The 56,313-nt window shown below is 60.2% G+C and carries 52 protein-coding genes; 20 read left to right on the top strand and 32 right to left on the bottom strand.

All coding sequences use genetic code 11. The annotated features are described in order from the left end of the window. Positions 1 to 118 precede the first annotated feature (118 nt). From AGR13A_RS19915 to AGR13A_RS19930, 4 genes are all read right to left on the bottom strand, one after another. On the bottom strand, positions 119 to 772 hold the full coding sequence (locus AGR13A_RS19915) for a response regulator transcription factor (RefSeq protein ID WP_080838897.1): 654 nt from the start codon (positions 770 to 772) through the stop codon (positions 119 to 121). Between the two features lie 65 nt (positions 773 to 837). Continuing rightward, the gene (locus tag AGR13A_RS19920) at positions 838 to 2,505 is read right to left on the bottom strand and encodes a phosphoethanolamine transferase (protein ID WP_167377639.1); all 1,668 of its coding nucleotides are present in this window, start codon (positions 2,503 to 2,505) and stop codon (positions 838 to 840) included. A gap of 191 nt (positions 2,506 to 2,696) precedes the next feature. Further along, positions 2,697 to 2,960, bottom strand: a complete 264-nt coding sequence (locus AGR13A_RS19925) for a spike base protein, RCAP_Rcc01079 family (protein WP_080838899.1) — start codon at positions 2,958 to 2,960, stop codon at positions 2,697 to 2,699. Between the two features lie 259 nt (positions 2,961 to 3,219). Continuing rightward, complete coding sequence (locus AGR13A_RS19930; protein WP_080838901.1) at positions 3,220 to 4,131, bottom strand: LysR family transcriptional regulator; 912 nt, start codon at positions 4,129 to 4,131, stop codon at positions 3,220 to 3,222. 189 nt (positions 4,132 to 4,320) lie between these two features. Between AGR13A_RS19930 and AGR13A_RS19935 the strand changes: the two genes are divergently transcribed. From AGR13A_RS19935 to AGR13A_RS19960, 6 genes are all read left to right on the top strand, one after another. Further along, positions 4,321 to 6,453, top strand: coding sequence for a TonB-dependent siderophore receptor (locus tag AGR13A_RS19935; RefSeq protein ID WP_080840360.1), 2,133 nt, complete (start codon positions 4,321 to 4,323; stop codon positions 6,451 to 6,453). Positions 6,454 to 6,481: 28 nt separating this feature from the next. Further along, complete coding sequence (locus AGR13A_RS19940; protein ID WP_167377602.1) at positions 6,482 to 7,384, top strand: iron-siderophore ABC transporter substrate-binding protein; 903 nt, start codon at positions 6,482 to 6,484, stop codon at positions 7,382 to 7,384. After that, the gene (gene fhuB / locus AGR13A_RS19945) at positions 7,381 to 9,345 is read left to right on the top strand and encodes a Fe(3+)-hydroxamate ABC transporter permease FhuB (protein ID WP_080838904.1); all 1,965 of its coding nucleotides are present in this window, start codon (positions 7,381 to 7,383) and stop codon (positions 9,343 to 9,345) included. Before AGR13A_RS19940 ends, fhuB begins: the two co-directional genes overlap by 4 nt. Before the next feature lie 34 nt (positions 9,346 to 9,379). Then, the gene (locus tag AGR13A_RS19950; RefSeq protein ID WP_080838906.1) at positions 9,380 to 10,189 is read left to right on the top strand and encodes an ATP-binding cassette domain-containing protein; all 810 of its coding nucleotides are present in this window, start codon (positions 9,380 to 9,382) and stop codon (positions 10,187 to 10,189) included. Positions 10,190 to 10,437: 248 nt separating this feature from the next. Further along, the gene (locus AGR13A_RS19955; RefSeq protein ID WP_080838907.1) at positions 10,438 to 10,965 is read left to right on the top strand and encodes a DUF992 domain-containing protein; all 528 of its coding nucleotides are present in this window, start codon (positions 10,438 to 10,440) and stop codon (positions 10,963 to 10,965) included. Between the two features lie 89 nt (positions 10,966 to 11,054). Beyond that, the gene (locus tag AGR13A_RS19960; RefSeq protein WP_167377603.1) at positions 11,055 to 11,462 is read left to right on the top strand and encodes a c-type cytochrome; all 408 of its coding nucleotides are present in this window, start codon (positions 11,055 to 11,057) and stop codon (positions 11,460 to 11,462) included. A 3-nt stretch (positions 11,463 to 11,465) separates the two neighbouring features. On the opposite strand, the gene recX is transcribed toward AGR13A_RS19960, so the two are convergent. From recX to AGR13A_RS19990, 6 genes are all read right to left on the bottom strand, one after another. Beyond that, the gene (recX, locus tag AGR13A_RS19965; protein ID WP_139786101.1) at positions 11,466 to 12,056 is read right to left on the bottom strand and encodes a recombination regulator RecX; all 591 of its coding nucleotides are present in this window, start codon (positions 12,054 to 12,056) and stop codon (positions 11,466 to 11,468) included. A 72-nt stretch (positions 12,057 to 12,128) separates the two neighbouring features. Further along, positions 12,129 to 13,049 carry an SMP-30/gluconolactonase/LRE family protein gene (locus AGR13A_RS19970; protein ID WP_080838910.1) on the bottom strand — a complete coding sequence of 307 codons (921 nt, stop codon included), beginning with the start codon at positions 13,047 to 13,049 and terminating at the stop codon, positions 12,129 to 12,131. Between the two features lie 34 nt (positions 13,050 to 13,083). Next, complete coding sequence (locus AGR13A_RS19975; protein ID WP_003522111.1) at positions 13,084 to 14,031, bottom strand: ABC transporter permease; 948 nt, start codon at positions 14,029 to 14,031, stop codon at positions 13,084 to 13,086. Further along, positions 14,028 to 14,969 carry an ABC transporter permease gene (locus tag AGR13A_RS19980; protein ID WP_080838912.1) on the bottom strand — a complete coding sequence of 314 codons (942 nt, stop codon included), beginning with the start codon at positions 14,967 to 14,969 and terminating at the stop codon, positions 14,028 to 14,030. The genes AGR13A_RS19975 and AGR13A_RS19980 overlap by 4 nt, the downstream gene beginning before the upstream one ends. Beyond that, entirely contained in the window at positions 14,966 to 16,429 is a 1,464-nt protein-coding gene (locus tag AGR13A_RS19985) for an ATP-binding cassette domain-containing protein (RefSeq protein WP_080838913.1), read from the bottom strand. Before AGR13A_RS19985 ends, AGR13A_RS19980 begins: the two co-directional genes overlap by 4 nt. Before the next feature lie 111 nt (positions 16,430 to 16,540). Further along, the gene (locus AGR13A_RS19990) at positions 16,541 to 17,557 is read right to left on the bottom strand and encodes an ABC transporter substrate-binding protein (protein ID WP_080838916.1); all 1,017 of its coding nucleotides are present in this window, start codon (positions 17,555 to 17,557) and stop codon (positions 16,541 to 16,543) included. A 306-nt stretch (positions 17,558 to 17,863) separates the two neighbouring features. On the opposite strand from AGR13A_RS19990, the gene AGR13A_RS19995 reads away from it, so the two are divergent. Beyond that, on the top strand, positions 17,864 to 19,099 hold the full coding sequence (locus AGR13A_RS19995; RefSeq protein ID WP_080838918.1) for a GAF domain-containing sensor histidine kinase: 1,236 nt from the start codon (positions 17,864 to 17,866) through the stop codon (positions 19,097 to 19,099). 1 nt (position 19,100) lies between these two features. Further along, on the top strand, positions 19,101 to 19,823 hold the full coding sequence (locus AGR13A_RS20000) for a response regulator transcription factor (protein WP_080838920.1): 723 nt from the start codon (positions 19,101 to 19,103) through the stop codon (positions 19,821 to 19,823). A gap of 3 nt (positions 19,824 to 19,826) precedes the next feature. Here AGR13A_RS20000 and AGR13A_RS20005 read toward each other — a convergent pair whose 3' ends face one another. Together AGR13A_RS20005 and AGR13A_RS20010 are read right to left on the bottom strand one after the other, a co-directional pair. Beyond that, positions 19,827 to 20,843, bottom strand: a complete 1,017-nt coding sequence (locus tag AGR13A_RS20005) for a DNA topoisomerase IB (protein WP_080838922.1) — start codon at positions 20,841 to 20,843, stop codon at positions 19,827 to 19,829. A gap of 87 nt (positions 20,844 to 20,930) precedes the next feature. Beyond that, positions 20,931 to 22,160 (bottom strand): PQQ-dependent sugar dehydrogenase, encoded by a 1,230-nt coding sequence (locus AGR13A_RS20010; protein ID WP_080838924.1) that lies wholly within the window; start codon positions 22,158 to 22,160, stop codon positions 20,931 to 20,933. A gap of 184 nt (positions 22,161 to 22,344) precedes the next feature. On the opposite strand from AGR13A_RS20010, the gene AGR13A_RS20015 reads away from it, so the two are divergent. After that, positions 22,345 to 22,530 carry a hypothetical protein gene (locus AGR13A_RS20015; RefSeq protein WP_080838926.1) on the top strand — a complete coding sequence of 62 codons (186 nt, stop codon included), beginning with the start codon at positions 22,345 to 22,347 and terminating at the stop codon, positions 22,528 to 22,530. Here AGR13A_RS20015 and AGR13A_RS20020 read toward each other — a convergent pair whose 3' ends face one another. The 3 genes from AGR13A_RS20020 to AGR13A_RS20030 are packed head-to-tail and all read right to left on the bottom strand — an operon-like array spanning position 22,531 to position 24,461. Further along, on the bottom strand, positions 22,531 to 23,157 hold the full coding sequence (locus AGR13A_RS20020; protein ID WP_080838928.1) for a class I SAM-dependent methyltransferase: 627 nt from the start codon (positions 23,155 to 23,157) through the stop codon (positions 22,531 to 22,533). An 8-nt stretch (positions 23,158 to 23,165) separates the two neighbouring features. Continuing rightward, positions 23,166 to 23,834 carry a pseudouridine synthase gene (locus AGR13A_RS20025; RefSeq protein WP_080838930.1) on the bottom strand — a complete coding sequence of 223 codons (669 nt, stop codon included), beginning with the start codon at positions 23,832 to 23,834 and terminating at the stop codon, positions 23,166 to 23,168. Positions 23,835 to 23,873: 39 nt separating this feature from the next. Next, a complete protein-coding gene (locus AGR13A_RS20030) occupies positions 23,874 to 24,461 on the bottom strand; it encodes an IMPACT family protein (RefSeq protein WP_080838932.1) in 588 nt (195 codons plus the stop codon). Positions 24,462 to 24,513: 52 nt separating this feature from the next. On the opposite strand from AGR13A_RS20030, the gene AGR13A_RS20035 reads away from it, so the two are divergent. Beyond that, positions 24,514 to 25,758, top strand: coding sequence for a TIGR03862 family flavoprotein (locus AGR13A_RS20035; protein WP_080838934.1), 1,245 nt, complete (start codon positions 24,514 to 24,516; stop codon positions 25,756 to 25,758). On the opposite strand, the gene AGR13A_RS20040 is transcribed toward AGR13A_RS20035, so the two are convergent. The 3 genes from AGR13A_RS20040 to AGR13A_RS20050 all read right to left on the bottom strand — a co-directional run bounded on the left by AGR13A_RS20040 (position 25,750) and on the right by AGR13A_RS20050 (position 28,899). Beyond that, the gene (locus tag AGR13A_RS20040; protein ID WP_080838936.1) at positions 25,750 to 26,811 is read right to left on the bottom strand and encodes a quaternary amine ABC transporter ATP-binding protein; all 1,062 of its coding nucleotides are present in this window, start codon (positions 26,809 to 26,811) and stop codon (positions 25,750 to 25,752) included. The genes AGR13A_RS20035 and AGR13A_RS20040 overlap by 9 nt on opposite strands. Continuing rightward, entirely contained in the window at positions 26,804 to 27,691 is an 888-nt protein-coding gene (locus AGR13A_RS20045; protein WP_080838938.1) for an ABC transporter permease, read from the bottom strand. The genes AGR13A_RS20040 and AGR13A_RS20045 overlap by 8 nt, the downstream gene beginning before the upstream one ends. 209 nt (positions 27,692 to 27,900) lie before the next feature. Continuing rightward, a complete protein-coding gene (locus AGR13A_RS20050) occupies positions 27,901 to 28,899 on the bottom strand; it encodes an ABC transporter substrate-binding protein (RefSeq protein ID WP_035223763.1) in 999 nt (332 codons plus the stop codon). On the opposite strand from AGR13A_RS20050, the gene AGR13A_RS24750 reads away from it, so the two are divergent. Next, a complete protein-coding gene (locus AGR13A_RS24750; RefSeq protein WP_139786102.1) occupies positions 28,877 to 29,164 on the top strand; it encodes a hypothetical protein in 288 nt (95 codons plus the stop codon). The genes AGR13A_RS20050 and AGR13A_RS24750 overlap by 23 nt on opposite strands. Before the next feature lie 98 nt (positions 29,165 to 29,262). Beyond that, the gene (locus AGR13A_RS20055) at positions 29,263 to 32,235 is read left to right on the top strand and encodes a PAS domain-containing protein (RefSeq protein ID WP_080838940.1); all 2,973 of its coding nucleotides are present in this window, start codon (positions 29,263 to 29,265) and stop codon (positions 32,233 to 32,235) included. An 18-nt stretch (positions 32,236 to 32,253) separates the two neighbouring features. Here AGR13A_RS20055 and AGR13A_RS20060 read toward each other — a convergent pair whose 3' ends face one another. The 10 genes from AGR13A_RS20060 to AGR13A_RS20105 form a co-directional block, all read right to left on the bottom strand. After that, positions 32,254 to 33,198 (bottom strand): 2-hydroxyacid dehydrogenase, encoded by a 945-nt coding sequence (locus tag AGR13A_RS20060; protein ID WP_080838942.1) that lies wholly within the window; start codon positions 33,196 to 33,198, stop codon positions 32,254 to 32,256. Between the two features lie 246 nt (positions 33,199 to 33,444). Continuing rightward, positions 33,445 to 35,793, bottom strand: a complete 2,349-nt coding sequence (locus AGR13A_RS20065) for a polysaccharide biosynthesis tyrosine autokinase (protein WP_035223755.1) — start codon at positions 35,791 to 35,793, stop codon at positions 33,445 to 33,447. 108 nt (positions 35,794 to 35,901) lie between these two features. Continuing rightward, the gene (locus tag AGR13A_RS20070; protein ID WP_035223752.1) at positions 35,902 to 36,807 is read right to left on the bottom strand and encodes a UTP--glucose-1-phosphate uridylyltransferase; all 906 of its coding nucleotides are present in this window, start codon (positions 36,805 to 36,807) and stop codon (positions 35,902 to 35,904) included. Between the two features lie 84 nt (positions 36,808 to 36,891). Next, on the bottom strand, positions 36,892 to 37,869 hold the full coding sequence (locus AGR13A_RS20075; RefSeq protein ID WP_035223749.1) for a glycosyltransferase family 2 protein: 978 nt from the start codon (positions 37,867 to 37,869) through the stop codon (positions 36,892 to 36,894). Continuing rightward, positions 37,869 to 38,813: a glycosyltransferase gene (locus tag AGR13A_RS20080; RefSeq protein WP_035223747.1), complete on the bottom strand. Its 945-nt coding sequence runs from the start codon at positions 38,811 to 38,813 to the stop codon at positions 37,869 to 37,871. Before AGR13A_RS20080 ends, AGR13A_RS20075 begins: the two co-directional genes overlap by 1 nt. Beyond that, positions 38,810 to 39,808, bottom strand: a complete 999-nt coding sequence (locus tag AGR13A_RS20085; protein WP_080838944.1) for a glycosyltransferase family 2 protein — start codon at positions 39,806 to 39,808, stop codon at positions 38,810 to 38,812. Before AGR13A_RS20085 ends, AGR13A_RS20080 begins: the two co-directional genes overlap by 4 nt. Positions 39,809 to 39,825: 17 nt before the next feature. Then, positions 39,826 to 41,007, bottom strand: coding sequence for a glycosyl transferase family 1 (locus tag AGR13A_RS20090; RefSeq protein ID WP_080838946.1), 1,182 nt, complete (start codon positions 41,005 to 41,007; stop codon positions 39,826 to 39,828). Positions 41,008 to 41,068: 61 nt separating this feature from the next. Further along, positions 41,069 to 41,860, bottom strand: coding sequence for a glycoside hydrolase family 16 protein (locus tag AGR13A_RS20095; RefSeq protein WP_080838948.1), 792 nt, complete (start codon positions 41,858 to 41,860; stop codon positions 41,069 to 41,071). A gap of 4 nt (positions 41,861 to 41,864) precedes the next feature. Next, complete coding sequence (locus AGR13A_RS20100; RefSeq protein ID WP_035223933.1) at positions 41,865 to 43,013, bottom strand: acyltransferase family protein; 1,149 nt, start codon at positions 43,011 to 43,013, stop codon at positions 41,865 to 41,867. Between the two features lie 361 nt (positions 43,014 to 43,374). Continuing rightward, positions 43,375 to 44,853, bottom strand: a complete 1,479-nt coding sequence (locus tag AGR13A_RS20105; protein ID WP_080838950.1) for a lipopolysaccharide biosynthesis protein — start codon at positions 44,851 to 44,853, stop codon at positions 43,375 to 43,377. 118 nt (positions 44,854 to 44,971) lie between these two features. Here AGR13A_RS20105 and AGR13A_RS20110 point away from each other — a divergent pair, with 118 nt between their 5' ends. Together AGR13A_RS20110 and AGR13A_RS20115 are read left to right on the top strand one after the other, a co-directional pair. Continuing rightward, complete coding sequence (locus AGR13A_RS20110; RefSeq protein ID WP_080838952.1) at positions 44,972 to 45,937, top strand: glycosyltransferase family 2 protein; 966 nt, start codon at positions 44,972 to 44,974, stop codon at positions 45,935 to 45,937. A 52-nt stretch (positions 45,938 to 45,989) separates the two neighbouring features. After that, complete coding sequence (locus tag AGR13A_RS20115; protein ID WP_080838954.1) at positions 45,990 to 46,955, top strand: polysaccharide pyruvyl transferase family protein; 966 nt, start codon at positions 45,990 to 45,992, stop codon at positions 46,953 to 46,955. A gap of 195 nt (positions 46,956 to 47,150) precedes the next feature. Here AGR13A_RS20115 and AGR13A_RS20120 read toward each other — a convergent pair whose 3' ends face one another. Further along, a complete protein-coding gene (locus tag AGR13A_RS20120; protein ID WP_080838955.1) occupies positions 47,151 to 48,143 on the bottom strand; it encodes a glycosyltransferase family 2 protein in 993 nt (330 codons plus the stop codon). A 110-nt stretch (positions 48,144 to 48,253) separates the two neighbouring features. Next, positions 48,254 to 48,532 (bottom strand): exopolysaccharide production repressor protein, encoded by a 279-nt coding sequence (locus tag AGR13A_RS20125; RefSeq protein WP_080838957.1) that lies wholly within the window; start codon positions 48,530 to 48,532, stop codon positions 48,254 to 48,256. 320 nt (positions 48,533 to 48,852) lie between these two features. On the opposite strand from AGR13A_RS20125, the gene AGR13A_RS20130 reads away from it, so the two are divergent. Beyond that, positions 48,853 to 49,119, top strand: coding sequence for a DUF6074 family protein (locus AGR13A_RS20130; RefSeq protein ID WP_080838959.1), 267 nt, complete (start codon positions 48,853 to 48,855; stop codon positions 49,117 to 49,119). 71 nt (positions 49,120 to 49,190) lie between these two features. On the opposite strand, the gene AGR13A_RS20135 is transcribed toward AGR13A_RS20130, so the two are convergent. After that, a complete protein-coding gene (locus AGR13A_RS20135; RefSeq protein ID WP_035223723.1) occupies positions 49,191 to 50,087 on the bottom strand; it encodes a tetratricopeptide repeat protein in 897 nt (298 codons plus the stop codon). A 135-nt stretch (positions 50,088 to 50,222) separates the two neighbouring features. Beyond that, positions 50,223 to 50,450 carry a 30S ribosomal protein S21 gene (gene rpsU, locus AGR13A_RS20140; protein WP_080838961.1) on the bottom strand — a complete coding sequence of 76 codons (228 nt, stop codon included), beginning with the start codon at positions 50,448 to 50,450 and terminating at the stop codon, positions 50,223 to 50,225. A gap of 319 nt (positions 50,451 to 50,769) precedes the next feature. On the opposite strand from rpsU, the gene AGR13A_RS20145 reads away from it, so the two are divergent. Genes AGR13A_RS20145 through AGR13A_RS20165 form a run of 5 tightly spaced genes read left to right on the top strand, consistent with a single transcriptional unit; the run spans position 50,770 to position 56,265 of the window. Then, positions 50,770 to 52,023, top strand: coding sequence for a sarcosine oxidase subunit beta family protein (locus AGR13A_RS20145; protein ID WP_035223720.1), 1,254 nt, complete (start codon positions 50,770 to 50,772; stop codon positions 52,021 to 52,023). After that, the gene (locus tag AGR13A_RS20150) at positions 52,023 to 52,433 is read left to right on the top strand and encodes a hypothetical protein (RefSeq protein ID WP_167377604.1); all 411 of its coding nucleotides are present in this window, start codon (positions 52,023 to 52,025) and stop codon (positions 52,431 to 52,433) included. The genes AGR13A_RS20145 and AGR13A_RS20150 overlap by 1 nt, the downstream gene beginning before the upstream one ends. A 13-nt stretch (positions 52,434 to 52,446) precedes the next feature. Beyond that, entirely contained in the window at positions 52,447 to 52,761 is a 315-nt protein-coding gene (locus tag AGR13A_RS20155; RefSeq protein ID WP_080838963.1) for a sarcosine oxidase subunit delta, read from the top strand. After that, the gene (locus tag AGR13A_RS20160) at positions 52,758 to 55,718 is read left to right on the top strand and encodes a sarcosine oxidase subunit alpha (protein ID WP_080838964.1); all 2,961 of its coding nucleotides are present in this window, start codon (positions 52,758 to 52,760) and stop codon (positions 55,716 to 55,718) included. The genes AGR13A_RS20155 and AGR13A_RS20160 overlap by 4 nt, the downstream gene beginning before the upstream one ends. After that, entirely contained in the window at positions 55,711 to 56,265 is a 555-nt protein-coding gene (locus tag AGR13A_RS20165) for a sarcosine oxidase subunit gamma (RefSeq protein ID WP_080838966.1), read from the top strand. Before AGR13A_RS20160 ends, AGR13A_RS20165 begins: the two co-directional genes overlap by 8 nt. Positions 56,266 to 56,313 lie beyond the last annotated feature (48 nt).

Consider the following 56,313-nt stretch of genomic DNA (forward strand, 5'->3'; position numbering starts at 1 on the left):
GACGCCCAGCCCGGCAAGGGCAAGAAGCCAGGATATGGCGACGACGCTGGTCAGCGCCGTCACGAGCTTGCGGGTCATGCTGGTCGGTCTGGCCATGGCTGCCTGCTTGTAATTCTGACTATCTGATGGTGTAGCCGACGCCGCGCACGGTCTCGACGCGGTCATGGCCGATTTTCTTGCGCAGCCGGCTGATATAGACCTCGACCGTGTTGCTTTCTATTTCCGCGCCGAATTCGTAGAGCGTGTCGTGCAATTGGGCTTTCGAGACGACGGCACCGGGATACTCGACCAGTTTTTCGAGAACGGCCCATTCCCGGGCGCTGAGCGTCTGCGCCGTTCCGTCGACGGTGATATTGCGCGCCACCTGGTTGATTTCGATGCCGGGCAGGCGGATGACCGGGGCCGAGCGACCTTCATAACGCCGGGAGACCGCCAGCATGCGCGCCGAAAGTTCGTTGAGGTCGAAGGGCTTGACCAGATAGTCGTCGGCGCCGGCGTTCAGTCCGGCAATCCGGTCGGAAACCTGATCGTGGGCCGTCAGAATGATCACCGGCGTCGCATCGTCGCGGTTGCGCAGGCCTTGCAACAGGGTGATGCCCTCGCCGTCGGGTAAGCGCATGTCAAGCAGGATCAGGCCATAGGCCATGGTTCGCGTCGCCGCCATGGCGTCGCCCAGCGTCTTGAACCAGTCCACGGCGTGGCCCGCCGCCGCAACATGGTCTCTCAGCGCTTCTCCCAGAACATGATCGTCTTCAACAAGCAGAACCCGCAAGACAGCTCCTTTATCGCGTCGTCCTGCGTATCGCTTTCACGGGATAGGCGTCAAGCACTGTGTGTTCAGCTGTTCTGGCGCTGCGTGCAGCCACCGAACACGTCCAGCGAGGGATCGTAGACGGAGGTAGAGACGTTCATCATGCCGAGGATGCTGTGGAAATAATTGTCGTGGGAGCGTCCGCCCTGGGCGGCGCTTTTCGCCAGGCAGGCTTTGTCCAGCCCCATGGATTTGGCGAAATCGTCGTCGAACCAGACCAGGAAAGGCACATGGGTCTGCTGGTCAGGCGCCAGGAGATAGGGCGCGCCGTGCAGATAGACGCCGTTTTCGCCGAGCGACTCGCCGTGGTCCGACGCATAGATCATGCCGGTTGCGAGCTTGTCGGAGCGTGCCTTCAGCTTGTCGATCACGGTCGACAGGAAGTGGTCGGTATAGAGAAGCGTGTTGTCGTAGGAGTTGACGATTTCGGCGTCGGTGCAGTTGCCAAGTTCCGCCGTCCGGCAGTCGGGGGTGAATTTCCGGAATTCGTCGGTGTAGCGAAGATAATAGGTCGGCCCGTGGCTGCCCATCTGGTGCAGCACGATGACGCTGTCCTTCGTGACATTGTTGAGCCAGGCATCGAGCTTGTCGAAGAAGATGTCGTCGCGGCATTCTCCGCCGGTACAGAAGCGGCTGTCATTGGTGGAGGGCAGGTCGAAATAGGGAATGCGGTCGGCGACATTCTTGCTGCCGGTATTGTTGTCCAGCCATGTCGCACCGATGCCGGCATGGACGAGAACATCCATGACGTTTTCGTTGGCGAGCGCCTTGTTGTGGCTGTATTCCGAACGCGGAAACTTCGAGAACATGCAGGGAATGGAGATAGCCGTTGCGGTGCCGCAGCTGGTGGTGCTCGGGAAATAGATCACATTGCGTTTGGCGAGTTCCGGATTGGTGTCGCGCCCATAACCGTTGAGCGAAAAATTCGAGGCGCGGGCGGTCTCACCGGCCACGATGACGGTGATGCGCGGCTTATGGACGCCGCCAATTGCGGGAAGAACCTTCGCATCCTTGCCGATGGCGCTGACCTGTATGTCGGCTTCCTTTCCGGCCTGCGTGAAATAGTGGACGGTGGACATGATCGGCGACAATGGGTTGACGCTTTTGACGATGTCCTTGTGCTGGCGGATGGCGGTGGTGAACGTCTTGGAATTTGCAAAGCTGATGATGCCGGCGACGCCGAGGCAGATGAGAATGCTGATGGTGTTCCATAGGAGCTTGTCGAGGATCGGACGATGCCTGACGCGGACAAACACGATGACGACCGATGGCACCAGCCCGAAGATGGCGAGATGCCAGAACAGGCCGGGGGTCATCAGATTGCCGGCTTCCGCCGGCGTCGTTTCCACGGCGTTGCGGATCATGTCGCTGTCAATGACGATGCCGTAACGGTCAATGAACCAGGAGGCCGCCGCCGCTGCGAAGACTAGGAAGATCAGGAACGGCTTGATGAGGTATTTGGCGGAAAAAATCGTGATGAGGGCGCCGAAAAGTGCGGCCATCGCAACATAAAGCGAGACGATCGCGACCGGATAGGCGGAAAGATAGGTATGGACCTTCGACCAGAATGTCTGGTTGGTGAAAAACAGCAGATAGACCCCCGTCAGCAGGCTGAGCGGCACGCTGCCGATTTCCGGACGATATGTTTCAGTTCCTGTCGCTTTCGCCGTAAAAAGAGCCACTGTCAGTTCCACCAGATCCATATATGCCGGCGGCAGCAAGGAACGTGTGGAAGCACCCGTCTTCAGGCTGCCGCATGGGCCGATTGATGGCGGATGCGTCATTTAGCTGACATCAACCTGAAAGCTTTGTCATGAAAGTGTCACATAATGCCGTGGCACCCGGTGCTATTCAAACCGATGCTCAGACGACGGCATGATACCACTTAATTCAGTCCGATGATGCCCGTTGCGGTGGTGCGCGTTGAAAATACGCGTGTGGCTCTAACCGGCAGCAGGCTGCCTGCGGGCAGGTTCTGGAAGGTCACGGTCGCCCCGGAAAGCAGGGTAAGGCAGAGCTGCCCGCCATTGCCGACATAAATCGCGCGTGTGGGAGAGGGAAGCGGGTTGGTATCGTCCGGAACGATGTCGAAACCGTTGGACGCCGGCGATTCCAGGCCGGCGGCATAGTGTGTGTAAATCTCAGCCATTGCTGTCTCCGGTAAAACAAACCTGCCGTGAATATACGGCCTTGCGGGCGGGAGGGGACGAGCGGGGACGACGGATGTCGCGCGGGATGCGAGGACTGCGCCGTCTTGTCCGGGGAAGCGGATATTGTCTGTGTGTTCACATGCGGTTGGCTGCAATGGCCTATGGTCACCAAATCCGCCAGATGGCCTGTGGCGGATTTTTCGTCCACGGCATCGTTCCAAACGGCTTGGCGTTCCCATCCGGGCGGAGGCCTCCGCCTCAGTTCCGGGCGTGGAGAATGAAGGCCCTGACGGCCGGAGAAGCCTCTGTTTTCCGGTGAGCGATTGCGAGGTCGGAGGTTGCAGAACTTGCCGCAAGCGGCACGTAACGCACCCCCGGAAGCCGAAGGCAATCGAGCGAGCGCGGCACCAGCGCGACGCCGAGGCCGATAGCCACCATGCTGGCTATGGTGGTGTAGTCCCGGCCTTCCGGGCTGATGGAAGGCTGGAACCCGGCTTCGTTGCAGGCTTCTATCGTATTGTAGTGAAAGCCGACATCCGGCGGCTGTCGCGGGGTGATGAAGGTTTCTGCGGCGAGGTTCCTGAGATCGATCTGGCGCGCAAAGGCCAGCGGATGATTTTCCGGCAAGGCGGCCATCAACGGCTCACGCAGGACCACATGGGCCGCAACACCTTCCGGAATGGGCGCCGGTGGACGGATGAAGGCGAAATCGAGATTGCCGTCGGCGATCTTGGCCAGTTGCAGTCGCATCTCCATTTCGATGAGCTGCAGTTCCACATCGGGATGAGAGGCGCGGAAACTGGAGATCGACCGGATGAGCAGGCCGGAATAAGCGGCCGAGGCAACATAACCGATGGAAATCCGGCCGGTTTCACCACGGTCGACACGCTTCAGCGCCGCAAGCGTCGCTTCGGCATTGGCAAGAATTTTCCGGGCGTCTTCGTAGAGAAGCTGGCCGGGCGTGGTCAGCTTCACCGAGCGGCGCGTCCGGTCCAAGAGCGGCATGCCGACAATGTCCTCAAGCGCCATGATCTGCTGGCTAAGCCCCGGCTGGGCAATGCCGAGGCGGGCGGCGGCGCGCTCGAAATTGCGCTCATCCACCAGCACGGTGAAATAGCGCAGGTGTCGCAATTCGAATGTCTCAGCCCGGCTTGCCGGTTTCCTGCCCATCGCATGGCCTTTTTAGCAGATTTGAATAATTCCAAGCTATTATCTGTCGGTATTTTCATAATCAATACTTCTGAAAAAAACCGCCTGCGCTTATTGGATCACAATCTGCACCTTGCGTAATAAGATGAGTTAAATTCTCCAGAAAAATATCCGCCTTGATGGCGGCGCGGGTGATAAAGGGTTTTGGCGGTGCAGGGAAAGACCAAACACATTTCCATTCTGGCGGGCGGTTGCGCCGCCATAGCCTATGTGGCGTTTTTGTCCTCCAGTGCTGCCCTCGCGCAGGAGGCCGGCACGACGGTGCTGCGGACGATTACCGTGGAGGGCGTTGGAAAACAGGACCCCAAAGCCCCCGTAAAGGGCTATGTGGCGAAAACCAGCGCCAGTGCCACCAAGACGGGACGGTCCCTGATCGAGACGCCGCAGTCAGTTTCCGTCATCACCAAAGACCAGATGGATGCGCAGAACGTCCGCAATCTCAGCGAGGCGCTGAATTATGTTCCCGGCGTCGTCGCGCAGCCTTCGGGTTCCGATCCGCGTTTCGATGCGCCGCGCATTCGCGGATTTGCGGGAAACCAGCTGCAGTTTCTCAACGGCCTTCGACTGATGCGCACGGCGGGAGCGCCGTCCTATGAGGTCTATGGTCTGGAACGTGTGGAGGTTATTCGCGGGCCGGCTTCGGTGCTTTATGGCCAGGGCAACCCCGGCGGCCTCATCAATCTTATCAGCAAGCGGCCGACCTTCGAGCGTTTCGGCGAAGTGGGCGCGCAGATCGGCAGCTTCGATTATTACCAGTCGATGTTCGATATTGGCGGGCCGGTGGCGGATAGCGACAGCCTTGCCTATCGTCTGACCGGGGTTGCCCGCAATGCCCATGCGCAGACGGACAATCTGCAGAACGACCGTTATTTCATCGCGCCGGCGCTCACATGGCAGCCTGATGAGGATACGAAGCTGACGGTCCTTGCTTCCTATCAGCACGACAATCCGAGCTCGCCGTCCGGCCTTCCGCCAGCACTCACCTTTTCCCGGCCGGGCAATATGCTGGACCGCAGCTTTTATGTCGGTGATCCGTCTTTCGATACGTCAAACCGCAAGTTCACCAATATAGGCTACGAATTCGAGCATCGTTTCGACGAGACCTTCACCTTCCGGCAAAATGCGCGTTATTCCAATTTCGACTGGTCCTACCGCGCGCTTGGCATGTCCTCGACCAATAGCGGCATGATCGGCAATCTCATCCGCCGCAATGCGACCTTCCAGGACGAATTGCTGAACACCTTCAATATCGACAACAGCCTCCAGGCCGATTTCTCGACAGGCCCGGTTGATCATACTCTGCTTGTCGGACTGGATTATCGCTATTTCGACAATAACGTAAAAACCGAATTCTGGGCGGCGACGCCGCTTGATCCCGTCAATCCGGTTTATGGCGGGCCGATCAGCCTGACCTCGCGCACGCTTTATGCCGATGTGAAAACCGACATATCCCAGATCGGCCTTTATGCGCAGGATGAGATTTCCTACGAAAACTGGCGGGTCACCGCCGGCCTGCGGCAGGATTGGGCAAGCACAAGCGGCACGACCTTCAACGGAACGACCTATCGATCGCTGGACAAGGACGACCACAAGCTGACCGGCCGCGTCGGCGTCAGCTATCTCTTCGAGGGCGGCATCGCGCCCTATGTCAGCTACGCGACTTCGTTCGAGCCGGTGCCGCAACCGGCTGTCGGCGATGCGCCGAAGCCGACCACCGGCGAACAGTGGGAAGCCGGCGTCAAATATCAGCCTGATGGATTCGACGGTTTCTTCTCGGCCGCAATCTATGATCTGAAGCAGAAGAACGTCACGACGACTGTCGGCGGCGTGACGCAGCAGATGGATGAGGCGCATGTGAAAGGCCTCGAACTGGAAGGCGTCGCAAGCCTGACCGACAGGCTCGATCTGCGAGCAGCCTATACCTACATGGACAGTGAAGTCGCAGGGCGAGTCAATAATGGCAAGGAACTCGACAATGCGCCCCGGCACGCCGCAAGCCTCTGGCTCGATTACACTTTCGCGGAGGATACGGCGCTTGAGGGCTTCGGCATTGGCGGCGGCGTCCGTTATGTCGGAAAGCGCTATGGCGATGCGGCCAACGCCTTCGAGATGAAGGGGCTGGCCCTGCTCGATCTCGGCGTGCATTACGAGAAGAACGGCTACCGTGCCTCGCTTCTCGTGCAAAACTTGACTGATAAAGAATATATTTCTAGTTGCTCCACTTTCGGATGCTATTACGGTGACGGCAGAACCGTTATGGGCAAGCTGACCTATCGTTGGTGACGCCATATCAAAGTGAAGCAGCAGGGGCATGACGCGTAAGGATCGATGGATGTCCCCCCTTTGGGGGAGGCGGGAGTTTTTAGGCCTGCTCGCCGCTTCGGCTCTTGCCGGCAAGGCGCGGGCGGCGGCGACGCCGCGCATCGCCGCCATCGACTGGGCCATGCTGGAAACATCCGTTGCGCTCGGCGTCATGCCGGTGGCGGCGACCGAGCTCATCCAGTTCCGCGCCGGCGCGGTCGAGCCGGAAATTCCCGAGACCGTTGCCGATCTCGGCCTGCGCGGTGCGCCGAATTTCGAGTTGCTGCAACTGACCCGGCCGGACCTCATTCTCATCTCGCCTTTCTACACCCGTTACACCGGCAGGCTGGAAGCCATAGCGCCGGTGTTTTCGCTGCCGTTTTACGTGAAGGGCGAGCCGCCATTTGCAAAGGCGCTTGCCGCAGTCTCGTCCCTTGGCGAAAAGCTCGGCCGGACTGAGGAAGCGCGAAAGGTTCTGGACGAGACAAACCAGGCGCTGCAAGCCATGCGCGTGCGCCTCGAAGCCTTTGCTACGCGGCCGACCTATGTGATCAACATTGGTGATGCCCGGCATTTTCGTGCCTTCGGTAAAGACAGCATGTTCGGTGATATTCTTGGCAGGCTGGGTCTCACCAATGCCTGGGCGGATCGTTCGCAATTCACCTTCGCCGCCCCCGTCCCGCTCGAAAATCTCGCGGGCTCGCCCGATGCGCGCATCGTCATCGTTTCCGATATTCCGGTCGAGGCCCGCGAGAGCCTGCGCAACAGCGCCATCTGGCGCGCGCTGCCTGCCGTGCGGGAAAATCGCGTGGTCACGCTCGGCAATGTCAGCCCCTATGGCGGCATCACCGCCGGCATGCGTTTCGCACGGCTTCTGACCGAGGCTCTGACGATACGGGGGGAAGCATTGTGACGGCGCGGCCTCTCCAGTTTCTTTTCGGGCTGGTCTTTGTTCTGGCCCTGGGGCTTTCCCTGCATGTCGGGTTGCTGCGGCTGCCTCTTGGCGCATGGCCGGCTTTGCCGTTTGATGCCACATCCATGTCGATGGATCAGGTGATTTTTGCCTTCAGCCTGATGCCGCGTGTGGCCGTCGCCATTCTGGCGGGGGCGATGCTGGGGTTGTCGGGTGCGCTCTTTCAGCAATTGCTGCGCAATCCGATCGCCGATCCCTCCACCCTCGGCATCTCGGCCGGCGCTCAACTGGCAATCGTCACCGCAACCTTGTTTTTTCCTTCGGTGCTGGATGGTAACCGCGCCTTGGTGGCCCTGACAGGCGCTGCCGTCGCGGCGGGTGTGGTATTTCTTCTCGGTTGGCGGCGATCCTTCGAGCCGGTGACCATGGTGGTGTCCGGGTTGCTGGTCGGCATCACCGCTGCCTCAGCCTCTGCAGCCCTGACGCTCGCGCAGGGCGAATATCTGATGTCGCTGGTCGTCTGGAATGGCGGCTCGCTCAGCCAGCAGGACTGGTCGAACGCCTTTCTGCTTGCTGCCCAACTTTTCCTGGGCCTGGTTCTCACCGGATTGCTGATAAGGCCGCTCACGGTTCTTGGCCTTGGCGATTCCGGTGCGCGATCGCTTGGTGTGTCGCTGTTTTCGATCCGGCTGGCGGTCGCGGCCGTCGCAGTCATGCTGGCTGCTTTCGTTGCCGCGGCGGTTGGCCTTGTCAGCTTCATCGGCCTTGCCGCGCCGGCGCTCACCCGGGCGCTTGGCGTGCGGCGAGCATCTTCCGTGCTGTTTGTTTCGCCGCTTCTGGGCGGTCTGCTGCTCTGGTTCTGCGACGGTCTCGTGCAGCTTCTGGCGAGCACGACGGCCGAGGTTTTCCCGACTGGTGCGGTGACGGCCCTGATCGGCGGGCCGCTGCTTCTGTGGCTGCTTCCCAAAATCCGGCCGACCGATGTGCATCGCGGCGAAGGTGTCGAGCTTGCGACAAGACGCCGGCTCGCGGCGCTGCTGCCAATGCTTGTCGTCATGGCGGGGCTGGTTTTTGCGGCGATTGCCATTGGCAAGGGGCCTGATGGCTGGACGGTGCTGAAGGTCGGTGATCTGCAAAGCCTCCTGCCCTTCCGCTGGCCGCGGCTGGTGGCGGCCATGGCCGCCGGCGGTCTTCTGGCCATGGCGGGCGCGCTGCTCCAGCGGCTCACCGGCAATCCCATGGCAAGCCCGGAGGTGATCGGCGTCAGCGGCGGTGCAGGCCTCGGTTTTGCCGCCGCCATCACGATTTTTCCGGCCGCCGGTCTTTTCGAGCTGTTCGTTGGCGCCGGCATCGGCTCGGGCGTGGTCATGATCCTTGTGCTGTTCTTTTCGGTGCGCCGGCATCTGGCACCGGAAAAAATACTGCTCGCCGGCATCGCCATCAGTTCGCTTTGCTCGGCGGTGCTCTCGGCGCTGCTTGCCATTGGCGACCAGCGCGCCTGGCAAATTCTCGCCTGGCTCAGCGGCTCGGGTTCAACGGCGACGCCCGTTTCGGCGATCTTTCTTGGGGTGCTTTCCATCGTGCTGCTTGCGGGTGCGCTTTCGGTGACGCGCTGGCTGACGATCCTGCCGCTTGGCAGGGATGTGCCGCTCTCGCTCGGTCTGCCGCTTGGTGCTGCGCGCATCGCCGTCATTGCGGTGGCAGGCATTGCCACGGGGGCTGCCTCGCTACTGGTTGGTCCATTGAGTTTCGTCGGGTTGATGGCGCCGCATATTGCGCTTCGCGCGGGTTTCACCACGCCGCGCGACCATCTGCTCGCCTCCTTCCTGTTCGGTGCGGTGCTGATGGCGCTTTCAGACCTCGGGGCGCGGACCATGACCTTTCCTTATGAACTGCCGCTCGGCCTTTTTGCGGCTCTTGCCGGTGCGCCCTACCTGATCTGGCTTTCAGGCAGGCGCTGATGATGTCTTTGAGCGATTTACGGAGATGAGAACCATGGGTCAGGCAGCGCTTGCCGTCGATTATGACGATATCCCGCTTTTTTCACTGGAAAAAGTGACGATGGAGGTGCCGGGCAGGACATTGCTGCATCCTCTGACGGCAAGCTTTCCGACCGGCAAGACGATCGGCCTGATCGGCCATAACGGTTCTGGAAAATCCACGCTGCTCAAGATTCTCGCACGCATTCAGGAGCCGACGGCGGGTAGCGTCTCATTTGAGGGAAAGGCGCTCGGAAACTGGGGCAATCGCGAATTTGCGCGAAAGCTGGCCTATCTGCCGCAATACACGCCGGCCGCCTCCGGCATGCTGGCCAGGGAACTGGTGGCGCTTGGCCGTTACCCCTGGCATGGCGCTCTCGGCCAGTTCACCCGGGCGGATCAGGACAAGGTGGACGAGGCCATCGAGCTGACCGATACGGTGGCCTTCAGGGACCGGCTGGTGGACACGCTTTCAGGCGGTGAGCGCCAGCGCGTATGGCTGGCAATGCTGGTTGCCCAGAACGCTGAAAGCCTGCTTCTGGACGAGCCCATTTCGGCGCTCGACATGGCGCACCAGCTCGAGGTTCTCTCCCTGGTGCAGAGACTGTCGCGGGAAAAGGGTCTCGGCGTCATCGTGGTGCTGCACGATGTCAACATGGCGGCGCGGTTCTGCGACGAGATCGTCGCGCTCCATTCCGGCAATCTGATTGCGAGGGGAACGCCTGAAGAGATCATGACGCCGGAGACGCTGGAGCGGATCTATGGTGTGCGCATGGATGTCATGACCCATGCCGCAACCGGCCTTCCCGTCGCTTTGCCGCTTTAAGCTTGTTGCAGCAAAACAACGCGCGGAAAAGCCTGCTGTTGACAGTAATTCTCCCGGCATTTTTCGCCCTAACAATGTCTTAATGGCATCCTACCGCCAACAGACATTGTTAACTGTTTTGCTTTCCTTGCATCCAATTAAGTTGTTTTGGATCGATTCTGGGGAACAAACGTTAACAGTGCGGAATTCAATATCCGGAGAGGGCAAGAAGGGCTGCTGCGGGTAGGAATGAAACAGGAGAAAATCAGATGAAAAAGGCTGTTGCCGTAACTTTTGCCGCATTGATGATGGGCCTCGGCGGAACCGTTTCCGCACTTGCTGCCGACCTTGCAAGATATGAACCGGCTCCGCAGGAGCAGGACGACCGCAACGGCGTCAAGATCGGTTACCTTACCTGCGATATCGGTGGTGGCGTCGGTTACGTGATCGGCTCTGCCAAGGAACTGGATTGCACTTTCCAGTCTACGCTGGGCGCTCGCCGCACCGACCATTACACTGGCGCGATCCGCAAGATGGGCGTCGACCTTGGCTTCACCACGCAGGGCCGTCTGGTCTGGGCTGTTTTCGCCCCGACGGCTGGTTACCACCGCGGCTCGCTCGGCGGCCTTTATCAGGGCGCAACGGCTGAAGTCACCGTTGGTCTCGGCGTTGGCACCAACGTTCTGGTTGGCGGTACGTCCGGCTCCATCCAGCTGCAGACGGTCAGCGTGACGGGTCAGGTTGGCCTCAACCTTGCCGCCACCGGCACCTCGGTGACGCTGACGGCCATGAACTGATCAGCGAAATGCCCGGTGTATTGCGCCGGGCATTCTGTCGCATGTCTAAACACGCCCTCTTCGTTGTCAGACGAAGAGGGCGTTGTATTATGCGGATCATGATTTCCACATTCAAAAGTGTCGCGGCGGTCACCGCCTGTTCTTTCCTTCTTGCGACAGCCGCTTTTGCCGAGGGCGATGCGGCCCATGGGGAAAAGGTCTTCAGCCGCTGTTCCACCTGTCACAGTGTCGACACCCCGCGCACTCGCATGGGCCCGCATCTGATGGGTGTCGTCGGCAGGCCGATGGCTTCCGTGGCCGATTACGGCCACTACTCGCAGGCGCTGAAGGATGCCGGCGTTGCCGGCCGGGTGTGGTCGGAGGATGAACTGCAAAAATTCATCGCCAGCCCGAAGAAGGCGATACCGGGAAATGCGATGCGTTTTTTTGGACTCTGGAGCGAGACGGATATTGCGGATCTGATCGCCTATCTGAAAACGCACCCCATGCCGCAATAGCGGTCAGAGCGGTGCTTCAGCGATAATCTCTTCCGCTTCTTCGAAGGTCATCGCCATGACCTTCGCGCCGATCTCGAAGCCGAAGCCGTTGCGGGCGAAGGCGGAGAATTCCTTGGCCTTGCGCTTCTCGTCCAGTTCGACACGACGAAACGGCCCGAAGGCGCGCTTGCGGGCGAAGATGACGGCTGCGACCAGATCATCGGTCTCTTCAAGCGCAACGGCGGCCGTTTCCCGTGCGATGCCCTTGACCTGAAGTTTCTGCGCGAGCCCGCGTTTCGACTTGCCGCTGCGCTGGCCACTCCGCACGGCGATTTCCGCATAGGCGGTGTCGTCGAGCGCCTTGATGCCATAAGCGAAGGTCACGGCAAATTCGCCGAGCGTCCTGACCTGCGCCGGGCTGATATCCTCGAATTTTTCCCGCGCCTTGCGCATGATGGCGTCGCGCAGCTGCTTTTCCGTCATCATGCGCTGTTCCAGCCGGTAGAGCGCGGAATTGCGCGCCCAGGACAGCATCCGGCTGGTGGGTTCAATGGCCGGCGCGTCGCCGTCCACGGCCATGTCGTCAGTCAGGAAGGGGCTGGAATCGTCGTTCATTCCGCTTTTATAGCGTGGTGAAGGCGTCTTGCCAGTTCCTTCCCGTCCCGTTTCCTCCGGTTTTTCAGTACCTCAGGGCGTTTGCGCGCCGGTTGCGGCGACATAGACCGAATAGAGCGATTTCGTCGCGGTGATGAACAGGCGGTTCTTTTTCGGGCCGCCGAAGGTGAGGTTCGCGACCGTCTGCGGCACCTTGATCTTGCCAAGGAGCGTACCTTCGGGGGAAAAGCAGTGAACGCCATCGCCGGCGCTGGTCCACAGGTTGCCGGCGGTATCCAGACGGAAGCCGTCCGGCAGGCCATTGTCGAGGCTGCAGAATTCCTGGCCGTTGGTGAGCTTTACGCCATCCACCACATCGAAGACGCGGATATGGCGCGGGCGGGAGACATCGTGGCTGTAGGAACTGTCGGCGACGTAGAGCTTTGTCTCATCAGGCGAAAACGCAAGCCCGTTCGGCTGCATGAAGTCGTCGATGGCGATCGTGACCTCTCCTGTTGCGGGATCGAGCCGGTAGACATTGCGCGTCTTCTGTTCCGGCTCGGCCTTGTAGCCCTCGTAATCGGAAAGAATGCCGTAGGTTGGGTCAGTGAACCAGACGCTGCCATCGGATTTAACCACCACGTCATTGGGTGAGTTCAGCCGCTTGCCGCCGTAGCTGTCGGCAAGAACCGTGATCGAGCCGTCCACTTCGGTGCGGGTGACGCGGCGGCCGCCATGTTCGCAGGAAACGAGCCGTCCCTGCCTGTCGCGGGTATTGCCATTGGTGAAGTTGGAGGGTTCGCGGAACACCGAGATCCCGCCATCCGGCACCCAGCGCAGCATGCGCTGATTGGGAATATCGCTGAACAGCAGGCCGTTCAGATCGGCAAACCATACCGGGCCTTCGGCCCAGCGGCAGCCGGAATAAAGCTCTTCCAGTTCGGCATTGCCGACGATCAGATGGCGGAAGCGGTCATCGTGGATTTCGTAAGGGGAGGTCGTGTCTGTGGTCATGAGCGTGGTCCGCTTGGGGCTTGTCGTTATGATTTCAGCGTGTGGCCTTGGGGCCGCTTGCCAGAAGAATGACGGAGATGATGATGAGGCCGGTGAGGATGAGGCGGATGCCGGCGCCGAAACCATAGGTGTTCAGCATCGACACCACCAGGAACATGAAAAGCGAAGCGCCCCAGATGCCGGGAACATTGGAATCGCCGCCCGCCACCGCCGTTCCGCCGATGACGACGACGGCGATGGACATCAGCAGATATTCCGAGCCCATATTGAGCGCAGCACCGCCGGAGAAGCTGGCGAGCAGATAACCGGCAATCGCCGCCAGCACCGCGCAGAGCACATAGGTGACGAAACGTGCGCCGTCCACCGGAATGCCGGTCATGCGGGCGGCGAAGGTGCTCTGGCCGATGGCGGAAATCCAGCGTCCGTAAAACGAGCGGTCGAGCAGCAGCCAGGCGATGACGGACAGCAGCAGGGCCACGAGGGCGACGTTCGGGATGCCGAAGAAACTCGACGTGGCGAAGGTGGCCAATGTTTCCGGCGGCTTGATGCGCAGGCCGCGGTTCGACCAGATGGCGATGGACTGCACGATGAAGCTCATGGAGAGCGTCGCGATGATCGGCGGGATGCGCAGGAGCTTGATCAGCGCATAATTGCCGATGCCGATGGCGATGCCGATCAGAATGGCGATCAGCAGTCCGGGCAGGATGAGACCGTCGGACACATCCATGAATTTGAGCGCCAGTGTGCCTGACAGCGTCATCGTGGCGGGAACGCATAGGTCGATATTGCCCGGTCCGAGCGTGATGACGAACATCTGGCCGATGCCGACGATGACCGAAAAGGCCGCGAAGGTGAGTGCGGCATGCGACAGGCCGAAGGAGCTTGCACCGCCGGTGAAGAGCACGGTGACAATCCAGACGACCGCCGTAGCGGCAAATGACCAGATCCATGGTTTTCTGGTGAGGGAAGAGAGCCCGTTCATTGGTTTTTCTCCCGCTTTTCAAGACGGTTGAGCAGGATGCGCAGCGCCAGCACGATGATGAGGATCGCCCCCTGCGCACCGATCTGCCAGTCGGGTGAAATGCGCATGAAGGAGAGAAACGAACCGGCGAGCGTCAGTGTCAGCGCGCCGATGACGGCGCCGATGGGCGATACCCGTCCGCCGACGAATTCGCCGCCGCCGAGGATGACGCCGGCAATCGAGAGCAGCGTGTAACGCAGCGCGATGTTGGCGTCGGCCGATGTCGTCAGCCCGACAAGGGCGATACCGGACAGCACCGCGAAGAAACCGGCCAGCGCAAAGGTGGCGGCGCGAATGCCGACGACCGACCAGCCGGAGCGCTCGACCGAGCGGAAATTGCCGCCGACGCCGCGCATCAAAACCCCGAAAGAGGAGCGCATGACGATGTAATGCGCGACCACCGCGATCAGGATGCTGGCGACGATGGCGATCGGCACGAAAGGCGGTTTTGCCGTCATCAGCGCCCGGATGAAGGCTGGGGCCTGGCCGCCGGGCGAGGGCAGAATGAGGACGGCAAGGCCGCCCCAGACGAAGCTCATGCCGAGCGTGACCACGATGGAGGGAAGGGCGCGGATATGGATGATGGCGCCCAGCAATGCATAAACCGCAATCGCACCGGCAAAAATCGCAATACCGAGGATCGGCGTGGTTTGCAGGAAAGTGGCGGTCACACAGGCGCAGAAACTGACGAAGGTGCCCATCGACAGATCGAGATCGTTGACCGACATGATCAGCATCTGCGCAATTGTGGCGAGCGCAATCGGCACCGCCAGATTGAACAGCAGGTTCATGCCGGTATAGCTCATGGCGCGCGGCTGCATGTAGAAGACGGCGGCGAGCAGGAAGGCGAGCGAGGCGGCGGGAATGATGAGGCGGAGCGCGTTTGCCGAGAGTTTCATGCGTGGTCTTCTCCGGCAAAGGAGGCCGCCAGAACATTCTGCTCGGTAATATCGTCGCCGACGAGTTCCGCCTGGATGGCGCCGTCGCGGAACACGTAGACCCGGTCGCAGAGACGGATTTCGTCCATTTCGGTGGAGTACCAGATGAAGGTGCGGCCGTGGGAGGCTTCGGTTCTCAAGATGTCATAAACCTCCTGTTTGGTGCCGATATCGACGCCGCGCATCGGGTCGTCCATCAAGACGGTGCTGGCGGTGGTGGCAAGCGCACGGGCGAAAAGCACCTTCTGCTGGTTGCCGCCGGAAAGGGAGAGGATCTTGTTGCCCATGTCGGGCGTGCGGATTTCTATGCGCTTTTTCCATTGCGCCCCAAGCTCGGTTTCCTTGGTTCTGTCCACCATGCCTGCGGCTGAAATATCCCTGAGCGAGGCGATGGACAGGTTTTTGAGGATGCTCCACAGCGGGAAGGTGCCGTTCAGGCTGCGGTCGCCCGCTACGAAGGCGATATCGGTCTTGCGCGCGGGCAGCCAGCTATTGTTGCGGGCAAGATAAAGATCGAGAAGCGCTTCGGTCTGGCCATGGCCGCCGAGACCGGCAAGGCCAACGATCTCGCCGCGAAAGGCCTCGAAGGCAAGGCCTTCGCCCCGGCGTGCCGGCATGGAAAGCACCTTCTCGCCTGCCTTGCGGCTTTCACCCCGTCGCCTGTCCTGTTCCTTGACGACGCTGCCCATGGCCTCAACCAGCGAGCGGGTGGTGAAGTCGGCGGCCTTCCGGTCGGCAACCACCCGGCCGTCCTTCATCACCACGATACGGGTGGCCGTCGAAAGAATTTCGCCGAGAATATGCGAGATCAGCAGAACCGAGCCGCCCTCACGCACGAAACGGCGGACATAATCCATCAGCTGCTCGGCAAGACCGGCATCGAGCGAAGAGGTGGGCTCATCGAGGATCACCAGTCTCGGCGCGTGCGGTATGCGGCAGAAATTGATGGCGATTTCCACCATCTGGCGTTCGGCGATGGAAAGTTCAGCGATGGTCAGTTCGCAATCGATGCCGTGGCCGGGGAAAATTTCGTCCAGTGTCTGCCGGATGGTCGTCAGCGCACGGCCGCGCCAGTTTCGCCCACCCGTGGCGGCATGCATGATGCGGACATTTTCGCTGATCGTCAGGTTCGGGCAGAGCGACAGTTCCTGAAACACGCAGCGAACGCCGTTCGCGCGTGCGGCGGCAATGCCATGGCGGTTTTCGTTGCCGCCATAGGAAACGGAACCCTCATGCGGCGTCAGCCCGCCATTGATGACGTTGACAATGGTGGACTTTCCCGCGCCGTTATGGCCGACGAGCCCAAGGCATTCCCCCGTGCGGATGACGAGATCGGCCCCATCCAGCGCTCTTACCGCGCCGAACACGACTTTCACGCCGCGCGCAGCGACGACTTCTTCCGCCTCGATGATGTCATTCATGAGCAACTACGCCAGTGATGTGAAAAGTGATGTGAAAATCGGATGATACGGTGGCTATTGCGGCGCCCGTTCCGGGAGCGCCGCAATAGTCAGGCTCTGAGCCGATCCGGCCTATTTGGCCGATGCGATGGCCTTCTGGGCGTCTTCCTGCGAATATTCCACATTCGCCACGCCGCCCTTCTGGGTCGTCTTCAGGTTTTCCTCGAGATTGGCCTGATCGATGCGCAGGAAGGGCACGGTCAGATCCTTCTTCACATCCTTGCCGTCGAGGATTTGCTGCGCCACCCAGAAAGCCAGCGTCGAGACGCCGGGAGCGATGGAGACGGACATGGTCTCGTAACCGCTTGCGTCCTTCTGCTGCTTCCACCATTGCAGCTCGTCTTCGCGGTTGCCCATGACGATGGTGGGTGTCGGGCGCTTGGCGGCGGCGAAAGCCTGTGCCGCGCCGTAACCGTCGCCGCCCTGTGTCACGACGGCCGCGACTTCTGGAAGGCTCGGCAGGATGCCGGCGACGGCGCGCTGCGCAACGTCCTGCGCCCAATCGCCATTGACGGAACCGACGATCTTGAACTGCGGGTTCTTGGCGACGCCGGCGGCGATGCCGGCGTGGATTTCATCATCCACTGAAACGCCCGCAAGGCCACGGATTTCAAGCAGGTTTCCACCCTTCGGCATGGCCTTGGCGAGATAGTCGATCTGGCTTTCGCCCATCGCCTTGAAATCGACCGCGATGCGCCATGCACAGGGCTCGGTGACGATGCCGTCGAAGGACACGACGGTGATGCCGGCATCGCAGGCTTCCTTCACCGCGCCGTTAAGCGCGGTGGGCGAAGCGGCATTGATGACGATGGCGTCGTAACCCTGAAGAATGAGGTTCTGGATCTGCGCGGCCTGTTCGGTCGCCTGGTTTTCGGCTGTGGTGAAGGCGTCAGCGGCGGCGACCTGCTTGTCGGCAACCGCCTGTTTGGTGATCTTGTCCCAGCTCGTCAGCATCGCCTGACGCCAGGAATTACCGGCATAATTGTTTGAAAGCGCGATTTTTTTGGCCGACGTATCGGCATGAGCGGTGATCGGCAAAGCTGCGCATGCGACAGCGGCCGATGCCAGAAGCATCTTCCTGATAGCCATTGATTTCCTCCCTGGTGGCTTGCCCTTTCGAGCCCGGAAACGCCTGTCTGTCGCAAATCTCCTCGGCGGCAGACAGAATTCCTTTGCACTGGAGCTCCTTTCCCCAGTAGAAGCGAGAATGACCAAGAAGATTTGGCTTGTACAGGCAGATCACGGCAATCTTCCTGCGGGTTTCCGCAGAAAGCATGCGGGAACCCGCAGGACGAAATGGCCTTGCCGGGCGCAGAATGGTGATGCGGCGTTCTGAAATGTCGAAACTGCGCCGCCAGAGGTCGACGGAGCAGGCGCTTGGGAGGGCGTCCGCACATGCTGGATACGCCGAAAAGCGCACTTTTCCATCATTATATGGGCATTTCGCGGCTGCTTGCCGGGCAGCTGGAATTTAATGCCATCATCCAGGCGGTCGCCACCGAGATCAGCCACATTATCCCGCATGACCATATGGATGTCTGCATCAAGCAGCTGGATGACAAATATCACATCGCCTATGAAAGCGGTCTGGCCAGTGCCTGGAGCAGGCTCCCGCCCGCCCTTCTGACCGGCAGCCCGATCCGTTCGCTGCTGTCAGGCGAGGTGGAATACCTCCTGAGCGGCGACGCCTGCGCCGATCCGCGCTTTCATTTCGAAGGGTCGTTTTCAAGCCCGATCATCGAACTCAACCTGCATAGCCGGCTTCATGTGCCGATGAAGGTGCATGGCGATATCATCGGTGCGCTGAGTTGCTCCTCCCACCAGTCGGACGCCTATACGATGGAGGATGTGGCGAATGCCCGCGCGGTCACCGATTTGCTGGCGCCCTATTTCTACGCCATCCGCGCCGCCGAGCAGGCCAAACGCTCCGCCATCGAGGAAGCGCGCGCCAATGCCCGTGAGGAGGGCCTGCGGCTCGGCGCGCTGCAATTGACCGAGGCGCTGGAGGCCGAACGGCAGCGCATCGGCATGGATCTGCACGACCAGACGCTGGCGGACCTGACGCGGCTGGCGCGGCGCATCGAGCGCATGAGCCATACCCCCGACCTGTCAGGCGAGATGCTGGAGCCTGTGGTGCGCAGCCTGCAGCACTGCATGCAGGATCTGCGCGAGATCATCGAGGAGGCGAAACCCTCGATCCTGCAATTGTTCGGCGTCGTTGAAGCCATCGAGACCTATGTGGACCGCTCCGTGCGCGACAGCGGGTCTGCAATCGACTGGTCGGTGACGGATGAGACGGACGGGCTGGTGGAAAGGCTGGACAAGACGGTGGCCATATCGCTGTTCCGCATCGTGCAGGAGGCGGTCAATAACGCCATTCGCCATGCCCAGCCCGAAGCGATTGCCGTGAAACTGACCGCAATCGACGGTGGCTTGCGGGTGACAGTCAGCGATGACGGCAGCGGCGGCGGCGAAGGCGGGGCCTCCGGCGGCCTCGGCATCGGCAATATGAAGACGCGGGCGCGGCTGATTTCGGCGAGATTCGATATTGGCGGCAATGAAACGGGAGCGGGAACCTGCATCACGGTGACGTTGCCGGCAGGCGCTTTCGACCGGCGGGAGGAGTTGTGACATGGACGTGCTGATCGTTGAGGATGATGCGTTGCACCGCGCCTATCTGAACGAGGCGGTGCGTGCTGCGCTGCCGGAATGCGACAAGGTGCTGGAGGCGGCAAACGGCAGGACCGGCGAAAAGCTCGCGCGCGAAAATCGCGCCGCCCATATCGTCATGGATTTGCAGATGAACGAGCGCAACGGCATCGAGGCGGCGCGCACCATCTGGAAGGAAAGGCCCGATACCCGCATCCTGTTCTGGTCCAACTATTCCGACGAGGCCTATGTGCGCGGTGTTTCCCGCATCGTGCCGGAAGGGGCCGCCTATGGTTACGTGCTGAAATCGGCCTCCGATGACCGTCTGCGGCTGGCGCTGCGCAGCATCTTCATCGAGGCGCAATGCGTGATCGACCGGGAAGTGCGCGGCCTGCAGGAAAAGAGCCTCGGCAAGGCCCATGGCTTTACCGATTCCGAATATGAAATCCTTGTCGATGTCGCGCTCGGCCTCACCGACAAGGCGATTGCGCGGCGCCGTAACCTGTCGCTGCGCAGCGTGCAGAACCGGCTGCAAAGTCTCTATGAGAAGCTGAACGTGCATCAGGCCGCCGGCGATGACGAGGCGGAAGGCCGGTATAATCTCAGAACCCGCGCTGTTACCGTCGCTTTCCTGCGCAAGCTGTTAAATTACAGCGCGCTGGAAAGGGCCGAGCGGGAACTGGCGGAATGGTCGGGCAGCCGCTGATCCTCAGGGCAGAAAGGCAAGCAGCCGTCTTTCATCCGCCCTGAGACCGGAGACGGGCTTTGCCCCGACCTTCAGGATGCGGCCAAGCTTTTTCTGTGCTTTCTCGTCCGTGGCTATATCGAGGACGGCCGGGTGCACATAGCTCTTGCGACAGATGGCGGGCGTGTTGGAAAGCTCCGCCGCCGCTGCCTGGCACATGCCCTTTATGCTCGGTTTTTCACCCGCCGCCACATGTTCCATCCCGTTGCAGAAGGCGGCGAGCGTTCCGCCCCAGGTGCGGAAGGTCTTAGCGGAAATGCCTTGCCCGCCGATACGGGATAGGTAAGCGTTGAGATCGCTGGAATCGACCGAATGCACCCGGTTTTCGCTGTCCTGCCAGACGAAGAGCTCCTTGCCGGGCAGATCGGCGATCTCCTCGAGGATTTTCTGAAGGCGAGGGTGGCGCAATTGCCGTTTCACTTTCTGCCCGCCCTTGGCGGCAAACCGTAATTCGATGGTTTCACCGAAGGAGACGTGCCGCTTGAGCAATGTCGTTGCGCCATAGGTGCCGTTGGTTTCGAGATAGGAGCGGTTGCCGACGCGCAGATAGGCGGCATCGAGCAGCAGCGTGAGCGCCGCGAGCGTCATTTCCTGCCCGTGATCCTGCTTCTCTATATCGGCTATGGCGCGGCGGCGAATGGCGGGCAGCGCCCTGCCGAAGCTTTTGAGCTGGAAGAATTTCGTTTCGCCCCGGAGCGTATGCCAATCGGAATGATAACGATACTGTTTTCGCCCGCGGGCATCGAAACCCGTAGCCTGCAAATGGCCGGCGGGGTCGATGCATATCCAGACGTCCTTATAGGCGGGCGGCACGCCGAGCGCTTTGATGCGCTTCAGTTCGACGCTGTCGGAGAGAAGCTCGCCGCCCGGCAGACGGTAACAGAAACCGCGTCCGCGTTTCTCGCGGGCAATACCCGGCTCCTGATCGTTGACATAGGCAAGTCCGATTTTGGCAAGAAGGCGGGTGGGCGGCTGTGGCATGGTTTTTTCCGGCAGGTTTCACGCTGCGGCAAACGAAAAACAGGCCGCCTTCGTTCCGACGGCCTGTCGTTCCAGTCGTGAGTTTTCTCAGCCGGCCTTGGCGATCCGCAGAATCTGCGATTCACCGCCGCCGCGTTCTTCTGTCACGGCATAGATCGCGCCATCTGGACCGACCTTCACGTCGCGGATGCGTGCTTCCAGCGGCAGCCGGCTTTCGGTGGCAACCTTGTCGCTATCAAGATGCAGGATGACGAGGCCCTGGCTTACCAGACCGCCGACGATGAAAGCGCCCTTCCATTCGGGAATCTGGTCGCCGTCATAATAGGCCATGCCGGAGGGGCCGATGACCGGGTCCCAATAATAGACCGGCTGCTCCATGCCTTCTTTTGCCGTGGCGCCTTCACCAACGGACCGGCCGCTATATTCGATGCCGTAGGTTATGACCGGCCAGCCGTAGTTAAGGCCGGCTTTCGGCAAGTTCAGCTCATCGCCGCCGCGCGGGCCGTGTTCCACGGTCCAGAGCCTGCCCTGACCATCCAGCGCTGCCGCCTGCAGGTTGCGGTGGCCGTAGCTCCAGATTTCGGGCAGGGCGTTCTGTTGGCCAGCGAAAGGATTGCCTTCGAAGGCCTTTCCTTGCGTGTCGATGCGGAAGACCTTGCCGAGGCCGCTCGATAGATCCTGCGCCTGCACGCGCGGCGTCGCATCCGAGCGTTCGCCGACAGTGACATAAAGCTCGTTATTCGGCCCGAAGACCAGACGCGAACCGAAATGCTTGTCACCGTCATAGGTCGGCATCTGGCGGAAGATCACCGCGACATTTTCAAGTTTGGCCGCGCCGCCTTCCTCCGTCAGTTTTGCAGAGGCAACCGAGGTGCCGTTGCCGCCGTTGCGCGGTTCGGAGAAGGAGAAGAAGATGGTGCGCGATGTCTCGAAATCGGGAGCCAGCGCTATGTCGAGCAGGCCGCCCTGTCCGGCGGATGCCACTTCCGGCACGCCGTCTATGGCGGGGCCGGCCTTGCCGTCGGCGACGATGTGCATGGCGCCTTCCTTGGCCGCAACGATCATGCGGCCATCGGGCAGGAACTCCATCGACCAGAGATGGGGCAGGCCCTCGGCAATGACGGTTTTTTCGACGTTCGGCTGGGTGGCGGCCTGCGGCGCACGGGTCTGACCCTCAAAAGCCGGTTTCTGATTCGGCGCATTGGCGCGTTTCGTTTCGGCAGCCGGGGCGGTCTGTGCATGGGCCGCGCCAGCAAGTGGCACGGCAAGCAGCGCGAATAGCATCGTCGAACTCAGAAATCGGTTGTTGCGGAACATGGGTCTCCCTTCCTTCGTTTGCGTCAGGCACAAACCATTTGGGGAGGATTTCGTTTCTTGCGATAGCTTCAAGAAAACTTGATGAGTTCGTGTGCAGGCGGCGCCCTCTTTTATCATCCGTACGAATTGGTAGGGAACCGCAATCATGCACCCACGTTTTCCCTCTGGTTATACGGAGGGCGCCATGCAGATCATCGATAACAAGACCATAGACGGGAACAGAACCAAACCGATCCTCAATGTCGCGGAATTCTGCCGCCGCTACCGGCTGGACAAGGCCGAGGAGACCCGGCTCAGAAAGCTGTTCGGCGAGTTCGCTTCGCGGCACGAGCTTCTGATGAATGCGCAGCGTAAACCAAACTTCCGCTGATCATTCCTCCGGGTCGAGAGATTTCCCGAAGATCATGAAGACATCATAACGGGTGTTCTTGCCCATTATCTGGTGCGAGGGCTTCCGAATGCCCGGCATCGGCTCGGCGCGCAGGGGCCATTTCAGAACCACCCGTTTCGTCGCGTTCTCCAGTGCGGCCTCCATCAGCTCCACCTGGTCCGGGTCGGAGCCAACCAGTTCTCTCAGCACCCGCATCTCCTTTTTCACCAGCGCCGTGTTGTGGCGCGGCGGGTGCATGGGGTCGACAATCACCACTTCCGGCGAAAGCTCTTTCAGCAACTGGCGTGAATCTCCGTGAAGCAGCGTCATGCGTGCTGCCGCCTCGGCATAGGCGCCGCCAGCCTCCAATGCGCGGCGAATGCCGTCCGCAAGATGGGCATGCATTCCCGGCGAGCGTTCGATCAGCGTTACTTCCGCTCCCAGTGAGGCCAGCAGAAAGGCGTCGCGCCCGAGGCCTGCGGTCGCATCTACGATCTTTGGCGTGCGGCCCTTTGTGAAACCCGCGGCTTTCGGCAGGGCCTGTCCGCGCCCCTCGCTGGAGCGGAAACGGTGGCCGACTGCACCGCCGACAAAATCTACTACGAAGCTTTCGTCTTTTTCTTTCATCGCAGGCCTCAGAAGGGGCAGGGCACGGTATAGGTGACGTCGCGGCCATCGGGATGGCGGAACCCAACCTCCTGCGCATGCAGCATCAGCCGCGGCGCAGCGGCAAGCGCTTCGCCCTCGGCATAAAACTCATCGCCGAGAATGGGGTGGCCAAGTGCCTTCATATGCACCCGCAATTGGTGGGTACGGCCGGTAAGGGGTGTCAGCGCCAGCCGCGTTGCCGGAAGCGGCAATCGTTCCAGCACTCGCCAAAGGCTCTGTGCCGGCTTGCCGCTCTCGTGGTCGACCCGGTGGCGGGGCTTGTTTTCGGGATCGATGGCGAGCGGCAAATCCACTTCGCCCGCTTCTCCGGCAACCTCTCCCCAGACAATGGCGACATAGGATTTGCGCGTCTGGCGGTTTTCAAACTGCGACGCAATCGCCGCATGCGCCTTGCGGTTCAGGGACATCAGCACGATGCCCGATGTGTCCTTGTCCAGCCGGTTGATCATCAGCGCTTTCGGGAACTGTTTCTGCACACGCGTCATCAGGCTGTCGGAAAGCGCGGGATCGCGCCCCGGCACCGATAAAAGCCCGCTCGGCTTATCCAGCACCAGAAGATCGTCATCCCGGTGCACGATGGTCAGCCACGGTTCGAGCGGCGGATTATAGACGGGGTTGGAAAGCTCAGATGACATGGCGCTTCCTTAGCACAAATCGCGCATTCGGACAGAGTGCTAGTCGGGAATGTGGAGATTGACGCGTCCGCTGGTCAGGTCACTTAAAAGCCGGGTGAGCCGTTCGGCTTCCTCTGCCGGAACCGAAAGCAGCATATCCGCGCCGGTTTCGGTGAAATCTTCCTTTTCCACCCGCAGGTTTTGTGTGGCGGAAAGGCGCGATTTCACCAGCGCCAGATCGGAAAAGGGACAGCTCAAAGTCGCGCTGACATAGGCGATGACCGGCGAGGTTTCTCCAAGCCGAAGACACGCCGCCGCCGTGCCGCCATAGGCGCGCATGAGACCACCGCTGCCGAGCAGGATGCCGCCGAACCAGCGGATGACGAGAACGGCGACATTGTCCAGCGCCTGGCCGTCTATGGCCTGAAGGATTGGTTTTCCCGCCGTACCGGAAGGTTCGCCGTCATCGCTGAAACGATAGGTCTGACCCGTTCGCCAGGCCCAGCAATTGTGGTTCGCGTCGACGTCAGAATGCGCCGCCAGAAAGTTTTTCGCGTCTTCCTCTCCGGTCACGGGTGCTGCAAAGGCGATGAAGCGGCTTTTCTTGATATCCTGCGAAAAGGTGACGGATCGGTCGAGCGTGAACATGCGCGTTTCAATATCGCATATATTCCTTCACGGAAATCGGTATAAGGCCACAATGGCGAAGATGGCGATGGAGCGGGTTTTGAGGGAAGCGAGGCGGGTCGCGATTATCGGCGGCGGACCGGCGGGGCTGATGGCGGCCGATGTGCTCTCGGCCTCAGGCCATGCCGTGACGGTGTTCGAGGCGATGCCGACCGTGGCGCGCAAATTGCTGATGGCCGGAAAATCCGGCCTCAACATTACCCATGCCGAAGATTACGACAGCTTCCGTCACCGGTTCGGCGATGCGGAACCGAGGCTGCGCGCCGCTCTCGATGATTTTACGCCCGACATGCTGCGCGACTGGGCGCAGGGGCTGGGGCAAGAAACCTTCGTCGGCACCTCCGGCCGGGTGTTCCCGACCGTCATGAAGGCCTCGCCGCTGCTGCGGGCATGGCTCGCCCGGCTGGAATCGCAGGGTGTCACCATCAGGACCCGGCACTGCTGGACGGGTTTTTCAGGCGATCGACTGGTTTTCGCGACACCGGAGGGCGAAGTTACCGTCGAGGCCGATGCCATACTCCTGGCGCTCGGCGGCGCGAGCTGGCCGCGGCTGGGTTCGGATGCCGCATGGGTTCCAGTGCTTGCGGCAAAGGGTGTGGCGCTTGACCCGTTCAGACCTGCCAATTGCGGTTTCGACGTCTACTGGAGTGATGTGTTCCGGCAGCGTTTTGCAGGCGAGGCGCTGAAATCCGTCATCACCATTTCTCCCGCAGGTGCGTTTCAGGGTGAGTTCGTCGTGACGCAGCACGGCGTCGAGGGCAGCGTCATCTATGCCCATTCCGCCGCACTGCGCGACCGGTTGGAACAGGCGGGCAAAGTGTCGCTTGTCGTCGATCTGGCGCCGGGACGAACCGTGGAACGCCTGGGCCTCGATCTGGCAAAGCTTGGCCGCAAGGAGAGTTTTGCAAACCGCATGCGCAAGGCGGCTGGCCTCTCTGCCGTCAAGGTCGGCCTTCTCAGGGAAATCTTTCCCGACATCGCGGCCATGCCAGACGATTTCGTCGCCGCGAGAATAAAACATGCCGAGATACCGCTTTTGCGGCCGAGGCCGATTGCCGAGGCGATTTCATCGGCGGGTGGTGTCGCCTGGAACGGTGTTGATGAGAACTACATGCTGAAAAGCATCCCCGGCCTATTCGCTGCCGGGGAAATGCTGGACTGGGAAGCGCCGACAGGCGGTTATCTGCTGACCGCCTGTTTTGCCACCGGCAAGGCCGCCGCCAAGGGCATTGCCGGGTGGCTTGAAGAATCAGCCTGACAGCCGTTCCGCCATGCCTGCGTCTTCGCCAGAAGCGGTTCTAACGAGACAGCGCATGATGGCGTCGGTGGTGACGGTGCCGAGCGACTTGCCGTTTTCTCCAACAACCGTGGCGCTGCTGACATTTTCCCGGACGAGCGCGCGCAGGCCCTCTTCGACCGTCATATCCGCAGCGAGCTGAAGGCGCGACTGGCCGGAAAACTCCGGCTGGACGATGGCGCCGAGGCGGATGACACGGCCGCGATTGACCTCCTCCACGAAGGCCTCGATATAGCTGTCGGCCGGTGACATGACGATTTCGGCGGCCGTGCCCTGCTGGATGATTTCGCCGTCGCGCAGAATCGCGATTTTGTCGCCCAGCCGCAGAGCCTCGTCGAGATCGTGGGTGATGAAGACCACGGTCTTCTTCAACTCCTTCTGCAGTTCCAGCAGTACCGTCTGCATGTCGACGCGGATGAGCGGATCGAGCGCCGAATAGGCTTCGTCCATTAGCAGGATTTCGGCATTGTTGGTGAGCGCCCGGGCGAGGCCCACACGCTGCTGCATGCCGCCGGAAAGCTGGTTCGGATAGTGGCTGGAGAAGCCTTCCAGCCCCACGCGCCGGATCCAGACTTCTGCCCTTTCCTCCCGCTCGCGCTTGTCGACGCCTTGCACCTCGAGCCCGTAGACGACATTCTGCAGCACGTTGCGATGTGGCAAAAGGCCGAATTTCTGGAAAACCATCGCCGTCTTGTGGCGGCGGAATTCCAGAAGCTCGGCTTCGTTCAGGCGACAGACATCGGCACCGCCATAGAGGATTTCCCCGGCGGTCGGGTCGATCAGCCGGTTGACGTGGCGGATCAGTGTCGATTTTCCCGAGCCGGAAAGGCCCATGATGACGGTGATCTGCCCGCCCGGCATGGTGATGTTGATATCGCGCAGGCCGAGCACATGGCCGTGTTTGGCGTTGAGTTCCGCCTTGGACATGCCGGCTTTGACGGGCTCGACATAGTCCGCCGCCTTGGAGCCGAAAATCTTGTAGAGACTGCGAATTTCGATCGATTGACTAGCCATGCGCCACTTCCCGGTGTTTTTGCAGGCGAAGGCCATAGGCCTGGCTGATGCGGTCGAAGATGATGGCGATGCCGACGATGGCAAGCCCGTTGAACACGCCGAGCGTGAAATACTGGTTGGCGATGGCCTTCAGCACCGGCTGGCCGAGGCCCTGCACGCCGATCATGGAGGCGATGACGACCATGGCGAGCGCCATCATGATGGTCTGGTTGATGCCTGCCATGATGGTGGGCAGTGCGAGCGGCAACTGCACCTTGAAAAGCTTCTGGCGCTTCGATGAACCGAAGGCGTCGGCCGCCTCCAGCACGTCGCGGTCAACCATGCGGATACCGAGATTGGTAAGCCGGATCATCGGCGGGATGGCATAGATGACAACAGCGATGACGCCGGGCACGCGGCCGATGCCGAGCAGCATGACGACGGGAATGAGATAGACGAAACTCGGCATCGTCTGCATCACGTCAAGAATAGGATTGACGACATTCTGCAGACGGTTGGAGCGCGCCATGGCGATGCCGATCGGCAGGCCGATGACGATAGACAGTACGGCGCAGACGAAGATCATCGAAATCGTCTTCATCGTGTCCTCCCACATGCCGAACCAGCCGATGGCAAACAGGATGCCGCAACACAGGGCAACAATGGTGGCGCTGCGGCTGGCAAACCAGGCGAGCACGCCGACAATAAGAATAACGACCGGCCAGGGTGCGCCGATCAAAAGCCTTTCCGCCCAGATGAGGAAGCTCTGAAGGGGGGTGAACAGCCCCTCTATCGCGCTGCCATAGGTTCGGGTGAATGCCCGAAATCCCTCGTCGATGACTTTTTTCAGCGCGCGCAGAGCATCGTCATTCATGGTCGGAAATTTGAAAAGCCATTCCATATCCTGTTCTCCATGACGAAGCGGAGGCGGGGACCCAAATCCTCCGCGCTCCGGGAGTAAGATCGTCAGAGCGCCGCGCGGCCTTCAGGCATGCCGGGCGGGACGCTCTATCCTGTTGAGCCGGCGCAGCTTGCCTCGCAAAATACGCGATGCAGCCCGGCGTTGCCTTTGGCGCACGCCGGTTGCCGGGCAGATATGTCGAGGCGGCCTTAAAGGGCGGCCTTGACCTTTTCCGCGACGTCAGGGGACACCCAGCCGGTCCACAGCGCCTCGTTTTCTTTCAGGAAATGCTTGGCGCCGTCTTCGCCTGTCGCCTGGTTATCGGTCATCCAGGCAATCAGCTTGTTGACGGTGTCGTTGGTCCAGGCGCGTTTGTTCAGATAATCCATGGCCGGACCGGCGCGGTCGGCAAAGGTCTTGCTGACCAGCGTCTGCACGTCGTCCACCTGCCATGCGTTTGGCTTCGGATCGGCGCAGTCAGCGACAGATGTGCAGCGCTTCCATTCGGCCGCATCGTACTCCGCGCCGAAGCCGAGCTTCACCATCTCATATTTGCCGAGCAGCGAGGTGGGTGCCCAATAATAACCGACCCATGGCTGCTTGGCCTCGTAAGCCTTGGCGATCGAGCCGTCGAGACCTGCGGCGGAGCCGGTGTCGACAAGCGTGAAGCCTGCCTTTTCACCATCGAAAGCCTTGAAGAGCTGGGCGGTGACGACGGTGCCGCCCCAGCCCTGCGGACCGTTGAAGACGGCGCCCTTCGCCTTGTCTTCGGGCGAGGGGAAAAGCTCAGGATGTTTAAAGAGGTCCGGAATGGTCTTGAGATCGGGATTGGCGTCGGCGACATATTTCGGAATCCACCAGCCCTGGACGGCGCCGTCCGAGAGGATCTTGGCGGCGGCGACGACCTTGCCGCCTTCCAGCCCCTGCTTGACGATTTCCGGCTGCAGGCTGACCCAGGCTTCGGGTGCGATGTCCGGCTGGCCTTTTTCGGCCATGGACGTCAATGTCGGTACGGTATCGCCGGTGACGATTTCGGCGGAGCAGCCATAGCCTTTTTCAAGAATGAGCTTGTCGAGATTGGCGGCGACTTCGGCGGATTGCCAGTTCATGCTGGCGATGGTGACGTTTCCACAGTCGGCGGCAAAGGCGGCACCGCCTGAAAAGGCGAAGCCGGCGGAAAGAATAGTGGCACCCAAAAGTATTTTCATTTTTGTTCCCTCTGGTCGCGGTGTGGCGGAGACCCGGGCGCGGACGGCACCGCGACCGTCAGCGTTCGTATTGAGGCTTAATAATTCCTTTGTTGTCGTTCCGTTTGCGGCAATTTCTGGCGTATTGAGGATCGCAATCGTCAATCAATCGTCACGTCTGGCGGAGACATCCGTTAAAAATGCCGCTCGCGGATGTCGTTTCCGCGTGACGCTGCTGCGCGTCCAAGCAAATATTTCACGCCACTGGAACTTTTCCGAAATCTGAAAAAGTCTGGAACAATAAACGGAAGTTTTTGTTTTCTTGGACATTTATTCCGTTCTGTATTACGGGAAATTTCGTCTCTGTTTTTGTGGTGATATTGAATGACCAATCTTCGTGCTGCCCCGATATGGCCGATCGGTGGTGGTGAAACGGGTGAGCTTGTGCGTGGTTTCGACTGGTCGAAGACATCGCTCGGTCCGATTGGCGGCTGGCCGCAAAATCTGAGGCAGAAGGCCAATTCCGTCGTCAATTCCCCCATTCCGCAGGTGCTGATGTGGGGTGGTGATCATGTGATGATCTATAATGACGGCTATGCGGAGATCGCCGGCAATTACCACCCGCGGGCGCTTGGTGGAACGGTGCCGGGTATCTGGCCGGAAATATGGGACTGGAACAGCCGCATTCTGGAAGCCGGCTTTCGCGGCGAGGTCATGTCCTATCGTGACCAGCCGATGACGCTGATGCGGCACGGCCAGCCGGAAGAGGTGATCTTCGACCTGTTCTACACGCCGATCTATAACGAAGGCGGCACGGTGGACGGTGTTTTATGCACCGTGCTCGAAAATACCGACAAGGTGAAGGCGCTCGAGGCACTGGAGCAGAGCCGCGAGGAACTAAGCCGGCTCACCAATGCCCTGCCTATTCTGGTCGGATATGTCGATCGTGACTATGTCTATAAGTTCGCCAATGACGGTTATCTGGAATGGTTCGGCCGCCGCGCCGAGGAGGTTATCGGCCGCAGCGCTCCCGAAATCGTCGGTGAGGCGTTTTTCGAGGCCCGCAGGGCTTATCTCGATCGTGCCCTCAGCGGCGAGAAGATCGTTTCGGATACTGTGATCAACAGACCGGACGGCACCACGCGTGCGGCCGAAATCCGCTATGTTCCGCGTTATATCGCCGATGGCTCCATCGATGGCATCTATGTGCTGATTATCGATATCGAGGAACGGAAGCGTTCGGAGCGGGAAATCCTGCTCAGCAACAGTCGCTTCCGCGCCGCGGTGGAAGCCGTCCACGGCGTATTGTGGACCAACAGCGCCGAGGGCAGGATGCTCGGCGAGCAGCCCGCCTGGGCGGCGTTAACGGGCCAGACCCCCGAAGAATATCAGGGTTTTGGCTGGGCGGATGCCGTCCATCCTGAGGACAGGCAGGGGTCTGTCGACAGCTGGAACAAAGCGGTTGCGGAAAAGTCGACCTATATATGGGAACATCGTGTGCGCCGCCATGACGGCATCTACCGCACATTTGCGATCCGTGGCGTTCCGATTTTCGACACGACCGGCACCATTGCCGAGTGGGTCGGCGTCCACACGGATGTCACCGAACAGCGGCAGGCCGAAAATACGCTGAAGGAACATGCCAGCAATCTGGAACGCGAAATTCGCCACCGGATCAGGGCGGAAGAGCAGCTTCGCCAGCTCAACGAAGGGCTGGAAGCGCGTGTTGAGACGGAAATGGCCGAGCGTCGCCAGACCGAAAGGGCGTTGCAGCAGGCGCAAAAAATGGAATCCATCGGCCAGCTGACCGGCGGTGTCGCACATGATTTCAACAATCTGCTTCAGGTGATCGCGGGCAATCTGCAATTGCTGTCAAAGGACGTGACCGGCAATGAGCGCGCCGAACGGCGGCTGGAAAATGCACTTGCCGGCGTCCATCGCGGTGCAAAGCTTGCAAGCCAGCTTCTGGCTTTCGGCCGGCGTCAGGCGCTGGAACCGCGTGTCATCAACATTGCCCGTTTTGTGACGGGCATGGACGATCTGTTGCGACGCTCGCTCGGCGAGGCGATCGAGGTGGAGGTCATCACCTCCGGCGGCCTGTGGAACACCTATGCCGACCCCAACCAGGTGGAGAATGCTCTCCTCAATCTGGCGATCAATGCGCGCGACGCCATGGAGGGGCAGGGCAAGCTGACGATCGAGGTCGGCAATGCGGTTCTCGATCGCGATTATGCCCGTAAACATTCGGAGGTTTCGGCGGGGCAATATGTCATGCTCGCCGTTACAGATACCGGATCGGGCATGTCGCCGGAGATTCTGGAGAAGGTTTTCGAGCCGTTCTTTTCGACCAAGCCGGAGGGCAAGGGCACGGGCCTCGGCCTTTCGATGGTCTATGGTTTCGCAAAACAGTCGAGCGGCCACGTCAACATCTATAGTGAGCTCGGGCAGGGCACGACGGTGAAGATGTATTTGCCGCGCTCCGCCGCCGACGAGGACAGGGAAGTGGTGATGCCGACCGGTCCCATCGAGGGTGGAACCGAGACGATCCTGGTGGTGGAGGATGACGAGGAGGTGCGCGGCACTGTCGTCGAGACGCTTGGTGATCTCGGTTACCGGGTGCTGACCGCCCGCGATGCGCAGGCCGGTTTGACCGTGGTCGAAAGCGGCATACCGATCGATGTCATCTTCACCGATGTGGTGATGCCGGGACCTTTGAAAAGCCGGGAAATGGCACGTCGCGCGCAGGAACGGCTGCCCGGCCTCGCCGTGCTCTTCACATCGGGTTACACGGAAAACTCCATCGTGCATGGCGGCAAACTGGATGCCGGGGTCGAGCTTCTCTCCAAGCCCTATACGCGTGAAGCGCTGGCGCGGCGCATCCGCCACGTCATCGCCAATCGCAAGCAGGTTTCTCTGGCCAAGACGAGGCCGGCATCGGCATCGAATACGTCAAAAATCACCGAAACCGCCAAGGCAGGACATGAAAACAGACCCGTTCGCGTGCTTCTGGTCGAGGATGATGCGCTCATCCGGATGAGTTCGACGGAGATGCTTTCGGATAGCGGCTACACCGTAGTCGAGGCCGGCAATGCAGCTCAGGCGCTGAAGGCGATCGAGGCGGACCATATCGATGTTCTCGTCACCGATATCGGCCTGCCGGACATGCGGGGCGGGGAACTGGCGGTGGAGGCTCTGCGCCGCAAGCCGGGGCTTGCCGTCGTTTTTGCGACGGGAGACAGCCATCTGCCGGAGGGAGCACCGGAAAGCGCGGTTCTCCTGACCAAGCCCTATGACGAACAGCAGATCATCTCGGCCGTTGAAATGGCGCACAAGGCAAAGACGGTGGCGGGAGAATAGGTCGCCCGCCATCCTGTTTTAATAACCGCGCGCGATATCGACAGTCTCGGGCAGAGTACCGGTCTCGCGCCATGTGCGGACATTGCCGGCGACGATCCTGGCCGAGCTCTCGCGGCCTGTCGGCGCGGAAATATGCGGCAGGACGGTAACTTTGGGATGCAGCCAGAAGGCGGAAGCGGCGGGCAAGGGCTCCTGCTCGAAGACATCGAGAACGGCGTGCGAAAGCCGGCCGGAATTAAGCGCCGCAATCAGGTCGTCGGCAACGATGACGGCGCCGCGGGCGAAATTGATGAGTGCCGCGCCCTTTTTCATTGCGGCGAGACGGCCGGCATCAAGAAGACCGCGCGTCGCATCGGTAAGGGGTACGAGGCAGACGAGAATGTCGCTCTTTTCCAGCAATGCCTGTAGCCCGTCATCGCCGGTCAGCGTTTCCACGCCTTCGATCGCTTTAGCTGAGCGGCTCCAGCCGGCAACGTTGAACCCGGCATGGATGAGGCGCTCCGCCGCAGCCGTGCCGAGCGCCCCGAGGCCGAGGAGACCGACGGTCATCTCGCCGGGGTGGCGGTAGTCCAGCTCCTGCCAGAGCGCCTTTTGCTGATTTTCGCGATAGGCGGGCATGTCGCGCTGCAGATAATAGGTCCATGCCAGCACGGCTTCGGCCATGACGCGGGAAAGCTCCGGGTCCTTTAGTCTGACGATTGGGGGAGCCTTGTCGCCCAGCTCCAGCACCAGCCGCTCGACACCCGCCCACAGGCTGTGGATCCATTTGAGGCCCGGAAGAGCTGCGATATCGGCCGGATCTGGATTGGCGACGATGGCGAAATCCACCGCCTGTCGCTGCTCGTCCGTCAATTCGGAGAAGGAAAGGATTTCCTCCTGCGGCATGGCGGCGCGCAGCGCCTGTTTCCAGACGGCTTCCGTTTCCGCATTCATCCGTGAAACAAAGGCGATGGGTGATGGCATTGGACTGATCCTGCTTGCGATTTTAGCTTTAAGCCATCAATGCGCAATTTCAGGGGTCAATGCCATGGGTGAAATGGGGGAATTTGCGATTCTTCCGTCATGCCGGACTAGATCCAGCATCCAGCCGCCGCGCGTCTGCGCGGCGCCAAGACCTCTTTTCAGCCCAAGGACTTGGGCTGGCTGGACCCCGGCTCGGGGGGCGGGGTGACGGAGTGTGGATGCAACCGGCCTGTTAAATCTCCATCATTAAGCATCTTCCTTTACCGGCGGCTTCGCATCACCGTAATAGGCCGAGAATTTCTCGTGATAATGTTCCGAACCGCCGGGGCCGGCATAACGCTGCAATTCTGTCATGTCGGTCTTGTTCAGCACGATGCCGAGCGTCTTGTTGGCGATCTGCGGTTCGTTGGCCATCAGGTTCTGCACCATCTGGATCGGCGTCTTGCCCCATTCGGTGACGAAGACGAAACCGTCCACCTGCGGTGCAAAGGCCTTGGCGTCGATGACGGGAACCACGGGTGCAAGGTCGACGATGATGTAGTCGCAGGCCTCGCGGGCTGAGTCGATGAATTTGCGCATGCCGGAGGAAGACAGCAGCTCGCTGGAATGGGCGAACTGGTTGCTGGTGGAAACCGGCAGGATGCCCATTTTCGTGCGCGTATCCACCTTCACCGCCTGCGTCCACGGAACTTCATCGAGCACCACTTCGACGAGGCCGGCGGATTGCCGTGTCGTCAACATGCGGCTGAGGCCGGGATTGCGGATATCGGCATCCACGACCAGCGTGCGCTTGCCGGTGGAGGCGATCAGCCCAGCCAGATTGAGCGCCACGACCGACTTGCCTTCATTCGGCAGGCAGGAAATCACACCGATGACCCGGCACTGGCGTTCCTGAATGACGACATCTGCCGTGAGTTTCACGTTGCGGAGCGTTTCCGCAAAGCTCGAGCGCGGGCTGTCCACGGCCAGGCGCAGCATTTTCTGGAACGAGACCTGCCCGCTTTCATCAAGCGTCGCATTCTCGCCGCCGGGGGTGGCGGCGCTGTTGCCCGTCTTGGCGTTTTCCACGCCCCTTTCGCCGATGAAGGGCAGATAGCCCAGAAAACGCATGCGCAGATTGTCACGCACATCGTTGCCGGTGTGGAAGAAACGATCCCGGAATTCCAGAAGTGCGGCGATACCGCCACCCAGCATCAGGCCGAGAATGACCGAAAGTGCCATGGTCATGGTCTTTTTCGGGCTGGAAGGCGAGGTCGGCAGGCCGGCTTCGGAAATGATGCGGGCCTTGGCGATCGGCAATGACTGTTTCTGCGAGGCTTCCTCAAAGCGGCCGAGATAGGACTGGTAGAGGGTGCGTAGCGCCGTTGCCCGCTGCTCGAGCTCACGCAGCTTCACCATGGTGATGTTGGCTTCGGAATTGCGGCCAGCCACCTTGTCGATATTGTCGCGCAGCGACTGTACGCGGGAATTGGCGACGTCATATTCGTTCTTGAAGCTGCCGGTCAGCTGCTGCAATTCCTGGAAGATCTGCTGTGATACTTCCTTCTTCTCGGCATCGAGCGCGGCTGCCTGCGGATGGTCGGCGCCGAATTGCTGGACGATGCCGCGCTGCCGGTCGGAGATGGTGATGTACCGCTTTCGCAGGTCCTGAATGACCGAATTGTCGGTATCGCGGGCCGAGACAACGGCGTTATCGACAGCCGTTTCCGGTCCACGGTCGATGATCGATTTATACTGGTTGTAACGGGCAGATGCCGTGGCGGCATCCGCCTGCGCGGCGATCAGCTGGCCATTGAGATCGGCAAGCTGGCTTTCCGACATCAGTTCGCCGCGTGAGGATACGATATTGTTGTCGGACCGGAATTTCTGGACCGCAAGTTCCGCTGCCTGAGCGCGCTGGTTCAGGTCCGTCATGCGTTCCTGCAACCATACCGAAGCGCGCTCGCTGGCGTCGAAATTGGCATTCAGTTGTTCGGTTAGGTAGGCCTGCGCATAGGTCTTGGCAATCTGCGCGGCAAGCTGGCGGTCGGTCGAGCGGGTCGAGATGGCGATGACCGAGCTGCGGCCGACACGTTCCACCGTCAGCGACTGCTGCAGCACGGCGGCGGCCTTTTCGCGGCGCCCGGCGCGGATTGCGGCTTCGGAGACCGGCGGATCGCCCGGCAGGACGAGATCGAGAATGCCGCGCACGGAGGACTTGACGAGTTCGACCGGCGACATCGGCGGATTGACGATGGTGTCGTTCTCGTAAAGCCTTGCCTTGTCGACCACGGTCAGGGCCATTTCCTTGGATTTTAAAATTTCCACGGCGCTGGCGATGCGGTTGTCGACGATCTGCGCGGCGGGAACCGGCGATTCCTCTTCCGCATAACGGGAAAGGCTTTCATCCAGGAGCACCTGCGTCATCGCGGTGTAAACGGGGGTCGCAAGCACCAGATAAAGGCCGGCCAGAACCACGGCGGCAATGACGGAGGCGGCAATGACATTGGCACGACGCACCACGGCGGCCCACAGGCGGTCGAGGTCGATGAACGTGTCGGAATCCTTGCCGGACTCCGGAAAACCGATATTGGATTTAAAGGTCTTGTGGTGCATGGACCTACCTTGTGAATTAAAAATGGTACGCGGGAAGCCGAGCCTTGGCTCGCCTTCCCGCCCCCCGTTATTGGTGCGCCGACCGCCTCCCCGGCGGCGCGATTAAAGTCAGGCCGCCTGGACGCGGCTTTCGTGGTTTGCCACCAGTTCCTTCACGGAAGCGAGAACCTGAGCTTCCATGTCGGCGCGCATCAGCGAGAAGGCGACGTTGGCGGCGATGAAGCCCTGCTTGCTGCCGCAGTCGAAAGTGCGACCGCTATATTTCTGCGCATGGAAGGGCTGCTTTTCGGCAAGCCGCTTCATGCCGTCGGTCAGCTGGATTTCATTGCCCGCGCCGCGTTCCTGCTTGGCGAGAATATCGAAGATTTCCGGCTGCAGGATGTAACGGCCATTCAGGTAATAATTCGAAGGCGCCTTGGATGGTTCCGGCTTTTCGACCATTTCGGTGACGGCGAAGCCATGATTGACCTTCTGGCCGACGCCGACGACGCCATAGGACGAGACTTCTTCCGGCAGGCATTCCTCGACGCCGAGAATATTGCCGCCGACTTCATCGTAAAGCTCCATCAGCCCGGCGATGCAGCCGCGTGCGCCATAGGACACCATATCAGGCAGAAGCAGGGCGAAAGGCTCCTTGCCCACCAGTTCGCGCGCACACCAGACGGCGTGGCCGAGACCGAGCGGCACCTGCTGGCGCGTATAGCTGACAGTGCCGGCAACCGGCAGCATCTTTTCCAGCTGCAGCACCTGCACGGTCTTGCCGGAGCGGGTGAGCGTGTTGATGAGTTCCGGCGCGCTGTCGAAATAGTCCTCGATGGCGGTCTTGTTGCGGCTCGTCACGAAAATAATGTGCTCGATGCCGGCCTGCATGGCTTCGTCAACGGCATATTGCACGACCGGACGATCCACGATCGTCAGCATTTCCTTCGGCATCGCCTTGGTGGCGGGCAAAAACCGTGTGCCGTTGCCAGCTACGGGAATGACGGCTTTTCTGACAGTTTTGTTCAGGTCCATCGCGTTCTCCTTCATCAAGGTTTGATCTGTCCCCAGTCCCCGCGCAGATTTCGTCCACGCGCAAATTTCACGAAATCTGTCTTTTCACCCTGTATTTGCCGCGGGCGCAAACATCGCGTCCCGCAGCCTCCTCAGCCGCACTGCAATCGGCATTCGCAAATGCCCCAGCACGGCAGGATCTCTGATCGTGGTCTTCAAGGCGCCAAGTACCGAACGGCTCTTGATGTTTTCCACCAATGTCAAAAAATTATGCGCCAGCTGCAGGCTGCGGGCTCTCGCCTGCTGCGCATCCATGGCGGCCGGCAGCAAAGTGTAATGGCTCAGGAATTCCTGATCCGCCCGCATCATCGCTTCGACGTGATGAAGTTCGAGCACGCGCGAAATCGAGCCTTCGCGGATATTGTAGACATAACCCGGCTTCGGTTCGATGACGCAGAGACCGCCGGCGGCGAGCGCCGAGGCGAGCAGGATATAATCCTCGCCGATGCGGATATCCTCGCGGAAGCGCAGTTCCTCGACATTGAGGAAATCGCGCCTGAACATCGGTTTCATGTAGCCGAAGTTGAAGGTGGCGCGGAAAAGAATGTTGGAGGAAATGAAATCCTCGAGCGTGAGAACCGGCCGTTCCTCCAGAAATTCTTCCGGAAACATCGTCTCCATGGGCCTGCCGTCGGTATAGACGACATCGAGATTATCGACCGCAATCGCCGCATTGGCGGCTTCCGCCCGGCACATCATGCAGGCGGAGCGCTCCGGGCGGATGACATCGTCGGAATCGAGCACGGCGATCCAGCGTCCGGTCGCGGCTTCGATGCCGGCATTGCGCGCACCGCCCGGACCGAGATTTTCCGCAAGAGCAAGCAGGCGGACGCGCGGATCGATGATGGCGATACCTTCCACGAGCGCAATGGTGTCATCAGCGGAACGGTCGTCGACGACGATAACCTCCAGCGTCACACCCTGCTGGTCGAGTGCGCTTTGAATGGCGGCTTCAATCGTATCGGCGGCATTATAGGCGGCGATAACGAAGCTGATATCGGGCGGCGAGGCAAGGTTTTCCATCAGGTCGCCTCCACCGCGCCATACTGGCGGATTTCACGCACGCCGAAAGCGCCGCTCATCGAGCCCATATGCAATGCGCCGCGCAGCGCATAACGGTTGCGGCGAACGGCGTTGAAACCGTTCAAGGCGGCGAAAACGGCGCAATAAAGCACTTTCGATCCAGCCTTCAGCACCTGCACCACGCGGCGTATACCGGGTTTCCTGTCCGCCAGCACGCGGCCATGGGTCTGGCCGGAGCGGAAGCGGCGTTTGGCAAGCCACATGAAGCTTGCGCGATTTTCCGGTACCGGTTCGGACAGCATGGCATCTTCCGCAAAGACGATGCGGCCGCCAGCGGCGTGAAGATGCGAGAAGAAATGGGTGTCTTCGCCGCCGCTCTGGCCAAGCGCCAGCGCGAAACGCCGGCCCTTCACCGAGGGGGCATCCATCTTGAGCAATGTGTTGCAGGTATAGCCGGTGATGATTTCACCATTGACCCAGACCGGAACGGTCGAGTGGAAATCGCCGCGTTTCATCCAGCCCGGCGCGTTTTCGCGGTAGACGGCCGTCACCGGGCCGAGAACGACTTCCGCGCCGGTTTCGTCGGCCTTTTCGAGAAGGGCGGCAAGCCAATGCGGCGGGGCGGTCTCGTCATCATCGATGAAGGCCAGATAATCCGCCCTGCATTCCGACAGGCAGGCATTGCGGGCAATCGAAATATTCGATTTCGGGCAATGAACATAGGTAATCTCGAAGGGCGCGGTTTCGCGCAGGCGATCGACGCTCGCCCTGGCGCTTGGCTCCTCGTCATTATCCGCAACAATCAGCCGAACTTTCACGCCTTCCGGCACGTCCAGCTCGAAGAGTGACAGAAGTGTGGCGACGAGTGCCGGGCGTCTGTAGGTGCAGATGCCGATATCGACGGTTTTCGAATCATCTGGGCGGGTGACGGTGTTGTCGGTCATGAGACAGCCTTTCTTCCCCGGAATTTCAGGAGTTCCAGCCAGAAGCCGGTGGACCAGGCCAGATGCATCACCATTGCCGAAAAGGCGGCGAGCGGGCCGTATGGGTTTTTCTGACCGATTGCCATCCACAAGCCATAACCCACACATGCGGCGATCCAGAGGCCGAGCGGAATAAGTGCCGCCCAGTGCACAAGCGACAGCAAGGCAAAGATGAAGACCGGCAGCACGGCGAGCGGAATCATCTGGCGGATTTTCGGGATAGAGCGATGTTTCAGCAGGTTCTTTGCCCGGCCGCGGCCGTAGGCGAGATATTGCCTGAAGAGCGGCATGACGCTCGCCCGCGGATAATAGGTCATGCGGGTCTTGTCGGTCATCCAGATGCGGAAACCGGATTTGCGCAGGCGGAAATCCAGTTCGGCATCCTCATTATGACTGAAGCTCTCGTCATAACCGCCGACCGCGTCGAAAGCGGCGATCCGCATCAGCGCGTGGTGGCCATGGTCGATCCAGTGGCCTTTGGCACCTTCGCGGTGCTTCGAGCCGCCATTGCCGAGCTTGGAATTCTGGGCGATGGCCGTCGCCTTCTGAAACAGGCCGTGGCCGACCGTATCCATGGCGACAACGACGGAATCCGCGCCGGTGCGCTCCGCATCCTCGATCAGCCGCTGGCAATAATCGTCGGGATAATCGCCATGGGCGTCGATGCGGATGAGATAGTCGAAATCTTCGCCGAAGGTGGCGACGGCAAGGTTGATGCCGGCGCTCTGGATGCGCTTCGGATTGACGAGAAGCGTCACGCGGTCATCCGCCGCCGCAAAGGCGGAAACGATATCGCGGGTTCCATCCGTGCTGCCGCCATCGGCAACCACGATACGGAAAAGACGCCCCTGCATCGCGCCGGTGAATTTGACAAGCAGCCCCTCGATCGTCTTCGCCTCATTGAGGCAGGGAATGACGATCAGCGTTCTGATGCCGGAATGACCAAGACCTTCCATGATTTGCCCCCTACGCACTACACGGGTGAAAACTGCGCTTCGCGGGCATGGCCGGAAGCGGATTTGGCGAGAGAGGACAATTGCTGGACCAGCTGACGGCAATCGTCGCGGTCGGTCAGCCATTGTTTCCGGTTTGTTGCCGAGAGGGTATTGAAGGCGTCCGCATAGGTTTGCGGGTTCATCCGGTTAAACAGCGCGGCGAGATCGTCAGCGCCGGCATGTTGCAGGACGAAGCCGATATCGCGCTTTTCGATGAAGCGGGCGGTTTCCGTGCCGGCGAGCGCAATCGGCAGGGTGCCATAAAGGCAGCCCTCGTAAAGCCGGTTAGGCAGCAGCCAGCTGGAATTCTGGCCTTCCTCAAAAAAGTCTATCGCCCAGGTGAACTGCACCTCGTTATAGATGGTAGCGAGGTCCTCGGGGTTCTTGTAAGGCCCATGGAAATGCACATGCGGGGCAGCGGCCACGAAGCCGTCGAAATCGGCAAACTCCGAATAGGCCGGCCGGCCGCGCAGGATGATTTCGACCTTGCCTTCCATTCGACGGGCGAATTCGGCGAGGATTTCCAACGATTTGCGGCAGCGAAGCGCGCCGAACCAGCCGATTTTCCATGGTTTGCCGGGGGCGGGGGCGCGTGGCTGCGGCGTGGCGGCAACGGTGGCGTCGAGCGCCAGCACCTTGTTTTCCTGCAGCAGGACGGGAAGATCGAGGCCTGACACGGGCTTGAAATAGTGCTCCACGAAGGCCGGAGAGCTGGTGATCAGCAGCTTTGCGTCGCGGGCGAAATAACGCTGCGCGGCATTCAGCATCTGTCCGGGCTTGCCCGTGTTGAGAAGCAGGCGGTGAATGTCGAGACATTCATAAACCAGCGCCGGCTGCCCGGCATAGATCGACATGGCCCGCTTTGCCAGCGCCAGCATTTCCAGATTTCTGGCGAGAATAACGTCGGGGGCGGGGATGCCGTTCAGGGTCTTGCCCAGCGAGAGGCTGGCTTTCGCCACCGCCGCCATGCGCTGCAGAAACTGCCCGTCGGCGGTTTCCCCGAGCACGACGGGTACGACGCCTTCGATCTCCGCCAGTCGGTTCTGTCCGCGCCGGAAGCCCGCCAGCGTCACCCGCGCTCCGCCCGCAAGCAGGGTCAGCACCCGCCGACGAATGGCGGGGTCCGACAGATCATGCGCGAGATATAGAACATGGGTCATGCAAGGGTCCGGTTGGTTCATGCGTCAGAGACGCCGCGGATGACGGTTTGGTTCAAAAAAATCAGTTGAGGGCGCAGGCGATGGATTCCGGGAACTGGCATTTGTCGCCGAGCGCCGTGAAGGCAAACCGGTCAACGATCATTTGCGATGGTCCTGCATAAGAAAACCGGCCCATCCAGTCTTTCAGCGTGTCGGTGCCCCACAGGCTGAAGAAGATCTTCTGGGCATTCTGGGGAATTTTCGACTCGTCCGTCACTTCATGGACGAGCTTGCCGTTGACGTAATAACGCAGGCGCTGCGGCTCCCAGACGAAGGCGTAATCGTTGAAGCCGGCATCGGCGCCGCCTTCGACCGGCACCAGCTTCTCATTGCCGCCCTTGGCGGAAATATACTGGTTGAGCTGCACCTGGCCCGTATTCCTGCCCAGAACCTCGAAGTCGATTTCGTCATGCGGCTTCTTGTCGGTCGGGCCGATATAGGTGAAGAAGGCGGAGTTCAGGCCGGAGCCGGTGGCTGCCTTCATACGCGCTTCATAGGTGCCGTAACGATAACGCCCCTTGGTCTGAATTTCGCCGCAGGCGAATTTGCGGTCGCCGGCCTTGGCGTCTTCAAAACCGAGCGTCAGCTGGCCGTTTTCCACCGTTGCCAGTTTCTTCGACCAGGTGCAGTTCTGATGCGCGCCATTGTTCCAGCCATCGGAAACGTACCAGAAGCTTCTGTCCATGGAATCGAAGTTCTCGATGAAGGATGCGCCATTGCCTTCCTGCGCCTGGCCGGGCGTTGCAAAGGGGGTGGCCAGAAGGGCCGCGGCGAGAAGAATGCGTGTCTTAACGCGGGTGACAAATGTTGTCATTGGTTCACCTCTGTCGTTGCGAATAAAGTGTTTCGGATGTGGGCGGACCAATCATGGAGGCCCGTTTGGTCGCAAAATCGGCTTTCGTCTTGCCTTTGCCGTTTCGGCTACCGGTCAGCACGGCATAGACGGCCGGCAGGTATTTGCGGGTCTGGGCGTTGCTGACCACCAGAATGACGAAGGCGGAAAGCGTGGCGCTGATATAGAAAGCGGGGTAGAAATCCGGCCCGCCCTTGTTCCACACCATCCACATGATCACGAGTAGCGGATAATGGGCGCAGAATATCCAGAAGCTCAGGCTTCCGGTTTCCGCAAGCCGCCGGCCAAGCCTGCTGCGGATCAAAAGCGCGGACGATGCCCAGAAACCGAGCGCGCCGAAGACAGCGAGCAGATTGCGCGACATGTTGAGCCAGAAGGTGAATTCCGGCCCGGTGAAATAGAGGCCCGTCGCCAGCATGGCCGAGGCGGCAAAGGTCAGCGCCATGATCGGCAGGGCGTAAGGGTCGAGCGCCTTGACGTCGACGCGGTGGAGCGCGAGCGCAATGCCGAGCGAGAAGCTGAAAAGGATGGATTTCTTCTGGACGATGAAGATCGTCAAGTCAGGCATGGCTGTGATGAGCAGCAGGATGGCGAGCGTCGGCAGGGCAAAACGGCGCATCAGAAAGGCGAGCACCGGCGACAGCAGGATGCAGACGAAGAGGTCGCGCAGGAAATAAAGCGGCACGTTCACCGGCAGCTCTTCGAGCGCCGTACCATGGCTGATGATTTCACGCGGGCTGGCGTTCCACAGATCGGGGAAATAGCCCACACCGACATCGAAGAGCTGGATCAGCAATACGGCCGCAAACAGCGCGCCGTTCCACAGAAGGAAGGGCAGCAGCACGGTTTTCGACTTGGAACGGATCGTCGCCGGATAATCGAAACCGCTCATACCACGGCGAAACAGCAGATAACCGGAAATGGCGCTGAGACAGGGCACGCCGATGCGAAACAGGGCGTCGCCCAGAAAAACCCGCAGCCAGTCGAAGAAACCGTAAAGGCCGAGAAAAGGGCTGGTTTCGGCATCGTGCGGCACATGGACGAACACGATTCCTGATATCAGCAATATGCGCATCAAATTGATACGGGAGGATAGGTTCTGATCGACAGTCACATCAGTCACCCCTATTGGGCGGCGTCCACCCACGCCGCGTTGCAACCAGAGCGAACTTAAGCCCGCACTCGCAAGTCTGGTTTCGACTTAAGGGTAAAATGTGGCGACGCGGGAAAAACGCAAGCTTAGATATTGCGGGTAATTGTCTGGCGTTTCGTCATATGCTGCTGGGACGGAAAATTAAATAATTGAAATTATTCAATTTTATTCAGGGTTGGCGATGATTAAAAATAGCTAAACTGTGTGAAATTGTCATTTGTCGTGATGCTGCATCGCAAAAATCAGACCCTGACGCCCCGTGTCGGCGCGTGAACCCACGGTGGAACAGGTTGGTTCACGGCCGAAATGAGGCGCAGTTATTCTAACCTTGGGTTGCGTTTTCGCGTGTTCGCCGCGATTTGACCATTCCGAGGATTTTTTTCAGCAATGCTCGTTCGGTAAGCAGGATGAGCCCCGCATAGATGATGCCGCCGACGGCCGCCCCGATGAGGACCTGAAGTGTCGCGTTGGGAATGCGGTCTGCAAGGATGTGAAGCAGGTAACGCACGGAAACGGCCATCACCAGTGCTGTAATCATTGGCCTGCTGCTGATGTAGAGACCGCTGAAAAAGGGCGTGTCGCTTGCCTTGAACACGGCCCAGGAATAGGCCACGAGAGTGACCGCATTAACGATGCAAAGCCATATCATCGCATCGATCAGGGTGCCGTAAACAGCGGCAGCCCAGACCGCGACCGTGGTGACAATGGCGCGGATCGTGGCCGACCAGAACAGCACGCGCCCGTAACCCGCACCCTTCAGATAGGGGATGAAGGTGCTGCATGGTGTCAGAATGGCCTTTGACAGGGCCAGAAGTCCGAGAACCGGCCAGGCATAGGCCCAATTCTGCCCGAAGATGACAAGCATGGCCGGCTCGGCCACGGCCCAGAGGCCAAACATCATCGGCGCAAGCAGCACGGTGAGCACCTGTGTGCTGAACATCAGCGCGTCACGCCGGCGCTGCGGATCGTCCATCATGCGGCTGAAGGCCGGAAACAGGACGCCCATGACGGCTGACAGCACGACCTGATTGGGAATGCTGGCAAAGCGGTTGGAGGCGGAATAGGCGCCGGCATCCGCCAGACCCAGGTGTCGGGCAATGACCACCATCGGTGACTGGAAGGTAACGAAATTGGCGATTTCCGAGCCCATCAGCCCCGAACTGAAGCCGAGAAGCGGCACCAGCCGGCGCGGTTTCATGACGAAACGCGGGCAATAACGGGAAACGGCATAAAGCCCGACAAGACGGATGAGGGCTGCGGCGAAAAGCTGGATGATGAGCGCCCAGACGCCGAAGCCGAGAAGGGCGAGAGCGACGGCGACGACCGCCGCGATGCTTTCCGACGCCATGCTCCACACCGCGTCCTGGCTGAAGTTCATGCGCCGGGCGAGCAGCGAATAGGCGACATCGCCTGCGAGCTGCAGCGGAATGAGGAAGGCCATGATGCGCAGCAGATAGGCACTCTCCACCGCACCCAGCAGCCCGCCGAAAAATTCCGCCCAGATGTAGAGAACGGCGGCCATGGTGCAGGAGATGGCGAGATTGGCCCAGAAGACGGTATGGATCGTATCCATATCCTCTTCCTTTTCGACGATCAGGGCAGAGGTCAGCCCCGCGCCGGCGATCATGGTCAGAAACTGTACAACCGTTAGTCCTACCGCGACCACCCCGAATTCCTCCGGGGAAAGCAGTCGAGCGAGAATCGGGACGGTGACAAATTTAAGCCCGAATGTGCCTGTTTTAGACAGGACGCTCCAACCGACATTCGTGGTGATGGTCTTTACATTTGGAGCTGGGGGCATACAAGCATCCTGTTTCTGGAGGCCGGCGGGAGGATTGCCGGTTGGGAGTTGCCGATACCATCGGGGCCGTTTTTAGGATCGGGCCCGACACTTCTTGATCAACGCAAGGGGCGAAACAATGGCAAGATTTACTGTCGTCATTCCCTATTACCAAAAGCAGCACGGGATTCTGGGACGTGCGCTCGCATCGGTTTTTGCGCAGACTTACCAGGAGTTCGATCTTGTCATCGTCGATGACGAATCGCCCTACCCGATAGACAAGGAACTTGCGGAACTTTCGCAAGAACAGAAAGACCGAATTATTGTCATCAAACAGGCCAATGGCGGTCCGGGCGGTGCGCGCAATACCGGTCTCGACCATGTTCCTGACGGCAGCGACTACGTGGCATTTCTTGATTCGGACGACATCTGGACGCCGGATCATCTCCAGAACGCCGCCTCCGCTCTCACGACATTCGGCGGTGAGTGCTACTGGGCATCCATGCAGGCAAGTGACGAATTTTATTATCATTTCGCCATTTCCGAGCTGGAGAAGAATGAGGGTGCGGCAAGGCTTTCGGAGCGGCCTCTGCTGATTGAGCTGCCGGATCTGGCAAGCGTGATGCTGCGCAACTGGAGCTTCCTGCATCTCTCCTGCATGGTGATCGGCCGTCCTCTTTTTGAAAAGATTCGCTTCGACCCGGCGCTCCGTCTGGCGGCTGAAGACGTCCTGTTTTTCTGCGATTGCATCCTTGCATCGAAGCGAACGCTTCTGTGTGACGATGCCGGCGCGATGCGCGGCATGGGGGTCAATATCTTCCACAGCATCGACAATACCTCGCCGGAATTCCTGCGCCAGCAGTTCAATACCTGGGTGGCGCTCGATACGCTGGAGGGTCGTTTTTCGCGGCGGCCAGCCGATGTCGCCTCCATTGCTTCCTATAAAAACACGGCGCGAAAACAGGCGCTGTGGAGCCAGGCGGGCAATCTGAAACGGCGCAAGGCGCCCGAATTCGGGCTGCTCCTGAAGTGGGCGATGCGCGATCCGGCACTTCTGCGCGCCGCTTTCGAGCTAGGTGCTGGAAAAATAGTCCGCTCCAGATGAGCGAATTCTCGCCCGCAAGAATTTATATGTTTTTTCACCCAGGAGTGACCTCATGAAACCTTACCACTGGGAATCTCATCACGGAAATTTCGGTGACGATCTCAACCTGTGGCTGTGGGATTTTCTGCTTCCGGGCCTGCGCGATGTGCATGACGATGTCATGCTCGTCGGCGTCGGCACCGTGCTGAACGATGTTCTTTTGCCCGCAAAGCAGCGGAAGCTGGTAATCGGCAGCGGCTATGGTTATGGCGCGGTGCCGGATACCAGCACCGAGTTCTGGGATATTCGCTGCGTACGCGGTGAAAAAACCGCCGCCAAGCTGGGGCTCGTGCCTGAGAAGGGCATTGTCGACCCAGCTGTCATGGTCACCGAGATGCCTGATTTCAAAGGCCTGCCGAAGCTCTACAAGAAGACCTTCGTTCCGCATTGGGAATCGGCGGAATTCGGCATGTGGGAAACGGTCTGCGAGCCGGCCGGGCTGACCTATCTCGACCCGCGCGGCGAGGCAAAAGCCGTCATCCGGGCCATCGCCCAGTCGGAATTCATCGTCGCCGAATCCATGCATGGCGCAATTCTCGCCGATGCTTTCCGCGTGCCATGGGTGGCGGTCACCACATCTCCCTCGATCAACAGTTTCAAATGGAGCGATTGGGCCGGCAGCGTGGGTGTGGAATATAATCCGCGTTACGTGCCCGTTTCCACCCGCGCCGAAGCGGCGAAAAAGGGCTCGCGTTTCTGGGGCATGAGTTTCCCGCCGCCGGCCCCTGTTATCGCTGAGACCGGTTCTGTTCCGGCGCACGAAGGCCCGGTGTATGAAGGTGATGTGCTGGTGCGGCCGCAGGAAACCCAATCCCGGTCGTTGCGCAAACTGGCCAAGCAGGTCCTGGCCGCCCCTTCCACGCTTGCACTGTGGCAGGCAAGCCGTGCCGAGCCGCGTCTCAGCCCGGATGGCAGGCTGGAAGAGCGCAAGGAGCGTTTTTCCGCCGTGCTGGAAACGATCAAGCGCGATTATCTTTGAAGGTGGAAGCACCGGGTGCGGCGGGGAATTTTCTGCCGCCTTTTGCCTGAAACGTTAGTTAGCCAGTCACTCTGCCGTCATCCTCGGGCTTGACCCGAGGATCCACAGACCGGTGTAGCGATGGATCCTCGGGTCAAGCCCGAGGATGACGGTGGAGTATTTCGCGAAGTTTGCCTCACCCGATACGCGGTACCCTCACGAAACCGGCGTGCCGTCGAGAAGATAACGCACGTCCCGCACCGGCTGCACCGGTTTGCGGAAACGGGCTGTCTTGTCGGTCCAGAGGCCATGCGTGATGGCGGGCAGGGCTGGCAGGCGTGTCAGTGCGTGGCTCAGTGCGCCTCCCATTCCCTTCTGCTTTTTCGCATCGAGAAAGTGGCGAAGCTCGAATTTGGCGCGCACATGTTTCTCGTGTTCGCGCAGGATCGCCGTCTCGCTTGCTGAAAGCTTGCAGCCGGCGAGTATCGCCCTGTCCGCCTCATATAATCGGCGAAGATCTTCGGTGCTGTGACGCCCGCTCAGCGAATTGCCACGAACGATAGCGCCATAACCGCAATGGCGGATGACCTTGTAGCGGGCGCCGGCGGCAAGCGCGCGCACGTAAAGTTCGTAGTCTTCGCCAAGCCGCAGGGCCTCGTCATAACGCAGCGCATGTTTGTCGAGAAAGGCGCGGCGTATCGCCGGCTTCAGGAAGCCGGTTTCCCCGCGCTCTACGCCGGGTCTGGAAATGTTTCCTTCCACGAACTCTGTCAGTGACAGAAAGCGGGCTTGCGGCTCAAAGCGGGCAGGCTGCATGGAGGATGCGCCTGGAACCGATTGCTGGATGAAGGCGATATTGTCCGCGACGAGGTCCCAGTCGTCATCGGCCAGCATGGCGGCGAAACGGCCTCTGAAAAAGAAATCGTCTGCATCGAGAATGCTGATCAGCGGCGCGGATGAAATGGAGATGGCGTGATTGCGTGCAGCCGAAGGGCCACGATTGATCTCGAACCGCACCACTCTCAAGCGGCCGGTGCCGTCGTCCGCCGCATGGGCCACCTCGCTCGTCGCGTCGGTCGAGCCATCGTCGATCACCACGACCTCCGCGACTTCCGGTTCCACAAGGGCGGAGCGGATGGCGATGTCTATCGTTTCGGATGCATTTTTTGCAGCGATGATGACGCAAATGGGCTGTGAACCGCTCACCATGGAATGTCCTTCTGCTGTGACGAACCGTCAGGATTTGGCCAGCAGAAAGTGTCAGGGGTGTGGATGCAAGTGATTTTTTTGCATCGCAATAAATCACTGTGCGTGAAATGTCACATATCGGTCAGTTTTGCGCCATGCGGCGGGGCGTTATTTGCGGCGTCCGCCGTCACATTCTCGGCGCCGCGATCACGCGAGAATGTCTCGCGCATCCGGCGCTTTTCCCGGGCAACGAGAACCAGAATTGCAATAAAATAACCCACTTGCAGAATGACGGCGCAGATAAGGGTCTGGATAAATGCCGTATAGAGCGACCCGTGAATGAAATATGTGGCAACCGCAAAGATGAGCAATGCACCGATCATGCTGAAAAAAACACGAGGTGCATACATGGTGCTCTCCTCCCGAGAACGATTTCTCCATTTTTGGCTGCGCTGCGGCATTTTTTTTCTTTGCAAGAAATATACGATGAGACCGGTGTTGTTTCAACACACATATACTTCTTCTATCTGCCATGGCATGAAATTTCGGTAATCTTGATTGGTAAATTCCTTGGTAATCGGCGTTTTGCCCGTGTCATGTCGGTCTAAAAGCACGGGCCAGGTCCTCCGCTCACCGTAAAACCAGCCTTCTCGCGCGCTCTGCAGACTTCGTTAACCATCTCGCCTTTAAAAAAGTCGGTATTGATTCCTCAGACGAGCAGGGTGCCCGCGTGACGACGAGTTCAGAAGTAATCGCCTTTCCGGCAAAGAACCGTATTGCCGACGTAAAACGGTGTGCAACCATGCTCGACCAGCTGCATGGTGTGGAGGCGAATGATTTCTGGCGCAGGGAATGCCGCGAACTGGCCGCCTATCTGATGGGCCTTGGTTATGAGGACGCCGCCATGCGGCGCGAGGTCATGGAGTTTCAAAACGCGGTGCAGGCGGAATTATGGGCGGGCGATGTTGCCCCCGAGGCGCGCCGCGACAGCCACTGAGGCCTCAGCGTTTTCCATAAAAAAGCCGGCGGGTGTCGCACCGCCGGCTTTTTTGTTTTTGCCTGTTTTAATCAGGAGGCGCTAGCGCCGCGTGTGCGGGCAACACCGTCGAGAGCGGGCTTATATTTCGGATCGAGCCGTGCCGCATGCCCATAGGACTTGGCGGCCTTGGCCATCTCGCCGCGCCGCTCATAGACCAGCGCCTGGTTGGCCCAGGATTCCGCGACGTTACCGTCGAGCGAAATGGCGTGGTTGAAATCGGCGAAGGCGTTTTCGTCGTCATTCAGCGCGACATAGGAAAGCCCACGGCCATTATAGGGCTCTGGCGAGGTAGAAGACAGCGAAATGGCCTTTGAGAAGTCCTCGATTGCCTGGGCGTGCTGGTTGCGTAACTGGTAGATCAGGCCGCGATTGTGCCATGCGCGTCCGTCGGTGGTTTCCAGCTCGATAGCGCGGGAGAAGTCGTTGAAAGCCTCGTTCACGCGTCCGGACTGGCGGTAAAGATTGCCGCGGCCGATCAGCGCCACATCATAGCTCGGATTGATCTGCAGGGCCGCATTGTAGTCCTGCAGGGCCTGCTGCTGCTGGCCGGAGTTGCGGTAGACCAGCGCGCGGTTGGCATAGGCCTGGTAGAAGCGCGGGTTGAGCTGCAGCGCCTTGTTGAAATCCTCGATGGCGCGGCGGGAATCACCTGCGCGACCGTAAGCCGAGCCGCGGACATTGTAGCCTTCGGGATCCTGCGGATTGGCGTTGATGACCGAGGTGAGCGAGGCGATGTTTTCCTGCGAGCCCTGGGCGCGGTCGATCCTGAAGACATCATCCGTCTGGTTGGACGTCGCGCAACCGGAAAGTCCGGCGAGAACGGTGCAGACGACAAGGGAAAGATGAAGCCGCTTGTTGTTTCTCAGCGGTACCCGGCGCGTGGAGGCATCGGAGTTGTTTACAACACAGGCATCAACAGCGGTCATTCGGTGTGGGTTCCCTCGCCGGCCGGTCTCATAATCGTTGTCCCACGATCGGTCTCCGGCCACAAACACAAAGAGCGGCGGCGAATTGATCGCCCCCGCCCAACAAGCATTCAAAAACGTCCAAAAGACGGCCTATTAACGGCCTGCGCGCGGGGCCGCAATCAGACCTTCGCGCTGTGCGCGCTTGCGTGCCAGCTTGCGAACGCGACGAACGGCTTCAGCCTTTTCACGAGCGCGCTTCTGGGAAGGCTTTTCGTAATAATCGCGCATCTTCATTTCGCGGAAAATGCCTTCGCGCTGCATCTTTTTCTTGAGAGCGCGAAGCGCCTGATCAACGTTATTGTCGCGGACTAGTACCTGCACGTGAATCCCGTTCCTTTTGTTTGGTTATCTTGCTGCGCGAATAAAGGCATTCGCGCGCAAACACAAAATCGTTCGCTAGGCCGTTTTGGCCGTGCGATTGGTGACGTGCATTATCAGATCATTTACGGCAAGTCCAGCCGGTAACCCGCAAACAACCGCTAAAATGCGACCGGTCCGCCTTTCTTGCCTTCATGTCAAAACAAAACCATCGCCGCGTCGCAAAAGGGATATTGCCTCCGGCCCCGATTTGCCATGTGTATTATACGTGCCGGCGCCATGATGCCCGGCTTCTGGCCGGTTCTTGAGGAGCAGACAGCGAATGCGCAAATATTCCGTTTTTGCCGTGGCGCGCGAGGCGTTGCGGGGTCATAAAGGGTGGGATGCGCAATGGGCGTCGCCCGAGCCGCGCAAGGACTATGACGTCATCATCATCGGCGGCGGCGGCCATGGTCTTGGGGCTGCTTATTATCTTGCCAAGGAACACGGCATTACCAATGTCGCGGTGCTGGAAAAAGGCTGGCTCGGCGGCGGCAATACCGGCCGCAACACCACCATCATCCGCTCCAATTATCTCTATGAAGAGAGCATGGATATTTATGAGCATTCCCTGAAACTGTGGGAAGGCCTGAGCCAGGATCTCAATTACAACGTCATGTATTCGGCGCGCGGCGTGATGATGCTGTCGCACAATATTCACGACCAGCAGTCCTTTAAGCGACATATCAACGCCAACCGCCTTTATGGCATCGACAATGAGTGGCTGACGCCGGAACAGGCAAAAGCATATTGTCCGCCGCTCGATATTTCCGGCAATGCCCGTTATCCGATCAATGGTGCCGCCCTGCAGCGCCGCGGCGGCACGGCGCGCCATGATGCGGTCGCCTGGGGATATGCGCGCGCGGCTTCCGATCGCGGCGTGCACATCATCCAGAATTGCGAGGTCACGGCCATCAGGCGCGGGCCGGACGGTGCGGTGACGGGTGTTGAAACCAATCGCGGTTTCATCGGCGCGAAGAAGATCGGCGTTTCTGCCGCTGGTCACTCCTCCATCGTGATGAAGATGGCGGATGTGCGCGTGCCCTTACATTCCAACCCGCTGCAGGCGCTGGTGTCGGAACCGCTGAAGCCGATCTTCCCCTGTGTGGTGATGTCCAACACGGTCCACGCCTATATTTCGCAATCCGACAAGGGCGAGCTGGTCATCGGCGCTGGCACCGACCAGTATAATTCCTACTCCCAGACCGGCGGCCTCCAGATCATCACCCATACGCTCGACGCCATCTGCGAGCTGTTCCCGATCTTCCGCCGCGTCAAGATGATGCGGCAATGGGGCGGCATCACCGACAACACGCCGGATCGTTCCGCCATCCAGAGCGTGACGCCGGTGCCCAATCTCTTCGTCAATTGCGGCTGGGGAACGGGTGGTTTCAAGGCGACGCCGGGCTCGGCCAATCTGTTCGCGCATCTGATTGCCCGCGGCGAGCCGCATCGTCTGGCCGCCGGACTGACGCTCGACCGGTTCCGCACCGGACGTCTGATCGATGAGGCCGCCGCCGCTGCGGTGGCGCATTGATGCTGGCGGCGGCTTTGGTTGCGGCCAATATGTCCGGTGCGTCGGTAATGGTGCCGGCGGGCAGCTTCGTTCCGGAGGCGGGAGATTTTCGCAGCCAGCAAATCCGCAGGATGCAGGGTGAACGCGACTGGCCCTTCGTGGCGGAAAAAGGCCTGCTTCTTTGCGCGCCGAGCCTGATGGAGAAGCTCGTCTATTTCGTCGGCGAGAAGGAAAATGGCGAACAGGACGAACCCTTCGCGATCGACACCGACATGATGGCGGTTGCCATCATCAATATGGGTCGGGCCTCGGCGCTGAAACCATTCGATAATTTCGAGCAGCTCTTGAAGCGGCTTTCCCCCTTTGTTGCGATGGGAAAGCGGCTGTGTGACCAACCCGCCGGAAGCGTCCTTCCGGAAAATTCTCTTTGAAGGTGGAGCGACGATGCTTCTGATCCATTGCCCCTATTGCCGGGAAGACCGTTCCGAACTCGAATTCCGCTGGGCGGGTGAAGCCCACATCGCCAGGCCGGAAAACATCGCCGATATTTCCGACGAGGCCTTCGCCGAATATTTCTTCATTCGCGACAATGACAAGGGTCTCGTTTTCGAGCGCTGGCGTCACATTCACGGCTGCGGCCGGTTCTTCAACGCGGCCCGCGATTCGGTCAGCGACAAATTTTTGATGACCTACAAGGCAGGCGAACCGAAGCCGGATGCCGAGACGGTTCTTTCCGGAGAGAAGGGAGAGGCGCAATGAGCGGCGCTTATCGCATCAAGGGCGCTGGCCGCCTGACACCCGCCAGAACCGCGCGTTTCACCTTCGATGGCAAGATCTATCAGGCGCTGGAAGGCGACACGGTCGCATCCGCACTGCTGGCAAACGGTGTGCATCTGATCGGTCGTTCGTTCAAATATCACCGGCCGCGCGGCTTTCTCTCCGCAGGTCCGGAAGAGCCGAATGCGCTGATCGACGTCTCGCGTGACAGCATGCGCAAGCAACCGAATGTCCGCGCCACGGTGCAGGATGTGTTCGACGGCGCGATCATCGCCTCACAGAACCGCTTTCCGTCGCTGTCCTTTGATATCAGTGCGATCAACGATTTCCTGTCGCCGATGTTTGCAGCCGGCTTCTACTACAAGACCTTCATGTGGCCGAAGGCCGCCTGGCATAAAATCTATGAACCGATCATCCGCCGCGCTGCCGGTCTCGGCAAGGCGCCGAGCGAGCCGGATGCGGACCACTATTCCGGTCGATACGCCCATTGCGACGTGCTGGTGGCCGGCGGCGGCGTTGCCGGCCTGACGGCGGCTCTCGCGGCGGCGAAAACCGGCGCCAGCGTCATTCTGGTTGATGAGAATGCCGAAGTTGGCGGTGCACTGCGTTTCGATACCGGCACGGTCATAGACGGCCTGCCCGGCTATGAGTGGGCGCAGAAGGTTCTGGCCGAGCTGAAATCCCTGCCCAATGTGCGTGTTCTGACCCGCACGACGGCCTTCGGTTACTACAATCATAATTTCGTGGCGCTCGCGGAACGCGTGACCGATCACCTCGCCACGCCGGCCAAACACCAGCCGCGCGAGAGACTGTGGCAGGTCCGGGCAGGGAAGGTCGTCCTGGCGGCAGGTGCGATCGAGCGTCATATGGTCTTTGCCAATAATGACCGTCCCGGCATCATGCTGGCCTCGGCTGCCCGTATCTATCTCAACCATTATGGCGTGACCGTCGGCAATAATGTCGGCGTCTATACCGCCCATGATTCCGCCTATGAAACGGCGTTCGATCTGAAAAAAGCAGGCGTGAAGATCGCCGCCATCGTCGATTGCCGCGAGAACCCTGATGCACGGCTGCTGGACGAGGCGCGGGCGCTGGGCATCGAGGTGCTGGCAGGCCATAGTGTTTATGATACGGCGGGACGCCTGCGCGTTTCTTCCATGACCGTTGGCCGCAATGGCGGCTCGAACAAGCGCAAGATCGCCATCGATGCGCTCGTCGTTTCGGCCGGTTGGACGCCTTCGGTGCATCTCTTTTCGCAATCGCGCGGCAAGCTGAAGTTTGACGCGGCTAACCAGCGCTTCCTGCCGGATATCCATGTGCAGAACTGTGTGTCCGTCGGTGCCTGTAATGGCACGGACGACCTCGCCGCATTGATTGCCGAGGCTGCCGCAGCAGGTGGTGGCGCCGTGGAATTTTCCGGCGAGAATGCGCGGGCCTGGACCGGCGGCATGATCGGTGCTGCCGAAGGGGCGGGCGAGGGCACCGGGGTCAAGGCCTTCATCGATTTCCAGCATGATGTCTGCGCCAAGGATATTCGCCTTGCCGTGCGCGAGGGCATGCACTCCGTCGAGCATATCAAGCGCTTTACCACCAATGGCATGGCGTCCGATCAGGGCAAGATGTCCAACATGCACGGTCTTGCCATCGCCTCTGAAGCGCTTGGGCGGGATTTGCCAAAGGTCGGTCTCACCACCTTCCGCCAGCCCTATACGCCGGTCACCTTTGGCACGCTCATCAACCATTCACGCGGCGCGCTGTTCGATCCGGCCCGCAAGACGCCAATGCATGAGGAAGAGCTGGCTGCCGGTGCGGTCTTCGAGGATGTCGGCAACTGGAAGCGTGCATGGTTCTTCCCGCGTCCGGGCGAAGACATGCACGAGGCCATCAACCGCGAATGCAAAACGGTGCGTGAAAGCGTCGGCGTGTTCGATGCCTCGACACTCGGGAAGATCGAGGTTGTCGGGCCGGATGCGGCGAAGTTCCTGAACCTCATCTACACCAATGCCTGGGATACGCTGAAACCCGGCCGCTGCCGTTACGGTATCATGACCCGCGAGGATGGTTTTGTTTATGATGACGGCGTTGTCGGGCGTCTCGCCGAGGATCGTTTCCATGTGACGACGACGACGGGCGGCGCGCCGCGCGTGTTGCAGCATATGGAGGATTATCTCCAGACCGAATTCCCCGATCTCAACGTCTGGCTGACCTCGGCCACCGAACAATGGGCGGTGATTGCCGTGCAGGGTCCGAAGGCGCGCGAGGTGATTGCGCCCTTCGTCGAGGGCATCGACCTTTCTCCGGAAGCCTTCCCGCATATGGCGGTGGCCGAAGGCACCTTCTGCGGCGTGCCGACGCGGCTTTTCCGCGTGTCCTTCACCGGCGAACTGGGTTTCGAAATCAACGTTCCGGCCGATTACGGCGCGGCCGTCTGGACCGCGATCCGCGAAAGGGCGGAAGCGGTCGGCGGCTGCCTTTATGGCACTGAGACCATGCACATATTGCGTGCGGAAAAGGGCTACATCATCGTCGGGCAGGATACCGATGGCACGGTGACACCTGACGATGCCGGGCTCGCCTGGGCGGTTTCGAAAAAGAAGACGGATTTCGTCGGTATCCGCGGTCTGAAGCGCCCGGATCTGATGCGCTCCGGCCGCAAGCAGCTTGTGGGACTGAAGACAAAGGACCGGCTGACCGTTCCGGAAGAGGGCGGCCAGATCGTTGTCGATCCGAACCAGCCAAAACCCATGACCATGCTCGGCCATGTCACGTCGGCCTATTGGTCGGAAAATCTGGGCCACTCCATTGCATTCGCGCTGGTGGCGGATGGAAGGGCGCGCATGGGCGAAACGCTTTATATCCCGCTTGCCGATAAAACCATTGCCGTCGAAGTGACCGACATGGTCTTCCTCGACAAGGAAGGAGCCCGTCTCAATGGCTGATACGCTTCACGCAAAACGCAAATCCGTGCTGGAGGATTTCCATGGCGGCTCACCCTTCGTCTCGCTGAAGCCGGCAGCCGCCGCCTCGCGATTGTCGCTGCGCGCCCGGGAAGCTGCCCTGCCGGCCCTCTCGGAGGCGCTTGGCCTCGCCTTGCCCACCAGCCCGAAAAGCTCTGCGACATCGGGCCTGCGCTCCGCTCTTTGGATCGGCCCGGATGAATGGCTGGTGATCGATCAGGGCGAAAGCGACCTGATGGCGGCGCTTGCCGGCGTCTCCGGCCTGTTTTCAGCAACCGACATTTCCCATCGCAACACGGCCGTCATCGTTTCCGGTCCCGGTGCGGAAGCAGCACTCAATGCCGGTTGCCCGCAGGATCTGTCGCTCGAAAAATTCCCCGTCGGCGCCTGCTCGCGCACGGTTTTCGGCAAGGCTGAAGTTGTGTTGCTGCGCACGGCTGACGATACGTTTCGCGTGGAATGCTGGCGCTCTTTCGCCGAATATGTCGGCGGCCTGTTGCAGGAGGCAGCGCAGGACATATTCACCTGAATTTCCATGCCGCCCCAGAAATGAAATGCCTTGTATCGGCCTCGAATA

Source organism: Agrobacterium genomosp. 13 str. CFBP 6927 (assembly GCA_900012615.1).
Lineage (GTDB): Bacteria > Pseudomonadota > Alphaproteobacteria > Rhizobiales > Rhizobiaceae > Agrobacterium.

Excerpts from the sequence above, each read along its gene's own strand:
- AGR13A_RS19925 (WP_080838899.1), bottom strand. The coding sequence starts at position 2,960 with ATGGCTGAGATTTACACACACTATGCCGCCGGCCTGGAATCGCCGGCG.
- AGR13A_RS19930 (WP_080838901.1), bottom strand. The coding sequence starts at position 4,131 with ATGGGCAGGAAACCGGCAAGCCGGGCTGAGACATTCGAATTGCGACAC.
- AGR13A_RS19940 (WP_167377602.1), top strand. The coding sequence starts at position 6,482 with ATGACGCGTAAGGATCGATGGATGTCCCCCCTTTGGGGGAGGCGGGAG.
- AGR13A_RS19950 (WP_080838906.1), top strand. The coding sequence starts at position 9,380 with ATGGGTCAGGCAGCGCTTGCCGTCGATTATGACGATATCCCGCTTTTT.
- AGR13A_RS19955 (WP_080838907.1), top strand. The coding sequence starts at position 10,438 with ATGAAAAAGGCTGTTGCCGTAACTTTTGCCGCATTGATGATGGGCCTC.
- AGR13A_RS19960 (WP_167377603.1), top strand. The coding sequence starts at position 11,055 with ATGCGGATCATGATTTCCACATTCAAAAGTGTCGCGGCGGTCACCGCC.
- recX (WP_139786101.1), bottom strand. The coding sequence starts at position 12,056 with ATGAACGACGATTCCAGCCCCTTCCTGACTGACGACATGGCCGTGGAC.
- AGR13A_RS19970 (WP_080838910.1), bottom strand. The coding sequence starts at position 13,049 with ATGACCACAGACACGACCTCCCCTTACGAAATCCACGATGACCGCTTC.
- AGR13A_RS19975 (WP_003522111.1), bottom strand. The coding sequence starts at position 14,031 with ATGAACGGGCTCTCTTCCCTCACCAGAAAACCATGGATCTGGTCATTT.
- AGR13A_RS19980 (WP_080838912.1), bottom strand. The coding sequence starts at position 14,969 with ATGAAACTCTCGGCAAACGCGCTCCGCCTCATCATTCCCGCCGCCTCG.
- AGR13A_RS19985 (WP_080838913.1), bottom strand. The coding sequence starts at position 16,429 with ATGAATGACATCATCGAGGCGGAAGAAGTCGTCGCTGCGCGCGGCGTG.
- AGR13A_RS19990 (WP_080838916.1), bottom strand. The coding sequence starts at position 17,557 with ATGGCTATCAGGAAGATGCTTCTGGCATCGGCCGCTGTCGCATGCGCA.
- AGR13A_RS19995 (WP_080838918.1), top strand. The coding sequence starts at position 17,864 with ATGCTGGATACGCCGAAAAGCGCACTTTTCCATCATTATATGGGCATT.
- AGR13A_RS20000 (WP_080838920.1), top strand. The coding sequence starts at position 19,101 with ATGGACGTGCTGATCGTTGAGGATGATGCGTTGCACCGCGCCTATCTG.
- AGR13A_RS20005 (WP_080838922.1), bottom strand. The coding sequence starts at position 20,843 with ATGCCACAGCCGCCCACCCGCCTTCTTGCCAAAATCGGACTTGCCTAT.
- AGR13A_RS20010 (WP_080838924.1), bottom strand. The coding sequence starts at position 22,160 with ATGTTCCGCAACAACCGATTTCTGAGTTCGACGATGCTATTCGCGCTG.
- AGR13A_RS20015 (WP_080838926.1), top strand. The coding sequence starts at position 22,345 with ATGCAGATCATCGATAACAAGACCATAGACGGGAACAGAACCAAACCG.
- AGR13A_RS20020 (WP_080838928.1), bottom strand. The coding sequence starts at position 23,157 with ATGAAAGAAAAAGACGAAAGCTTCGTAGTAGATTTTGTCGGCGGTGCA.
- AGR13A_RS20025 (WP_080838930.1), bottom strand. The coding sequence starts at position 23,834 with ATGTCATCTGAGCTTTCCAACCCCGTCTATAATCCGCCGCTCGAACCG.
- AGR13A_RS20030 (WP_080838932.1), bottom strand. The coding sequence starts at position 24,461 with ATGTTCACGCTCGACCGATCCGTCACCTTTTCGCAGGATATCAAGAAA.
- AGR13A_RS20035 (WP_080838934.1), top strand. The coding sequence starts at position 24,514 with ATGGCGAAGATGGCGATGGAGCGGGTTTTGAGGGAAGCGAGGCGGGTC.
- AGR13A_RS20040 (WP_080838936.1), bottom strand. The coding sequence starts at position 26,811 with ATGGCTAGTCAATCGATCGAAATTCGCAGTCTCTACAAGATTTTCGGC.
- AGR13A_RS20045 (WP_080838938.1), bottom strand. The coding sequence starts at position 27,691 with ATGGAATGGCTTTTCAAATTTCCGACCATGAATGACGATGCTCTGCGC.
- AGR13A_RS20050 (WP_035223763.1), bottom strand. The coding sequence starts at position 28,899 with ATGAAAATACTTTTGGGTGCCACTATTCTTTCCGCCGGCTTCGCCTTT.
- AGR13A_RS20055 (WP_080838940.1), top strand. The coding sequence starts at position 29,263 with ATGACCAATCTTCGTGCTGCCCCGATATGGCCGATCGGTGGTGGTGAA.
- AGR13A_RS20060 (WP_080838942.1), bottom strand. The coding sequence starts at position 33,198 with ATGCCATCACCCATCGCCTTTGTTTCACGGATGAATGCGGAAACGGAA.
- AGR13A_RS20065 (WP_035223755.1), bottom strand. The coding sequence starts at position 35,793 with ATGCACCACAAGACCTTTAAATCCAATATCGGTTTTCCGGAGTCCGGC.
- AGR13A_RS20070 (WP_035223752.1), bottom strand. The coding sequence starts at position 36,807 with ATGGACCTGAACAAAACTGTCAGAAAAGCCGTCATTCCCGTAGCTGGC.
- AGR13A_RS20075 (WP_035223749.1), bottom strand. The coding sequence starts at position 37,869 with ATGGAAAACCTTGCCTCGCCGCCCGATATCAGCTTCGTTATCGCCGCC.
- AGR13A_RS20080 (WP_035223747.1), bottom strand. The coding sequence starts at position 38,813 with ATGACCGACAACACCGTCACCCGCCCAGATGATTCGAAAACCGTCGAT.
- AGR13A_RS20085 (WP_080838944.1), bottom strand. The coding sequence starts at position 39,808 with ATGGAAGGTCTTGGTCATTCCGGCATCAGAACGCTGATCGTCATTCCC.
- AGR13A_RS20090 (WP_080838946.1), bottom strand. The coding sequence starts at position 41,007 with ATGACCCATGTTCTATATCTCGCGCATGATCTGTCGGACCCCGCCATT.
- AGR13A_RS20095 (WP_080838948.1), bottom strand. The coding sequence starts at position 41,860 with ATGACAACATTTGTCACCCGCGTTAAGACACGCATTCTTCTCGCCGCG.
- AGR13A_RS20105 (WP_080838950.1), bottom strand. The coding sequence starts at position 44,853 with ATGCCCCCAGCTCCAAATGTAAAGACCATCACCACGAATGTCGGTTGG.
- AGR13A_RS20110 (WP_080838952.1), top strand. The coding sequence starts at position 44,972 with ATGGCAAGATTTACTGTCGTCATTCCCTATTACCAAAAGCAGCACGGG.
- AGR13A_RS20115 (WP_080838954.1), top strand. The coding sequence starts at position 45,990 with ATGAAACCTTACCACTGGGAATCTCATCACGGAAATTTCGGTGACGAT.
- AGR13A_RS20120 (WP_080838955.1), bottom strand. The coding sequence starts at position 48,143 with ATGGTGAGCGGTTCACAGCCCATTTGCGTCATCATCGCTGCAAAAAAT.
- AGR13A_RS20125 (WP_080838957.1), bottom strand. The coding sequence starts at position 48,532 with ATGTATGCACCTCGTGTTTTTTTCAGCATGATCGGTGCATTGCTCATC.
- AGR13A_RS20135 (WP_035223723.1), bottom strand. The coding sequence starts at position 50,087 with ATGACCGCTGTTGATGCCTGTGTTGTAAACAACTCCGATGCCTCCACG.
- AGR13A_RS20145 (WP_035223720.1), top strand. The coding sequence starts at position 50,770 with ATGCGCAAATATTCCGTTTTTGCCGTGGCGCGCGAGGCGTTGCGGGGT.
- AGR13A_RS20150 (WP_167377604.1), top strand. The coding sequence starts at position 52,023 with ATGCTGGCGGCGGCTTTGGTTGCGGCCAATATGTCCGGTGCGTCGGTA.
- AGR13A_RS20155 (WP_080838963.1), top strand. The coding sequence starts at position 52,447 with ATGCTTCTGATCCATTGCCCCTATTGCCGGGAAGACCGTTCCGAACTC.
- AGR13A_RS20160 (WP_080838964.1), top strand. The coding sequence starts at position 52,758 with ATGAGCGGCGCTTATCGCATCAAGGGCGCTGGCCGCCTGACACCCGCC.
- AGR13A_RS20165 (WP_080838966.1), top strand. The coding sequence starts at position 55,711 with ATGGCTGATACGCTTCACGCAAAACGCAAATCCGTGCTGGAGGATTTC.